The sequence below is a fragment of the Nonomuraea monospora genome (genome assembly GCF_039531895.1).
Taxonomy (GTDB): domain Bacteria; phylum Actinomycetota; class Actinomycetes; order Streptosporangiales; family Streptosporangiaceae; genus Nonomuraea; species Nonomuraea monospora.
In genome coordinates this window covers 55673-112161 of sequence record NZ_BAAAQX010000022.1, presented here as the reverse complement: position 1 = coordinate 112161, position 56489 = coordinate 55673, and the positions used below count along the sequence as shown (strand labels likewise).

Below are 56489 nucleotides of genomic sequence, written 5' to 3'. Positions count from 1 at the left end.
GGATCGTTGAACTGCCAGATCAAGGCGCCCGAGCAGACCGGCTGGCGCCGCCGGTAGTGCTCGATGCCGAACTTCAGCCCCTCGGCCTGGCAGGCCATCGAGAAGTCGACGTACTGCTCCAGGCCGGCGGGCAGGCCCGTCTCCACCGACATGAGGTCGTCGCCCTTGTTCCTGGGCACGTCCTTGTTGCGGTGCCTGAACTGGGGGCTGTGCAGTTCCAGGGATCCGGGCGGCGTCCAGCGGCGCAGGGTGTCCAGCGCGGGCGCGGCGTGCAGGCCGAACTCGCTGATGAACCGCCCCTTGTCGTGGCGGTAGCGCGAGAAGTGCACGGCCTCGCCGCGTGAGGCGAACGCGGCAGGGCCGCCCGCGCCGACGTCCACGCCGTGCCACACCTCCCAGGCGTGCCGGTCGCCGTCCATGACGCCGTTCATGCGCTTGAGCTCGGAGTAGGGGCTGCCAGGCCAGTACGGGATCTCCGGGCTGAGCCGGGACACCGCCGACGGCAGGAGGTCGTGGAAGAACGCCCAGCCCCAGTTGCCCGGCTCGAAGCCCCGGTGGATCAGCCCGTGCATGGCGTGCACCTCGTTGTTGCCCGCCCACAGGGCCATGCAGGGGTGGTTGCGCAGCCGTTTGACCTGGTACTCCGCCTCCTGGGCGACCTCGGCGCGCAGCGTGGGGTCGTCGCTGGGGTAGTCGACGCAGGCGAACATGAAGTCCTGCCAGACGAGGACGCCCAGCTCGTCGCAGGCCTGGTAGAAGGCGTCCTGCTCGTACGTGCCGCCGCCCCAGATCCGCAGCATGGTCATGTTGCCGCGCCGGGCCGTCTCGACCAGCGCGCGGACCGTCTCCGGGGTGACCGAGCCGGTCAGCATGCTGGCGGGCACCCAGTTGGCGCCCCTGGCGAACGTCGGGACGCCGTTGACGACGAAGCGGAACAGGCGTCCGCCCTCCTCGTCCGGCGAGCGGTCCAGCGTGACGGTCCGCAGCCCGATCCGGTCACGGACCCGGTCGAGCACCTGGCCGTCGGGGGTGGTCAGCTCGATCGACACCTCGTACAGCGGCTGCTCGCCCAGGTCGTGCGGCCACCAGAGCCGGGCGTCGGCCACGGTGACGCTGGTGGTGCCGGTGAAGGTGCGGCCGTCGGGCGCGGTCAGCGTGACGACCGGCGTCAGGGGGCCGTCGTGGGCGAAGGCGTCCACCTCGACGTCCACCGCCACCCGCGCCGTCCCGTCCTGGACGGAGGTGACGCGCAGGTGGTGCGCCGACACGACGGCGCCGCGCTCGCGGCGCAGCTCGGCCGGTCGGGTCAGGCCGACGGACGGCAGCCGGGGGCCGAAGTCCCAGCCCCAGGAGAACGTGGCCTTGCGGCGCAGGGTGAGGGCGAGGTTCGCGGACATCACCCCCGGCGGCTCCTCCCCTTCCGGCACGTCGCCGGGGGCGTGCGCGCCGAGGATGGCCTTCATGCGGGCGACCGTGTCGGTGATGTCGGGCGGCGCCGTCAGCCCGGCCAGCGGCGGCGTGAACCGGATCCGCAGCTCGTTGCGCGCCCTGACCAGCGAGGTCACGTCGAAGACGGCCGGCCTGAACTGCGACTCGTGCGAGCCGATGAGCTCGCCGTTCAGCCAGAACGAGGCGACGGTGTCCACGCCGGGGAAGATCAGGCGCAGCCGCTCGCCGGGCGCGAGGTCGTCGGGGCCGTCGAACGCGGTGCGGTACCACCAGGTCTCCTCCTCCACCCAGCGGGCCGCGTGCTCGTTGTCGCCGTAGTAGGGGTGGCCGAGCAGGCCGGCGGCGATCAGGCTCTCGTGGACGCCGCCGGGGACCTTCGCGGGATGCCAGCCTCCCGCCTCGTCGTGGGTGAGCTCGAAGCGGTCGAGGAACATCGCACTCCTTCGGTCGGCTGACGTCACTGTAGACGCGAAAACCCAGTGACGCTAGGTTTTCGCGGGTGGGCGTTCCGGTGGGTGCGATACGTTCTGACCATGAGCGGCGCGACGCGGCGGGGGCCGTACTCGAAGGGCATCGCGCGTCGCGCGGAGATCCTCCGCGCCGCGCTGGACGCCTACCAGACCTCAGGACGGCAGGGGCCCGCGCTGAAGTCCATCGCCGCGTCCGTGGGGCTCACCGAGGCAGGGGTGCTGCACTACTTCGGCAGCAAGGACGAGCTGCTCGTGGCGATACTCGAGGCCCGCGACCGCGAGCACGCCGGCTCCTACGACCTCGGCACCATGGACGGCATCTGGGCGCTGCTCGCCGACACCACCCGCACCCCTGGGCTGGTCAAGCTGTTCGTCGACATGACCGCCGCCTCCGCCGACCCCGGGCATCCGGCGCACGCCTTCTTCCAGCGGCGCACCCGCCACATCGCCGGGCTGCTCGAACGGCACCTCGGGCCTGGGCGGGAATGGCAGGCCAGGGTGTTGCTCGCGGCGGCGGAGGGGCTGCAGATCCAGTGGCTGCGCGACCCGTCCACCGACATCGTCGCCGACCTCAAGCGTCTGCAGGCCGCCCTCCTCTAGGAACCCTCGCATCCGCGCGGCCGGACGCCCCGACGCGTCAGCCGCGGGACTCCAGGTGTTGCTGGATGGCGGCCATGACGGCCTGCGGCGTCGCGGCGCGGCTGAAGGTGGCGACGACGACCTGGTCGTCGTCCTGGGGCTGTTCGAGATGGCGGAAGGTGGCGATGACGTACCCGAGCGCGTGGTCGAGCGGCCCGCTCGGGTCGTACGTGCCGCCGGAGCGCAGCCACCCTCGCAGCACCTGGTTGTGCGCGGCCACCACCGAGGCCGCCATGAGCTCGGCGCGCAGCCCGGCGTCGGGCGAGTCGCCCAGCCAGGCGCCGACGAACTCGCGGAACAGCCGCTGGTAGCGGGCGACGCTGGCGATCTCGCGGTCGCGCAGGGCGGGCACCTGGCGGACGAGCCGGTAGCGGCGGAGCGAGACCTCGGCGTCGTCCACGTAGTGGGCGAGCACGATGCGCACGGCGTCGGTGATGGCGACGATCGCGGTGCCCGCCGTGGAGGCGCGCAGCCGGGCGTCGATCCGGTCGAGCAGCGCGTCGTGGTCGGGGAAGATCGCGTCTTCCTTGGAGCGGTGGTAGCGGAAGAACGTGCTGCGGCTCACGCCCGCGCGCGCCGCGATGTCGTCGACGGTGGTCGCGTCGTAGCCCTTCTCGTCGAACAGCGCCACGGCGGCCTCGGCGAGGCGGTGTTTGATCGGAGGTTTCGGCACAGGGGTCATTCTCCCGGGAAACAGGGGTGTTCAACACTTGCGGAACTGAGTACCGTACTTATGAAACTCAGTCTTGCGGATGGTGGTGGATGGCAGCGCAGGGGACCGCGGGCAGTCTCGCCCGCCTGAAGGAGCGGCTGGACGAGGCGGTGCACGTCGCCGAGGCGCGCGCGGCGGCCAAGCAGCACGCCAAGGGCAGGCTGACCGCCAGGGAGCGGATCGAGCGGCTGCTGGACGACGGCTCGTTCGTCGAGCTGGACGCCCTCGCCAAGGGGTCGCTCGGCCACGGCGACGGCGTGGTGACCGGCTACGGCACGGTGGACGGCCGCCAGGTGTGCGTGTTCTCGCAGGACTTCACGGTGGCCGGCGGCTCGCTGGGCGAGGTGTACGGGCAGAAGATCTGCAAGGTCATGGACCTGGCGATGCGCAACGGCTGCCCGATCATCGGCATCAACGAGGGGGCCGGGGCGCGCATCCAGGAGGGGGTGGTCTCGCTCGGCCTGTACGGGGAGATCTTCCGCCGCAACATCCGCGCGTCCGGGGTGATCCCGCAGATCTCGCTCATCATGGGCGCGTGCGCGGGCGGCCACGTCTACTCGCCGGCGCTCACCGACTTCACGATCATGGTGGACGAGACGTCGCACATGTTCGTCACAGGCCCGGACGTCATCAAGACCGTCACCGGCGAGGACGTGTCCTTCGAGGACCTGGGCGGCGGCCGGGTGCACAACAGCCGCAGCGGCGTCGCCCACTACCTGGCCTCCGACGAGGACGACGCCCTCGGCTACGCGCGGGCGCTGCTGTCGTACCTGCCGGACAACAACCTCGACGAGCCGCCGCACCCGCACGTCGAAGCGGACCTGTCAGACGACCCGGCCCTGGACACGCTCGTCCCCGACTCGCCGAACCAGCCCTACGACATGCACGAGGTCATCGCCGCGCTGCTGGACGACGGCGAGTTCCTGGAGGTGCAGGAGCTGTTCGCGCCCAACATCGTGATCGGCTTCGGCCGGATCGAGGGCCGCCCGGTCGGCGTCGTCGCCAACCAGCCGATGCGGCTGGCGGGCACGCTCGACATCGACGCCTCCGAGAAGGCCGCCCGGTTCGTCCGCACCTGCGATGCCTTCAGCGTCCCGGTGCTGACGCTCGTGGACGTGCCCGGCTTCCTCCCCGGCACCGGCCAGGAGTGGAACGGCATCATCCGGCGCGGCGCCAAACTCCTGTACGCCTACGGCGAGGCCACCGTGCCGCTGGTCACCGTGATCACCCGGAAGGCGTACGGGGGCGCGTACGACGTGATGGGCTCCAAGCACCTCGGGGCGGACGTCAACCTGGCGTGGGCCACCGCGCAGATCGCGGTCATGGGCGCGCAGGGCGCGGTCAACGTCCTGCACCGCAAGCGCCTGGCCGCCGCCGAGGACCCCGAGGCGCTGCGCGCCGAGCTGATCGCCGAGTACGAGGACACCCTGGCCACGCCCTACCTGGCGGCCGAGCGCGGCTACGTGGACAAGGTGATCCGGCCGGGCGAGACCCGCCGCGAGGTCACCCGCGCGCTGCGGCTGCTGCGCGGCAAGCGCGATGCCCTGCCGCCCAAGAAGCACGGGAACATCCCGCTATGAAGATCGTCAAGGGCTCGCCGACGCCTGAGGAACTGGCCGCCCTCGTCGTCGTGCTACAGGCCGCACCCCAAGCACCCGTACCCGTGACGCGCCGCCGCCGCCACCCGCTGCGGCGCCCCCTCACGCCCGGCCCCGGCCGCTGGCGGGAGCCGAACTTCGGAGGACAGTTGTGAGCCTGCGCAAGGTGCTCATCGCCAATCGCGGCGAGATCGCCGTCCGCGTCATCCGGGCCTGCCGGGACGCCGGCCTCGGCAGCGTGGCCGTCTACACCGAGCCCGACCGCGACGCGCTGCACGTCAGGATGGCCGACGAGGCGTACACGCTCGACGGGGAGACGTACCTGTCGATCGAGAAGATCGTCGAGGTGGCGGCGCGGTCCGGCGCAGACTCCGTGCACCCCGGCTACGGCTTCCTGGCCGAGAACGCCGCCTTCGCCCAGGTCGTCCTCGACGCGGGGCTGACCTGGATCGGGCCGCCGCCGTCCGCGATCACCGCGCTCGGCGACAAGGTGCGGGCCAGGCACATCGCGCAGAAGGTCGGCGCGCCCCTGGTCGCCGGTACGCCAGATCCCGTGGCGGGCGTCGGCGAGGTGGTGGCCTTCGCCGAGGAGCACGGGCTGCCGATCGCGATCAAGGCGGCGTTCGGCGGCGGCGGGCGCGGGCTCAAGGTCGCCCGCACGCTGGAGGAGATCCCCGACCTGTACGACAGCGCTGTCCGCGAGGCGGTGGCGTCGTTCGGCCGGGGCGAGTGCTTCGTCGAGCGGTACCTGGACCGGCCGCGCCACGTCGAGACCCAGTGCCTGGCGGACGCCCACGGCGGCGTCGTGGTCGTGTCCACCCGCGACTGCTCGCTCCAGCGTCGCCACCAGAAGCTGGTGGAGGAGGCCCCGGCGCCGTTCCTGACGGCTGAGCAGGAGGCGTTGCTGCGCGAGTCGTCCAAGGCGATCCTGCGCGAGGCCGGTTACGTCGGCGCGGGCACCTGCGAGTTCCTCGTCGGGCAGGACGGCACCGTCTCGTTCCTGGAGGTCAACACGCGCTTGCAGGTCGAGCACCCGGTCACCGAGGAGGTCACCGGCATCGACCTGGTCCGCGAGATGTTCCGCATCGCCGGCGGCGAACCGCTCGGCTACGACGACCCGGCGCCGCGCGGCCACTCCATCGAGTTCCGCATCAACGCCGAGGACCCGGGCCGCGGCTTCCTGCCCGCCCCAGGAACGATCACCCGCTGGCGGGCCCCCTCCGGCCCCGGCGTCCGCCTGGACAGCGGGTACGAGCAGGGCGAGACCGTGCCCGGCTGCTACGACTCCCTGATCGCCAAGCTGATCGTCACCGGCGCCACCCGCGAGCAGGCCTTGCAGCGCGCCCGCCGGGCCCTGGCCGAGTTCGAGATCGACGGCATGCCCACCGCGCTGCCCTTCCACCGGAAGGTCGTCACCGACCCGGCCTTCGTCGACTTCGCCGTGCACACCCGATGGATCGAGACCGAGTTCGCCAACGACCTCACCCCGTACGCCGGGCCGGCCGTCGCGGGCGGTGAGGCGGGCGAGCTTGAGCGCATCACGGTCGAGGTCGGGGGCAAGCGCCTGGAGGTCGTCCTGCCCGCGGGGCTCGCCGGACGCGCCGCCCCCAAGCCCGCGGCTCGCTCCGCCCCTCGGCGCGGCCGGAGCGCGGCGGCCCCGGCGGCGGGTGGCGATGCCCTGGTGAGCCCCATGCAGGGGACGATCGTCAAGGTCGTGGTCGCCGACGGCGACACCGTCGGGGCGGGGGACACGGTCGTCGTCCTGGAGGCCATGAAGATGGAGCAGCCCCTCACCGCCCACAAGGCCGGGACGGTGGTCGGGCTGTCGGCGGTGGCCGGCGCGACCGTCACGGCCGGGGCGGTGCTCTGCGAGATCAAGGACGAGCCGTGACGGGGCGGGAGCTGGCGAACGGCGGCTCGCCGGCCGTCTTCCAGCCCGGCACGCCTGCGACGGCACGCGCCCGCCTGCGTCGTTACGGCGATCAGGAGTAGAGGTCGGCGACGGCGCCCAGCACGCTGTCGCGGGCGTCGTCGGCGCTGGTGACGCCGATGAGGACGTTGGCGGCCAGCCCTTCGGCCAGGGCCACCAGCGCCACGGCCGCCCGTTGCGCGTCCAGGTCGCCGGAGACGTGACCGGCCCGCTGGCCGACGCGGAGGAGGTCGCCCAGCTGGCCGTGCAGGTCGGCGTAAAGGGTGCGCAGCCGCGCCGCGATCGTCTCGTCGGCGAACGCGAAAGCGTGGAAGGACTGCCGGACCCGCAGGTGCGCCTCGGTCGTGGCGTCGTACGGGATCAGTTCGGTGAGCACCACCGTGAGCACCAGGCGCGGCTCGGCGGCGTCCAGGTCGCGGCCGGTCCGTTCCCTGACGCGGGCGCTGCTGAGGGCGTTGCCGCGCTCGAAGGCGGCCTCGATGAGCTGCCGTTTGGCGGGAAAGTAGTGCTGCACGCGGCCGGGTGAGATGCCCGCCCGCGCCGCCACCTCCGACAGGGACACGGCGGCCAGACCGCGCTCCGCGACGATGGCGAGCACCGCGTCGGCGATCTGGTTGCGGCGCTCCTCATGGTGAGCTCCCGGCCCGCGGGTACGTCGCTCGGCCATGTCACCACCTTCCCGATATGGCCGCATCGCTTTGACTGGCGAGTATATCCCGGCCGCCCATGGGGCGTGCCTTGACAAGTGATCGTCACGCCGTTTCTAATGGCCGCGTGCCGTGTGACGCAGGCCGGGAAGACGGCGGCGGGCGGGCGGCACCTGATGCCGGGAGATGATCGCCGTGGACTCACACGTCACAGGCCGCGCCTGATCTCAACGCGCCCGCGCGTCATTCATCCCGTTGTGACGGCCTCTGCGGCTGCCCTCGTTCCGCCCCAGCCCTCGCAGCCTGGGCGTTGACGCGCGCCACCCCCACGAACTTGCCATCGCGCCCCAGCGCGCGGTTCTCACGCATGCCATGAAAGGACTTCCCTGTTGCCGACCATCACCTACCTTCCCGCCTCCCCTGAGGAGCAGGACGCCGTCCGCGCACGGATGCGTCAGGTCTTCTCCGATCCGCCCGTCCTCGACGGCGACGCCGACCTGAACCCCGTGCTGCCGGACACGGGCGGCGTCCCCGGCACCTGGGTCACCGCCCGCGGCGCCGCCGTCGAGGCGGGCGTGACCGTCTACGTGCACGGCGGCGGCTTCTCCTTCAGCAACCCGCCGATGGAGCGCATCATGGCCCACCGCCTGTCCGAGGCCACCGGCCGCCCGGCGTTCACCGTGGACTACCGGCTCGCGCCCGCCCACCCCTACCCGGCGGCGGTCGAGGACGTGCTGGCCGTCCACCGCAGCCTGCTCGCCCAGGGGGTGCCCGCCGGGCGGATCCTGCTCGTCGGCGAGTCGGCCGGGGGGACGCTGATCCTCTCGGCGCTCCTGATGCTCGCCGAAGCCGGGGAGCCCATGCCGGGCGGAGCCGTCCCCGTCTCGCCGGTCACCGACCTGGCGCAGAAGCCGGGCGACGCGGCGGGTGGTGGGCGGGACTCGATCGACCCGTCCATGATGGGGGCGATCGCTGAGCAGTACCTCGCAGGGGCGCGCCCGGACCAGGCGCCCCAGTCGCCGATCTACGGTGATCCGCGCGGCCTGCCGCCGCTGCTGCTCGCGGTCGGCGGGGACGAGGTTCTGTTGCGGGACACGCGGCGCTTCGCCGACGCGGCCGCCGCCGCTGGGGTGCTGGTGGATCTGGACGTGTACGAAGGCATGCCGCACGCGTTCCACGCGGCTGTGCTGTTCGCCGGGGACGAGCGGACGCCGACGGCCCGTACCTTCCTGAGCCGGCTCACGGCCTGGACGGCACGCCTGCCCGAGCCCGCCGACCGCGTCTAGCAGCCAGCGAGCGGCTTGTCAGGAGGAGGTGGTGGCGGGGGAGGGGGTGCGGTGGCCGACGGTGACGTCGCGCATCGTCAGGAGGGCGGCGAGGGCGAGCAGCCCCGCCACCGTCCCCAGCCAGCCGATCGTCCCGCCCACCCCCGCCGCCGTGATCCGCGTCCCGCCGATCAGCGACTGCGCGCACGCCAGCCCGAACGTCCCCCCGAGCTGCTTGGTGAGCATCGACCCCGCCGTGGCCGTGCCCATGTCGGCGTGGGGGACGCTGTTCTGGGTGGCGATGGTCAGGCCGCCCATGGCGGGGCCGGTGCCGAGGCCGATGAGCAGCAGCCACGCCCCGGTCAGGGCGGGGGAGGTGTCCTGGCCGAGGGTGAAGAACGCCGCCGACCCGGCCGCCAGCAGCGCAGCGCCGGTGAGGAGGGCGGGTTTGGTGTGTCCGGAGCGGAGGATGAGGCCGGCCGTCGCCCGGTTGCCGACGACCATGCCCACCAGGAGCGGGAGCAGCAGGAGGCCGGAGACGGTGGCGGAGTGGCCGCGTACGTGCTGGAGGTAGAGCGGCAGGAAGACGCCCGCGGGCAGGGCGGCGAGCTGGAAGAAGAAGCCGCCCGTGAGCAGCGCCGCGTAGGTGCGGGTGCGCAGCAGGTGGGGCGGGAGCACCGGGGTGGCGGCGCGCCGCTCCACCGGGACGAGCGCCGCCAGCAGGGCCAGACCGGCCAGCAGCGTCGCCAGGACGAGCGGATCGTCCCAGGTCCGGCTGGTGTTGCCCTTGATGCTCAGGCCCGCCAGCACCAGCGACAGCCCGCCGGTGAGCAGGGCGATGCCCGCGGCGTCCAGCCTGCCCGCCGACACCCCCGGCAGCCTGCGGTCGGGCAGCAGCACCGCGACCGCGGCGGCGGCGACCGTCCCGATCGGCAGGTTGACCAGGAACGCCCAGCGCCAGCTCGCGTGATCCGTCAGCAGCCCGCCGACCAGCGGGCCGCCGATCATGCCGACGATCATCATCGCGGCCATCAGGGTCTGCATGCGGATCAGCCCGCCGGTGCGGCTGGGCGGATGCAGGTCGCGGACCAGCGCCATGCCCAGCGTGAGCAGCGCGCCCGCGCCCAGGCCCTGTAAGGCGCGGCCGGCGATCAGGAACGGCATCGAGGTGGCCAGGCCGCACGCCAGCGAACCCGCCAGGAAGATCGCCACCCCGGAGAGGAGGAGCCGGCGGCGGCCGTGGAGGTCGGAGAAGCGGCCGTAGATCGGGACGCTGATGGAGGAGGTGAGCAGGTACGCGGTGACCAGCCAGACATACCAGGCGCCGGAGCCGCCGACCTGCTCGACGATGCGCGGCAGGGCGGTGCCGACGACGGTGCCGTCCAGCATGCCGAGGAAGGCGCAGGCGAGCAGGGCGTAGGTGATGAGGTTGCGGCTGCGGGACGGGAGGTCGCCGTAGAGGTCCGGTGGCGTCATCCCTGTTCGCCCTCCTTGAGGAGTGCGCCGTTCAGGAAGAGGTCCACTAGTTCGGCCGAGGTGAGGGGGGAGGGGCCGCCCCGGCCCACCGCCATGGTCATGAACGCGAAGGCGTCGGCGAGGCGTTCCGGGGCGGCTCTGAGGCGGTCGTGCTCGGGCTCGAACAGGCCCATGAGCGCCTCGCGGGTGGCGGCCATCGAGGCCTCCCTGCCGGAGACCGGGATCCCCGGCGAACCGCCGCCGCCACGGGCCGCCGCACCCTGGGCGCGACCGTCGCCCGCGCCGGTCGGCCCCGCTGGTGTGCGGCTCCCGGCGGTGGAGCCCTCGGGTGTGCGCCTTTCGGCGGTGGAGCTCTCGGGCGGGCGACTTCCGGTGGTGGAGCCCTCGGGCGGGCCGCTCTCGCCTGTGGCGCGCTCCTCCTGGCCGGGCCGCGAGCCCGCGAAGAAGCCGGGCTCGCGGCGCAGCCCGCCGGAGGCGGCCAGGGCGCCGGCGACCGCGCCCATCCTGGCCAGGTAGCCGCGCAGCGCGTCGGCCGCCTCCTCCAGCCGCTCGGCCAGCGGCAGGTCCAGGGAGATCGCCGCCACGTGGGCGAGCGTGTCGTCGGGACGCGCCGCCTCGGCCATGCAGGCGGCCAGCAGCGTCTCCTTGTCGCCGAACGCGCGGAAGATCGTGCCTTCGCCGATGCCCGCCGCGCGGGCGATCTGGGCGGTGGTCACGGACGTGCCGTACTCGACCACCAGCGGGAGGGCGGCGCGCACGATCATCTCGCGGCGCTGCTCGGGGCTCATGGCCGGCGCGCGGCGCCGGTTCGTGGAGTTCGTCATGCCCGGTACGGTACGGAGTGAGTACTCACTCCGTCAAGGAATCGCGAGGAGGACGCTCAGCCGGTGAGGCGGAAGGTGGCGTCCGCCCGGTCGGTGGCCGTGCTGATCGGATCGATGCGCAGCAGGTAGCCGGAGTGGCGCAGGTACCGGTCAGGGAAGTTGTACGACCGGAACGACGACCAGCCCGAGTCGGCCAGCCCCGCGACCCGGTAGAAGGTGGCGTCCGCCCGGAAGGCGGCGGTGTTGTCATTGGTGTCCAGCCGGATCGCGTAGTTGCTGTGCCGCAGGTAGCGGCCGGGGTAGTTGACCGACTCGAACGACACCCCGGCGCTGTCGGCCAGTCCGGGCGCCATCCGCCAGAGCTGGTCCTGGTAGGGGTCGAAGGGGTAGGCGTCCAGACGGCCGACGAGGTCGGCGTGGCGCACGTACCGGTCGGGGAAGTTGGCGGACTTCAGCCGCGTCCAGGCGGGAGTCCCCCACCGGGAGATCAGGCCGCTGTACTCGGCGGCGCTGATGCCGGCGATGGAGCCGTGCTTGGCGTTCAGCGGCGGGGTGTAGGCGCGCTGGTCGAGCACCGTCCAGGAGTTGCCGCCGACGTTCGGGGACGACCAGGCGTAGTAGTCGTTGTTGACCGGGCTGAAGGAGTCGCCCCACAGCCACCAGCCGGTGCCGGCGTTGTTCTTGATCAGCAGCGGGGCTTCCATGGCGTTGCCCTGGCGCAGGCCGCTGGTGTAGGTGGTGTAGCTGTTGGCGGCGCCGGTGGAGGAGCGGGCCCCGTACAGCAGCCCGTTCGAGAGGTTCTTGTAGTACAGGTAGAACGTCGAGCCGTCCACCACGATGTCGCCGTCGAGCACGGGGAAGCCGGGGCTGAAGTAGACCTGGTTGCCGGTGACGGTGCGGAAGTCGGTCGTGTAGTTGACCATGAAGACGTCGGTGCCGTTGCTGGCCGAGTAGACGATGCCGTACTGGCCGCGGGAGGCGTCCCAGAAGGCGGTCGGCGCCCAGGTGTGGGTGTTGAGGGTGTGCATGCGGATGCGGCGGTAGCCAGTGAGACTCGTCAGGTCGGTGGAGTCCCAGACGTGCAGGTACTGGCTGTTCTGGCTGAAGTCGGTGCCGTTGAGGTCGGTGGCGAGGATGACGAACGTGCCGTCCTGCTTGCGCAGGATGAACGGGTCACGCAGGCCGAGCGTGCCGGCGGTGGGGGTGGCGACGGGGTTGTTCTGGTTGAGCGGGGTCCAGTTCAGCCCGTCCTGGCTGACCGCCAGGTGCAGGCCGTAGTTGGCGCCGTTCATGTTCGGGGACTCGGTGAAGTACGCGAACACGTAGGCGGTGTTGGCGGCGGCGGCCGGGGCGGCGTTGACCACGAGGGCCGCGCATAACGCGGCCAGGAGGGCGAGTGCTCTGCGGCGGAGATTCACGGCGGACTCCTTTGTTAGCGTTAACATCCGGCCAGGGGGAGGGCCGGTAACGACCGAGCACTTGGAGATGTGCACGAGTGTTAACGCGAACAGCGCGACCGTCAAGGGCGAGTCAGCGGGTCGACTCGCGGATCATGAGCTCGAACGGCGCCACGTACTGACCGGCCGGGCGCAGCGGCGCGTTGATCCGCTGCACCACCAGCTCGACCGCCTTCTCCGCCATCCACCGGTGATCCGGCGCGACGGACGACAGCGAGGGAACCAGGAACCGCGACTGCGGGACGTCGTCGAAGCCGATGAGCCGGACGTCCTGCGGCACCCGCAGGCCGCGGTCGGCCAGGCCGCGCAGCACCCCGGTGGCGACGGTGTCGGTCACCGCCACCAGCCCGTCCACCTCCACCCCCGAGTCCACCAGGCGGTACGCCGCGTCGCGGCCCGCCTCCATCGTCATGTCGTCCAGCGGCAGCAGCAGAGGCGGATCGGCGTCCAGGCCGCGCTCGGCCAGCGCGGCCAGGTAACCGTGATAGCGGCGGGTGATCACGTTCACCCCGTCGCGGGGCGCGCCCGAGACGATCCCGATCCGGCGGCACCCCTGGTCGGCCAGGTGCAGCGTCGCCGCCCTGACGCCCTCCTCGTTCGGCATGGCGACGTGGTCGAGACGGTCGCCGAAGTCCTGCTCGCCGAGCATCACGATGGGATGGCCCGCCTCGGTCAGCCGGTCGTCCAGCACGTCGAGAGCGACGGCGCTCATGATCAGGCCGTCGAACTGCAGGATGCGGGAATGCGCGAGCGCGTCGGCCTCGCCCGCCTCCACCGCGCCGGTCCGCTCCAGGGCGACGTGGTAGCCGCGGCTCATGGCCGCGTCGATGACGAGGGAGGCCAGATGGCTGAAGTACGGCAGGTCGATCTCGGGCACCGCCAGGCCGAGAACGCCCGTGCGTCCGGACTTCAGCGAGCGGGCGGAGAGGTTGACGCGGTAACCCGACTCCTGGATGGCCGCCAGCACCCGCCGGCGCACCTGGTCGCTGACGCCGTCACGGTTGTTGACGACGTTGGAGACGGTCATCTTCGACACACCGGCCAGCCGGGCAACGTCCTCCATGGTCACCATGCCGCGCCCCGCCGTTCGATGCCGATCTGACCTGGCCGTCGCCCGAGTTTAGCGCGCACCACACCCCGGCCCTGATCACCCGCCGGGCACACCGGGACGGCTCACACCTCATCCACCGCCGCCCTTCGGGCGAACCGTTCGTGACCTTCGAGCAACTCGATCCGGCGATGAGAGTGGAGCGTGCGCGAGATGAAGTCAAGAGCGCGGCTGCTTGCCTTGATGATGGTGGCCGTAGCCGCCCTGGGGGTCGCGACCGCACCCCCGTCCGCGACGGCCGCCGTCGCGCCCCTGGACCGCTCACCCGCCGCGGAACTGCGCTCCTTCGACGCGGTCACCACGGTGAAGGAGCGGAACCTGTGGAAGCACATGGCGTTGATCGGCAGCCAGTACGCCATCTTCAACGACCGCGGGCTCATCGAGGGCCCGGCGTCGATCAAGAAGAAGTGGCCGTTCCTGCCCAAACAGTTCACCCGCGACATCGACGCGGCGGCGATCGCGTTCAGCGGGCCCAAGTTCCGCTGGCGGCACACCTGGACGAAGGGCACCCAGGCGATCATCTTCGAGGACGGCGGCATCGTCAGCGGCCCCTTCAGGATCCCCATCCCGTACGACGGCCTGACCGACTTCAACTCCACGGACCCGAAGGCCGCCCCGATCCAGCACCTGGGAGTGCGGGGCGGATCGGCCACCGTGCTGTTCTCCAAGGCGTTCGAGGTGCCCACCCTGCCGTTCTACGGTGAGGCGCTGCTGCCCAAGCGGTTCCGCAGCGATCTCGACGACATCTCCCTGGAGATCGAGAAGAACGTGCCGAAGTTCAGCTACTACAAGGGCAACGAGCGGATCATCTTCGACGACCGCCGGGTCATCGAGCTGGTGAACCTCGACGTCAAGTGGCCGTTCCTGAACGCCTGGCGGACCGGCAAGTGATTCCGCCGCGCCTTGGACTGGCCACGTGGCGTCAGGCGGGTCGGGGGCGGACCCGGTCGTGGTTCTCGCGCAGGACCGTGAACCCCGCCGACCGGTAGAGCGCCACCGCCGCCTCGTTGCCGGCGGGCGTCAGGACGGCGACCGCGCTCGACCCCCGCTCGGCGAGGGCCGCGCACGCGCCCAGGACGGCGTCGCGCCCGTAGCCGTGCCCGCGATGGTCCGGGTGGGTGCCGACCGGTTCGAGCAGGCCGCACCGGCCCGCGCCCGCGAACCAGCCGGTCGCGGCGGCGGCGGGCTCTCCCGACGGGGTGCGGACGAGCGTCTCCACGGCCAGCCCGCCCGCCGGCGACTGCTTCATCGTGCGCCACCGCTCGACGGTGAAGGTGGATCCCGCGAAGGCGGACCGTTGCACCAGCACCCGGTCTGCGGCGTCGGCCTCGCCGACCGGCCGGGCGCGGCTCGGCGCCGGGCGCGGCGTCCACGACAGGACGACCCACGGCTCCTTCTCGTCGAGCTCCCACCCCGGTATGGGCAGGCCGTCGCACTGGTCGTTGCCCGGTTCGAGCAGCTCTTCCGCGTCGGCGGCGAGGGCGTCGAGGTCGGCGTGCGGGGCGGCGGTCACGCGTAGCACGGTGCCGTCGAGGAAGCCGACCGCCGCCGGGGCGGAGCCGTCCGTCCAGAGGAAGAAGGTCGCGTCGCCGAACCGGAGCTGCCAGCCCACGTCCCCGGGATGCAGGCCGCCGGACGGGGCGTCGGCGGGCGTCCACTCGCTCAGGGCGCGCAGCGCGGGGCCGGTCTCGGCAGGGGACAGGCGGTGCCGCGCGAGGGAGATCATGGACGGCAGGCTAACCAGCGCGCCCGCGCCGTCTCAAAGGGTTTTGCGGCAGGACAGGTTCGTGACGGCGCCGGAGCGGGAGGTGTCGTAGCCGCCCAGCGCGGCGATCCTGCGCCGCAGGGCGGGGGTGCGCAGTGCGGCGATGAGGTGGACGGCCGGGCCGAGCGCCTGCCCCGTCAGCCCGAGGTCGAAGTCCTCCCACGTCAGCGGTACGAACTCAAGGCCCAGGTCGGTGGCGGCCGAACGCACCCCGAGACCGGCGTCCACGGTGCCGGTGGCGACGGCCAGGGCCACTTCGAGATGTGAGCCCACCTGCGGCCCCCGCAGGCCGTCCGGGTCGAGGCCGGCGGACAGGAGCAGCCGGTCGAGGAGGATCCGGGTGCCGGTGCCTGGCCGCCGGACGGAGACGCGGCGGTCCGCGAGGTCGGCGACCTGGGTGATGCGGTGCGGGTTGCCGGGGGCGACGATCAGCCCCTGTTCGCGCCGCCAGAGGTGGACGAGGTGCGGTTCGAGGCCGCGCAGCATGCCGAGCGCGAAGGGCGCGTTGTAGACGCCGCTCTGGTGCAGCAGGTGGATGGCGGCTCCGTCGGCGTGACCCTGGCGTACCGCGCTGAGGCCCGCGACGCTGCCCTCGCGGGTGACGATCCGTAGCTTGCCGCCCAACGCGCCCGTGAGCAGGTCGAGGGCGGGGTCGTCGCTGCCTGCGAGGGTGAGGACCGCGTCCACGTGCAGGAAGCGGCGGGCGGCGAGCGCGGCATCGGGGGCGATGCGGGCGCGGCGGCGGTCGGCCAGCTCCAGCACGCCGGCGTCGGCGAGGGCGCGCTGGGCGCGGCTGACGGTGGAGGCGGTGGTGTGCCACTGCTGGGCGAGCTCGCGGATGCCGGGCAGTTCGTCGCCGGGGTGCAGGGTTCCGGCCGTCACCTGGTGCGCTAGGTCGGTGCAGATTTCCCGATATCGGGTCACGCTTGCGTAATTTACACTTGCACTGCTCTGCAGTAGCACAGATAGGGCCACGATGATACGTAACAGGCTCTTGGTCATTTGCGCGGCGGTATTAGTCGCCGGGTGCGGGACCACCCCCTCCGCCGGCGGGCAGGCACCGAGCCCCGCGGCGGACAAATCACTGATCCTGGCCACCACGACCAGCACTCAGGACAGCGGGCTGCTCGACGAGCTGCTGCCCGCCTTCACCCGCGACAGCGGCTGGCAGGTCAAGACCCTCGCCGTCGGCAGTGGCCAGGCCATCGAGCTGGGCCGGCGCGGCGAGGCGGACGTGCTCCTGGTGCACTCGCCCGCGGCGGAGGAGAAGTTCGTGGCCGAGGGGAGCGCCGGCTCCAGGCGGCTGGTCATGCACAACGACTTCGTGCTGCTCGGCCCGCCCGCCGACGCGGCGAAGACCCGGGGCACGAAGAGCGCGGAGGCGCTGAAGAAGATCGCGGACGCGCGGGCGGTGTTCGTCTCGCGCGGCGACGAGTCCGGGACGCACGCCAAGGAGAAGGACCTCTGGTCCAAGGCCGCGGTGACCCCCGGCGGCTCCTGGTACCAGTCCACCGGGCAGGGCATGGGCGAGACGCTGCGGGTCGCCAGTGAGAAAGCCGGTTACACCCTGTCGGACCGGGCCACCTACCTCACCCAGCGCGACACCCTGGAGCTGGAGGTGCTCAGCGAGGGCGACCCGAGCCTGCTGAACGTCTACCACGTCATCGAGATGACGAAGAAGGCCGGTGACCGCGTCCGGCCGGAAGGCGCGAAGGCGTTCGCCGACTGGATCGTCGCCGCGCCCGCCCAGCAGCTCATCGGCGCGTACGGGAAGGACGAGTTCGGCCAGGCCCTGTTCACCCCCGACGCGGGCGCGGACGAGGCGAAGCTGGGCCAGTGAGCGATGGACGTGCTGTTCGACGGGCTGGCGGAGGCGGTCGGGCTGCTCTGGTCAGGGGACGAGGAGAGCTGGTCGATCATCCTGCTGACCCTGCGGGTCTCGCTCACCGCCACAGCCATCGCCCTGCTCGTGGGCGTGCCGCTGGGCGCGGCCCTGGCACTCGTCCGCTTTCCCGGACGGCGGATCGCGCTGGCGGCGGCCAACACGGGGATGGGCATGCCGCCGGTGGTGATCGGGCTGTTCGTCACCGTGTTGCTGTGGCGCAGCGGGCCGCTGGGCGGGATGGAGCTGCTCTACACCCCCGCCGCGATGGTCATCGCGCAGGGCGCCATCGCCACGCCCATCGTGGTGGCGCTGGTCGCGGCGGCGGTGCAGCAGGTGGATCCGGACTTCCGGGTGCAGATGCAGGCACTGGGGGCGACCCCGGTCCGGGCGTTCGCGGCGTTGCTGGGGGAGGCCAGGCTGCCGTTGCTGGCGGCGGCGATGGCGGGGTTCGGGGCGGTGGTGAGTGAGGTCGGGGCCGCGCAGATGGTGGGGGGCAATCTGGCCGGGCAGACCCGGGTGCTGACCACCGCCGCCGTGCTGGCGACCAGCCGGGGGCAGTTCTCCCTGGCCATCGCGTTCGGGCTGGTGCTGCTGGTGATCGCGTTCGGGGTGAACCTGGCGCTGACGATGGCGCAGCAGCGACGGGCCGTGCCGCGATGAGCGACCCGGGCGCCGGGATCGGCTGCCGGGACCTGCGAGTCCATGCAGGCGGTCGGCCGGTCCGCGGCGGCGGTCGGTTCGGGCGGGGCGGCGGCGGTTGGTTCGCGCAGGGCGGTGATGGTCGGTTGGCGCAGGGCGGCGGCGGTCGGTTGGCGCAGGGCGGTGATGGCCGGTTCGCGCGGGGTGGCGGTGGCCGGGAGTTGGTCGGTGTGCCGGAGTTGCACGTCCCGGCGGGGCGCACGCTGGCCGTGCTCGGTCCGAACGGCGCGGGCAAGTCCACCCTGCTGCGCGCGCTCGGCCTGCTCAGCCAGCACCGGGTCAGCGGCCAGGTGCTGCTCGACGGCCGCCCGGCGACGCCGTCCCTGATGCGGGGCGCGCTGGCGGCGGTGCTGCAGCGGCCGATCCTGCGCCGCGGCACCGTGGAGGCGAACGTGATCAGCGGGCTGCGCTTCCGCGGCGTGAGCCGCCGCGAGGCGCGCGAGCGGGCGTGGCCGTGGATCGAGGCGCTCGGCCTCGCGCCGCTCGCGGGACGGGACGCGCGCGGCCTGTCCATCGGCGAGGCCCAGCGGGTCAGCATCACCCGCGCGCTCGCCGTCGCCCCCCGGGTGCTGCTGCTCGACGAGCCGTTCAGCGGGCTGGACAGCACCACCCGCGCCGACCTGCTCGCCGACCTGCGCGCCGCGCTGGCCGGGCAGCCCACCGCCACGATCCTGGTCACCCACGACCGGCAGGAGGCCCTCGCCCTGGCCGAGGACACCGCCCTGCTGATCGCCGGCCGGATCCGCCAGCACGGCCCGACCGCCGAGGTGCTGGACCAGCCGAGCGACGCCGACACGGCGCGGCTGCTCGGGTACACGAACCTGCTGCCGCCCGCCCTCACCGGTCAGTCGCACACGCTGGCGGCGCGGCCCGAGCACACGCGGCTGGTGCTCGGGCCGGCCGACGGCGCCGCCCCTGGTGAGGTGGTGGCCGCCGGGACGTTGCGGCGGACGGTCGCGCTCGGCGTCGCCACCCGCGTGGACGTGGACACCTGTTCAGGCCCGCTGACCTGCCTGCAGCCCGGGGACGTGCTCGCCGCCGACCTGCCGCCGCTCGGCAGCGACGTCCACGTCACGATCCGGCACGCACGGGCGTTGTGAAGGGGCGCTTACCCGAGGCGGGCGAGCTCCTCCTCGCTCAGCTCCAGCGAGGCCGCGGCGGCCGAGTCCACGATGCTCTCCGGCCGGCTGGACCCGGGGATCGGGATGACGACAGGGCTGCGCGCCAGCTCCCAGGCCAGGCACACCTGCTGCGGCGACACCCCGTGGGCGTCGGCGACCTCCACGAAGGCGGCGCGCAGCTCCCCGGTCCGCCCGATGCCCCCGAGCGGCGACCACGGCAGGAAGGCCAGCCCCAGCTCGGCGCACACGTCGATCTCCGGCTCGCTGGAGCGGAACCGCGGCGAGTACTCGTTCTGCACGCTCACCAGCCGCTCGCCCAGGATGCCGTGCGCGAGCCTGATCTGCTCAGGGTTGGCGTTGGAGATGCCCGCCGCCTGGATCTTGCCCGCGTCGTGCAGCTCCTTCAGCGCCCCGATCGTCTCCTCGTAGGGCACCTTCGGGTCGGGCCGGTGGTGCTGGTAGAGGCCGATGCTGTCCACGCCGAGCGCCTTGAGCGAGCGGTCGCAGGCCCGGTGCAGGTAGGCGGGGCTGCCGTCCACGTCCCAGCCGTCCGGCGTGCGGGTGTGCCCGCCCTTGGTCGCGACCAGCACCGCGCCGGTGTCGCCGCCCCACAGGGACAGGGCCCGGGCCACCAGGCGTTCGTTGTGGCCGACGTCCTCGTGGGACGGGGTGTAGGCGTCGGCCGTGTCGATCAAGGTGATGCCGGCGTCGAGGGCGGCGTGGATCGTCCGGATGGACTGCTCCTCGTCCGGCATGTGGCCGGCGACCGACATCGGCATGGCGCCGAGGCCGATGACGCCGACCTGCCGGTCGCCGATGGTGCGCGTCTTCATGGTGTTGTGCATGGGACCAGCCTGGTCCCTGGAGCGCACTCCAGGTCAACCGGGCATGCCGGTGCGCCTGGAATGCCATCCGGGTCAGCTCGGCGTGCCGGTGCGTCTGGAGTGCCATCCTGGTCAGCTCAGCGTGCCGGTGCGCTGGAGCGCTGTCCGGGTCAGCCAGGCGTGCCGGTGCGGCGGACGCCGACCGCGGCCAGGACGCCGCCGACGACGCAGAGCACGCCGGTGAGCAGGACCGCCGTGTGCACGCCGTTCATGAACGCCGCCCCGCTGCCCTCGGCCACGGCGGCGGCCACCTGCCCGGACATCCCGTCGGAGACGGGCGAGACGCCCATCGCGACCGCGTCCCTGGCGCCCGCCAGCCCCGCCGCGACCCCGGCGGGAACGCCTGCGCCGGTCAGCTCGCCGGTGAGCGTCGCGCCCACCCGGGCGCTGATCAGCGACACCAGCACGGACGTCCCCAGCGCCCCGCCGACCTGCAACGCCGTGGCCTGCAGCCCGCCGGCCACCCCGGCGTCCCTGGCGGGCGCGTTGCCCACGATCGCGTCGGAGGAGGCGGACATCACCATGCCGACGCCCAGCCCGAGCGCCAGGAACGGCGGCCACATGGCGGCGTAGGAGGAGTGCACGTCCCAGGTCAGCATCCAGAAGGAGGCGACGGCCTGCAGCGCCATGCCGATGGGCATGGACACGCGGGCGCCGAACCGTCCGGTGACCGCCGCGCCGAGCGGTGAGGCGACCACGGTGGCCAGGCTCAGCGGCAGCGTCCGCACGCCGGACTCGACGGGCGTGAAGCCGCGCACGTTCTGCAGGTACAGCATGAGGAAGAAGACCACGCCGAGCAGGACGAAGAAGTTGACCGCGGTGACGATCGCGCCGATGGTGAGCGCGGGGCTGCGGAAGAGCCGCATCGGCAGCAGCGGGTGGGCCAGGCGTGTCTCGTACCAGCCGAAGACCACCAGCACGAGAACGCCGGCGGCGAGCGCGCCGAGCGTGCCGCCGGACGTCCAGCCCCACGTCTCGCCCTTGACGACGCCGAAGACCAGCGCGATCAGGCCGATGCCGAGCAGCACGACGCCGGGCAGGTCGAAGCGGTGGTGACCGGTGGAGTTCCTGCTCTGCGGCAGGACGAGGGCGCTGAAGGCGAGGGCGGCCACGCCGATGGGCAGGTTGATGAGGAACACGGACTCCCAGGTGACGTGCTCGACGAGCAGCCCGCCGACGATCGGCCCGAGCGCGGTGGAGCAGGAGGCCACCATGGCCCACAGCCCGACCGCCATGCCGAACTTCCTGGGCGGGAAGACGGCGCGCAGCAGGCCGAGCGTGTTCGGGATGAGCAGGGCGGCGAAGACGCCCTGCGCGGCGCGGAAGGCGATGACGCCCTCGATGGAGCCGACGACGCCGATCGCGACCGACGCGGCGGTGAAGCCGAGCGTGCCGATCATGTAGTACGTGCGGCGGCCGAACCGGTCGCCGAGCTTGCCGCCGAGGATGAGCAGGGCGGCCATCGCGATCAGGTAGGAGTTGGTGACCCACTGGAGGTCGGCGGTGGAGGCGCCGAGATCGCGGCCGATCTCGGGGTTGGCGATGGCCACGACGGAGCCGTCGAGGTTGACCATGAACAGGCCGATGGCGACGGCGACGAGCGTCAGCCAGGGGTTGGAGCGCCTGCCCGGCGGGGCGTCCGCGGGCAGGGTGGAGACGTCCACGGTGGTGGAGGACATGCGGGTGCCTTGTCTGTGAAGGAGGGACTCTGGGGGCGGTGACGCGTCAGAGAGACGTCAGCGCGCCGACCACGGAGCCCAGGGCGTCCCGTTGCCCGTCGGTGAGGGCATGCAGACAAGGCGCGAGCGCGCGCACGGCGCGGTCGCGATGGCGGGTGTCCAGAGCGCCCAGAGCGGACACGCTGAAAACGGGCATGCCGTGCAGAATACGGATTTTTCCGTCAAGATGTCAAAACGTTGACATGTCGGGGCCTGTCCAGCGGCGGGCCTCGGGCGAGGGCAGGCCGAACTGGTCCAGGATGCGCGTCACGAGGTGCTCCACCACGTCGTCCAGCGACGCGGGCCGCGTGTAGAAGGCCGGCACGGGCGGCAGGATCACCGCGCCCATCCGGGTCAGGGCCAGCATGTTCTCCAGGTGCACCTCGTTCAGCGGCGTCTCGCGCGGCACCAGCACGAGCCTGCGCCGCTCCTTCAGGCACACGTCCGCGGCCCGCGCGATCAGCCCGTCCGCGTACCCGGTGCGGATGCCCGCCAGCGTCTTCATGCTGCACGGCGCCACGATCATGCCGTCGGTGAGGAACGAGCCCGACGAGATCGCCGCCGCCTGGTCGCCCGGCTTGTGCACCACGTCCGCCAGCTTGGCCAGCTCGCGCACGTCGTACGGCGTCTCCAGCTCGATCGTGGCCCGCGCCCAGCGGCTGAGCACCAGGTGGGTGCGCACGTCCGCGTGCCCGCGCAGCACCTCCAGCAGGCGCACGCCGATCGCGGCGCCGCTGGCCCCCGTCATCGCGACGATCAACCGCACGGCGTCACCCCGCCTGCGCGCCGGCGCGGTCGCGGTGCGCGGCCGTGCCGTGCGGCCCCGGCCACTCGTAGTAGTCCGCCTGCTCCTGGTCCAGCCCGACGAACCCGAGCAGCCGCGACACGAACTCCTCGTCCATCTGCTCCACGCTCTGCGGCACGTTGTAGTACGTCGGGATCATCGGGTAGACGACCGCGCCCGCCTCCGTGAGCTGCACCATGTTACGCAAATGGATCAGGTTGAACGGGGTCTCCCTGACGCACAGCACCAGCGGCCTGCGCTCCTTCAGGCACACGTCGGCCGACCGCTCGATCAGCGTGTTCGCCGCCCCGTTCGCGATGCGCCCGGCGGCCCCGAGCGCAGATCGTGCACCTGGCCGGTGCGCGCGCCGGACTTGTGCTTGTTCGTCATGATCACCCCCGTCCCCGGCTTCCTTCCCGTTCGCCGGGTACGAGGCGGCGCGCCCACCGTCAAGAGTTGCCCAAGGTGTGCTCCGCTGAGCGATGCCGTTCGTTTTCCGGATGAATTCGTTCGCCGCCCGACCTGACCCGCGCGGCCGGGCGAGGTCATGGTGAAAGAGCGACACCGGGTCCTTGGGCGAGGGAAGGACGAGGCACGATGCAGGCCGTGGGCCGTGATCCGACTGCCCAGCACGATGATGACGGCCCCAGCCTGGTGAAGCAGGTGGCGGAGGTGTGCACCGTCGCGGAGAAGCTCAGGCTCCAGGCGCGCGAGATCCAGGCCGAGGCCAGACGCGTCGTGGCCACCGGCAAGCGGATCCGCCGCGACCTCGCCGAGCAGCGCGAACGCCTCAGGGCCGGATACCGCGAGGTCCGCCTGCGGCGCGCCGCACGCGACTGGGGCGAGGCGTGAGGCCGGTGCGCTCAGGTGGCCAGCGTGGTGCGCGGGGTGTGGCCGTAGACCCGGCGGTAGTAGGCGGAGAACCGGCCCAGGTGGTAGAAGCCCCAGCGGGCGGCGATGGCGCTGACCGTGGCGCCGGCGGCCGGATCGGCGGCCAGCAGGTCGGCGTGCGCCGCGGCCAGGCGCACGCGGCGCACGTACCCCATCGGCGTGATGTCGTGGTGGCGGCGGAAGGCGTACTGGACGGCGCGGGGCGTGGCGCACGCGGCGGCGGCGATGCGGGCCAGCGACAGGTCGGGCTCGGCGTAGTGCTCCTCGATGTAGGCCGTGGCCAGGCGTAGCACGACGGGGGTGGCGCCGGCGTGATCGGCGCGCGCCTCCTCCCGCAGCGTCAGCGTGGTGGGGAAGGTGGCCAGGACGCCGGCCGCCAGCAGCCGCGCGGCGTTGCCTACGACGAGCGGATGCCCGGCGGCCGGGCCGGACAGCAACTCGTCGGTCAGGGCCAGCGTGCCGGCGATCGTCCGGGAGGCGTCGGGGCCGAGGGGCGAGCGCGACAGCAGCCGCGGCGGTTCGCCGTTCAGCGCGACGCCCGCGACGTCGGCCAGCAGGTCGAGCGGCAGGCTCACGGTGCGGATGCGCAGCTCCTCGGCGTGCGAGACGAGGTCGTCGCGGGGGAAGGTGGCCACGAGCGCGTCGCCGGGGCCGTAGCGGTTGACGGCGTCCCCGTCGTCGATCGTGACGGTGCCGCTGACGACGACGCCGATCCGCACGGTCTCGATGTCCTGGTTGCGGCAGTTCTGCGTGCCGGGGAGGGTCAGGTCGGTGGTGACGAAGGATCCCGCGTCCACGACCGACAGCGCGAGCCGGCTGCTCCCCTCGCTGACGCGGCCGATCAGCAGCCGGGTGCCGTAGATCCGGCCCAGGTACTCGCGCACCTGCTCCATGTCGTCGGTGACGAACCTGGTCAGGGCCGGCGGGGTGGACCCTGTGTGAGCGCTCACGGGCCAGCCTTCCCCCTTCGCCGACAGGCGCCACGCCCGCGAAGTGGACGATCCGCGCGGACCCGCTCCTCCGTGTCCGAGACATTACTGCGAAACGGCCGCGGGGCGAACCCCTCCCGCGGGTCAGGCAATGACTGTGCAACCCGCCGGAAACCTTCCCTTGACAATCACGTCGCCCGGCACGCACAGTACTAGCCACGGCTGACTACGTAGTCAGACGCGAGGAGCTGCGGATGTCCGAGACCAGACGCAGGCCTCCCGGCAGCACGGACGTCGCCAGGCTGGCCGGGGTGTCGCAGAAGACCGTTTCCCGGGTGATGAACGGCGAGCCGTACGTCAGCGACGAGATCCGCCGCCGGGTGCTCGCCGCGGCGCGCGAGCTCGGCTACCGCCGCAACACGGCCGCCCGCGCGCTCAACCTGGGCCGCTTCCACCGCATCGGGGTGGTCTCGCTCGGCAGCGCGCTCTACGGTCCCGCCTCCCAGCTCATCGAGCTGGAACGGCGGGCCAGGGCGATCGGCTACGCGTTCAGCGTGGTGAACACCCTAGAGGACGACGACGGCGGCGTGGCCAGGGCCGTGGAGACGCTGCTGGAGCAGGGCGTGGACGGCATCGTGCTGTCCGAGCCGATCGACGTCGGCGAACTGCGCGTCGAGCCGGGCGTGCCGGTGCTGAGCCTGGGGCCGATGCCGGGGCTCACCGGCCCCGACGCGATCATCAACAGCCCGTCCAACGTGGACGCCGGCCGCGAGGCCACCGAGCACCTGCTGGCCCTGGGCCATCCCACCGTGAGGCACGTCGCGGGCCCCTGGCGGTGGTGGGCCGCGCGGGAGCGGGTGCGCGGCTGGCGCGAGGCGCTGGCCGCCGCCGGCGCCCCCGAGCCGCCGATGCTCGCCGGCGACTGGTCGCCCGCATCCGGCTACGCCGCGGGACGGGAGCTCGCGGCCGACCCGCGGGTCACGGCGGTGTTCGTGGCCAACGACGACATGGCGATCGGCGTGCTGCGCGCCCTGGCCGAGGCGGGCCGCGCGGTGCCGGGGGAGGTGAGCGTGATCGGGATGGACGACATCCCCGCCGCCGCCTACCTGTCGCCGCCCCTGACCACCATCCGGCAGGACTTCGCGGCCTCCGTCGCCCAGGGCCTCGCGCTGCTCGTCGAACGCATCGAGGGCCGCTCCGGGACGCCCGTCCCCCTCCTGCCGACCACACACCTGGTGAAGCGTCAGTCCACCCGACCCCCCGAGGAGAAGACATGACCGTTCCCCGCACCCGGTGGCTCGCCGCGGCGGCCGCCGCCACCCTCTTCCTCGCCGGCTGCGGCGGTGGCGGTGGTGGTGGCGGCGCCCAGCAGGACACCGGCGGGCAGCCCGCCGCCGTCAGCCAGTCCGACATCGACAAGGCCCTGCGGACCCCCACCGAGCTGACGTTCTGGACCTGGGTGCCGGACATCGGCAAGGAGGTGGCGCTGTTCGAGAAGAAGTACCCGGCGATCAAGGTCAACGTGGTCAACGCCGGGCAGGGCGAGCCCCAGTACACGAAGCTGCGCACCGCGCTCAAGGCAGGCAGCGGCGCCCCCGACGTCGTGCAGATCGAGTTCCAGTACATCCCGACCTTCACCATCATCGACAGCCTGCTCGACCTGCGGCCCTACGGCGCCGAGGCGCTCAAGGAGAAGTTCGTGGACTGGACGTGGGGCCAGGTCACGGGCAAGAACGGCGAGGTGTGGGCGATCCCGCAGGACACCGGCCCGATGGGCATGCTCTACCGCAAGGACATCTTCGACAAGCACGGCATCGAGCCGCCCAGGACGTGGGACGAGTTCGCCGCCGCGGCCCGCAAGCTGCACGCCGCCGACCCCGGCGTCTACCTGACCAACCTGGCCTCCAACCAGAACGGCGCCTGGATGGGGCTGCTGTGGCAGGCGGGCGGCAAACCGTTCCAGATGACGAGCGCCCAGGACATCGGTGTTAGCGTTAACGACGAGGTCTCCAAGAAGCTCGGCGGCTACTGGGGCGGGCTCGTCAAGGAAGGCGTCGTCTCCGCCGACCCCGACTTCACCGACCAGTGGTACCAGGCGCTCAACAAGGGCAAGTACGCCACCTGGCTGACCGCCGCCTGGGGGCCGGTGTTCCTGGCCAGCAACGCCAAGGAGACCAGCGGCAAGTGGCGGGCGGCGCCCCTGCCGCAGTGGACGGCCGGCGAGAACAAGTCAGGCAACTGGGGCGGCTCCACCAGCGCCGTCATCAAGAGCACGAAGAACCCGATCGCCGCCGCCAAGTTCGCCGAGTTCCTCAACACCGACCCCGAGTCGACCAAGATGATGGCCACCGAGCAGTTCCTCTTCCCGCCCACCAAGGCGCTGCTGAGCGACCCTGCCTTCGCCGGGCAGAAGCCCGGGTTCTACGGCGGGCAGGCCGTCAACGAGATCTTCGCCGGCATCAGCGACACCGTGGACAAGGGCTTCGGCTGGCCGCCGTTCCTCGACCAGACCGTCAACGACTGGGACGAGACCGTCGGCAAGTCCCTGGCCGACAAGAGCGACACCAACGCCGCGCTGGACCAGTGGCAGCAGCGGATCACCACGTACGCGGAGAGCCAGGGCTTCAAGGTCGCCCAGTGAGCGCCCGCACCAGCCCGCGCAGGTCGGCCGCGGGATACCTGTTCATCGCGCCCTTCATGATCGTGTTCGTGGCCATGCTGGTGGTGCCGCTCGCCTACGCCGGATACCTGAGCCTGTTCAGGGAACAGCTCATCGGCGGCACCACGTTCGTCGGCCTCGACAACTACGCGCGGGCGCTCACCGACGAACGGCTGCTCGGCGGCGTGCTGCGGGTGGCCGAGTTCTTCCTCGTCCAGGTGCCGCTCATGCTGCTGCTCGGCCTGCTGTTCGCGCTCGCGCTCGACAGCGGCATGCTGTGGCTGTCCCGCTTCATCCGGCTGGGCATCTTCGTGCCGTACGCGGTGCCCAGCGTCGTCGCCGCGCTCATGTGGGGCTACCTGTACGGCCCCGAGTTCGGCCCGATCGCGCAGCTCGCCGGGTCGCTCGGCCTGCCCGCGCCCAACCTGCTCGGCGGCGGCCTCATGCTCGGCTCGCTGGCCAACATCGTGACCTGGGAGTTCGCCGGCTACAACATGATCATCCTGTACGCCGCGCTGCGTGCCATCCCCGCCGAGCTGTACGAGGCGGCGGCCGTGGACGGGGCTGGCGCGTGGCGTACCGCGTGGAGCGTGAAGATCCCGGCGCTGCGGCCCGCCCTGGTGATGGCGCTGATCTTCTCGGTCATCGGCAGCTTCCAGCTCTTCAACGAGCCGCAGCTCATGCAGCGCCTGGCGCCGAGCGTCATCGACAGCGCCTACACCCCGAACCTGTACGCCTACTCCCTGGCCTTCACCAGCCAGGACCTCAACTACGCGGCGGCCGTGTCGTTCCTGCTCGGCCTGGTCATCGTCGCGGTCTCCTACACCGTCCAGCTCGCCCTCACCCGGAGGCGCCCATGACCACCACCGTCACCGCGCCTCCCGTTCGAACCACCGGCACTGTGAGCGCGGCGCCCCGCAGGCGGCGCAGCCCCCTGCTCACGATCGGCATGCTCGCCTTCCTCATCTACTTCCTGCTCCCGCTGTTCTGGCTGCTGGTCGCCGCCACCAAGACCACCGCCGACCTGTTCTCCAGCTTCGGCCTCTGGTTCGCCGACGACCTCGCCCTCGCCGCCAACGTCCGCGACGTCTTCGCCGCCGAGGACGGCGTCTACGGCCGCTGGCTGCTCAACACCGCCCTGTACGCCGTCGTCAGCGCCGGCGGCGCGGCCCTGCTGTGCGCGCTCGGCGGCTACGGCTTCGCCAAGTTCGGCTTCCGCGGCAAGAAGGCCCTGTTCGGCCTCGTGCTCGGCGCGATCATGGTGCCGAGCACGGCGCTGGCCATCCCCACGTACCTGATCTTCGCCCAGGTCGGGCTGGTCAACACGCCGTGGGCGATCATCCTGCCGTCGCTGGTGAACCCGTTCGGCCTGTACCTCATGCGCGTCTACGCCGAGGACGCCGTACCCGACAGCCTCCTGGAGGCCGCCCGCATCGACGGCGCCGGCGAGCTGCGCATCTTCTGGAAGGTCGTCATGCGGTTGCTCGCGCCCGGCTTCGTCACCGTGCTGCTGTTCACGCTCGTGGCCACCTGGAACAACTACTTCCTGCCGCTGATCATGCTCAACAACCCGTCGCTGTACCCGGTGACCGTCGGCCTGGCCAACTGGGCCGCGCAGGCCACGGTCGCCGGCGGCAGCGGCGACGTCATCCCCCTCGTCGTCACCGGGTCGCTCCTGTCGATCATCCCGCTGATCGCGGCGTTCCTGCTGCTCCAGCGGTACTGGCAGAGCGGCTTGGCGGCCGGTGGGGTCAAACAATGAGAGGAACATCCGTGTCGCGAGTGCTCTTCGGCGCCGCCTACTACCCCGAGTACCATCCCAGCGAGCTGCTGAAGACCGACCTGGACCTGATGGCCGAGGCCCGCTTCTCCGTGATCCGCGTGGGCGAGTCCGTCTGGTCCACCTGGGAGCCCGAGAACGGCCGCTTCAACCTCGACTGGCTGCAACCCACCCTCGACGGCGCCCATGAGCGCGGCATCGGCGTCATCCTCGGCACCCCCACCTACGCCGCGCCGCCGTGGCTGACCCGCCTCTACCCGGAGATCGCGGGGGAGCGGGAGACCGGGCGGCGCATCGGCTGGGGCGCCCGCCAGGAGATGGACTTCACCCACCCCGCGTTCCTCTTCCACGCCGAACGCGTCATCCGGCGCGTCCTCGAACGGTACGCCGACCACCCGGCCATCATCGGCTACCAGGTCGACAACGAGCCCGGCCTGCACCTCCTGCACAACCACGGCGTCTTCCAGCGCTTCGTGGACCGGCTGCGGCACCAGTACGGCGACGTCGAGACGCTCAACGAGGAATGGGGCCTGGTCTACTGGTCGCACCGGCTGTCCACCTGGGCCGACCTGTGGACCCCCGACGGCAACGCCCAGCCCCAGTACGAGCAGGCGTGGCGGCGCTTCCAGGCCGACGAGGTGACCCGCTTCATCGCCTGGCAGGCCGGCATCGTGCGCGAGTACGCCCGCCCGGAACACTTCGTCACCACCTGCATCGCCTACGACCGTCCCGCCGTCGCCGACGACGAGCTGACCGCCGCGCTCGACGTCACCGCCGGCAACCCCTACTACGCCATGCAGGACGGCCTCGCCCTGCCCGCCAGGCCGCACGCCACCCAGGACTGGCGCACCCGCGACACGTGGGCGTTCTACCGGGTGGCCGACCGCATGTACTCCTCCCGTCAGGAGCCGTTCCTCGTCACCGAGACCAACGCCCAGGCCATCGGCGCGCCCTGGGTCAACCAGCCCGCCTACGACGGGCAGTGGCGGCAGGCCGCCTGGGCGCTCGTGTCCCGCGGCGCGTCGATGATCGAGTACTGGCAGTGGCGGACGCTCGTGTTCGGCGCCGAGACGTACTGGGGCGGGGTGCTGCCGCACAGCGGGCGGCCGGGGCGTACGTACCGGGAGGTCGCCCGCATCGGGGCCGAGCTCGAACAGGCCGGTGACCTGGTCGAAGGCCTGACGCCGGACGGTGACGTCGCCCTGCTCTACTCGCACCCCAGCAAGTGGGCGCTCGCCGCGCAGCCCCCCTTCCAGACGGCCGACGGCGGGCCCGACCGGCGGTCGTACGAGACCGTCTTCGACGCCTTCTACCGGGGCGCCTTCGACGCCGGGCTCCAGGCGCGGGTGCTGCACGCGGGGCAGGCCGTGGGGGAGGAGCCCTCGGTGGTGGCCGGGCGGCATCCCGTGCTGGTGGCCGCCGGGTTGTACGTGGCCGACGACGCCACGCTCGACTGGCTTCAGGCGTACGCGGCGGCCGGCGGGCACCTGGTCCTCGGGCCGCGGACCGCATACGCCGATCATGAGGCCCGGGCGCGGCGGGAGGTGCAGCCGGCGCGGCTGGCGGAGGTGGCGGGGGCCTGGTACGAGGAGTTCAGCAACCTCGAAGGTGAGCTGCCTGTGCATGCGGTGGAGGGCTCGCCGCTCGCGTCACCGGAGGGCGCGGCGACGCCGGCCGTGCCCGACGGCGCTTCGGGTGGCTGGGCTGGCACGCGGTGGGCCGATGGGCTGCTGGCCGAGGGGGCTGACGTGCTGGCCACCTACCGGCACCCGCACTTCGGCCGCTTCGCCGCCGTCACCACGCGCGCGCACGGCGCGGGCCGCATCACCTGCGTCGGCACCCTCCCCAACCCCGCACTCGGGCAGGCCCTGTTCCGCTGGCTCGCCCCGGACCCGAGTCCGTGGCACCCGGCCCCGTCCGGCGTCACCTCCACCGGCGCGACGGCGCGGGACGGGCGGCGGGTGCGGTTCCTGCACAACTGGAGCTGGCAGGAGACCGCCGTGACCGTCCCGGTCGCGGTCCGTGACGTGCTGGACGGCAGCGAGCACGCGGCGGGGTCCGAGCTGCGGCTCGGGCCGTGGGACGTGCGCGTGCTGGTAGAGGCGTAACCAGACCCCTGTGCGGCCACCGCCATGCCCTGGTGGTGGCCGCACCGGTCGCGACGGCCCGGGCTACGACAGCGTCAGTGTCAGCGTGGCCGTGTAAGCCCCCGCCCGCGTGCCGTCCGGAACCTGGAGGCTGAGCCCGGCCGAGCACGCACTGACCCCACCCCCACTACCGGCACCGGCAGCACAGAGCGTGGCAGCCTGCCCCAGCCCCGCCCCCGGCCCGGGGGAGGCGTTGCCGTCCGTCCGGGGAGCCCACCCCAGCGACCCGGCCGCGATGGTGCCGCCGCCGGTCGAGGTGAAGTCGGTGACCTGCCCCACCAGGCTCCACCCCGCCGCGGTCCCGCGCAGGTCGGTGACGGTGGCCGGGTTGAGCTGCCCGGACGCCGACTGCCCGGCGGCGACGTCGGACAAGCCGGCTGCGGTGCCCGCCACACTGAGCGACAGCGGCCCCGCGACCACCTCGGCGGCGACCGTCTGCGTGGCGGATCCCGCCCCCGGACCCCCAAGGGTGGCGGGCTCGGTGGCGATGGACCCGGCGACGTTCGTGAAGACCGCGCGGTACCGCGTCCCGTCGGCTCCCGCCTGAACGGTCAGTGTGGCGCTGTCCGCACCCGGCACGGCGGCCCACTGCCCGCCAGAAGCCGCTCTGCTCTGCCAGGCCACCGTGGGCGCAGGCGTTCCCGAGGCGGACGCGGTGAAGGTGACCTGCTCGCCCTCCCGCGCCGTGACGTCCTCCGGATGGCGGGTGACGGCAGGGGAGAGGTTGCGGGTCAGGACGAGGAGGCGGTCCTGGCCGTCGTCCGGCACGTACACCTTGTCATCGGGCCCGATGGCGATGCCGCGCCGGGCGACCCCGCCCGCGATGCCCTCCTCCACCAGCTCGCCGTCCCGGTAGACCAGCACGTCCGAGCCGAGCGCGCGAGCCACGTACAGGTCGCCGGTGCGCGGGTTGACCTGCATGGCCGTCTGGTAGAGGACCGTCCTGAACGTCTGCACGCCCGACGGCGTGATCTTGGCGGCGTTGCCGAAGAGGCTGCCCGCGTAGAGCGTGCCGTCGGGCGCGAAGGCCAGGAGCCCGTACGCGTCCTCGGCGACCGTGGTGGGAGTGAGATCGCCGGGAGCGTGGCGGACGACGCCCGGCTTGACGGCCGCCCCCGTGTAAGGGGTGCCGTCCGGGGCGACGGCCACCGATGCGGCGTAGGGCCGGTTGACGGTGGCCGAGCGGGTCCACGTGCCGTCGCCGTCCCGCGTCAGGACGGAGAGCTTGGCGTCGCTCAGGTTGGCGCCCGCCTCGTAGTGGATCACGTAGGCGCGGTCGCGTGCGAGGTCGAGCGCGAGGTCCTGCGCGTAGGTGGCGCCCAGGTCGAGCAGCTTGGCGCCGTCGGCGCGCCACAGCGCCACGGCGCTCTGGTCGCCGGCCTGGCCGTAGGTGCGCCCGCTCAGCACGTACGCCTCACCGCTGCCAGGATCGACGCGGACGAACTGCGCGCCCGCGATCTCGACGGCTGTGCCTCCCGGCACCGTGGTGACCTTGCCCCCGCCGGCCGCGTAGACGCGGTTGCGCCGCTGGTCGACGTCCACCGAGGCGATGGCGAGGCCGGGCGGGACCGGCTCGGAGGTGTGCTTGACGGTGCCGGGCGGCGTCCACTCCTCCTCGGGCTCGCCCGGGCCGCCGCCCGCCCCTTCCGGAACCGGGGCGGTGGAGCCGGGCGCCGGTGAGCCGGTCGGGCCGTCGTAGGCGACGGTGAGCGGGTCGAGCGGCTCGCCTTCCGGGTAGAAGTCGGCGAAGGCGGGCACCCCGGCCGCCGTGAGGGTGGCGGGCATGGCGCCGGTGGTGGCTTCGGGGGTCAGGGCGGCGAAGGCCACCAGGGGGTAGGAGACGGGCTTGGTGCCGTCCAGCGGGAGGCTCGTGACGTCGGCGTACAGGGTGCTGCCGGTCTCGCCGACGGCCACCTTCGGGTTGGCGACGACCAGGTCCAGTGCGCCGTTGTGGCCGGTGAAGCGGACCTGACCGGAGAAGGAGAGCAGGGCGGTGCGCTGCCCGGTGTCGTAGACGCCCTCGGTCAGCGGGAAGCGGAAGGTGCCGTCCGTGTTGACGGTGGCGCCGTCGCCGGTGGTGATGGTGCCGTGGGCGATGGAGCCCGTGATGTAGGAGCGGAAACGCTCCTTGACGCCCCAGTCCAGGGAGCCCTCACTGATGGCGACGGTGTCGGCTGACGCCCGGAGAGCGAGGGTGTCGGCGTGCGCCGACGGGGCGGCGGTCAGTACGGCCGTCGCGGCCAGGACCGAGGCGACGAGGCCTCGTAGTACGCGCATGGGTCAGCTTTCTCGTGTCGGTCCGACGACGCTGTCGTCGAAGGGAAGCAGGCTCTCGGCCCAAGGGAAGATCACGAACCAGAGCAGGGCGGCCACGGCGGCCAGCAGCGCCGCGCAGCACAGCAGCCGGGTGCCGGGCCCGCCCGGCAGGCGCCGCCAGAGCCAGGCGTACATCTCAGACGTCCTTCCTGACGGTCTCGGCCAGCTCCGCGTGGACGACCAGCCGCTGGTAGTTGGCCATCCTGGGATGGCAGGTGGTGAGCGTGAGCAGCCGCTCGCCGGGCTCGGCGGCCAGCACGTCCACCGACTCGGGCGTCACGACGAGCTGCTCCGTGACGCGGTAGACGTAGGTGGCGGCGCGCGTCTGCACCACGACGGGGTCGCCCTCGCGCAGCCGGTCGAGGTCCCAGAAGAACGCCGGGATCCGGTGGGCGGCGACGGCGAAGTTGCCCTCCTGGCCCGGGTGCGCGGTCTCCGGGTAGTGGCCGGGGCCGCGCCGCAGCGCCTTCTGCGACACGCCCTCCACCACCACCCAGCTCTTCTTCAGCCGGGGGATGCTCATCCGGCTCACCGGCTCGGCCCCCTCCCGGGAAGCGGCCTCGCCACGAGAAGCGGACGCGGCGGTGGTGGCGGCCCAGACGGTGGACAGGCGGGCCTGCTGCTCCTCGATCTCGCCGTCCGTGCCGTACAGGCCGTACACGGCGAAGAAGGTCAGCACGACCCCGCAGGTCAGCGCCAGCTCGCCGAACGCCCCGGCGGCGCGTGCCGCGAGCAGCCTCATCGCCGGGCCACCACCAGCGGGATCCCGGTCCTCGGGTGCGGGATCACCTCGATGGCGTGCCGGTAGACGTCCGACAGCAGCTCGTCCGTGAACACCTCGGACGGGGCGCCGCAGGCGGCCACCACGCCCTCCGACAGGACCGCCACCCGGTCGGCGTACGCGGCGGCCAGCGCCAGGTCGTGCAGCACCACGACCACCGCGTCACCCACCGCCGCCCGCTCCCTGGCGATGGACAGCACGGCCTCCTGGTGGCGGATGTCCAGCGCCGCCGTCGGCTCGTCCAGCAGGACGAGCGGCGCGCGCTGGGCGAGCACCCTGGCCAGCGAGACCCGCGCCCGCTCGCCGCCGGACAGCTCCTGGAACGGCCGCGCGCGGAACCCGGCGGTCGCGGTGCGCTCCAGCTCCGCCTCGACGATCTCCTCGTCGTAACGTTCCTGCGGGGTACGCGCCCACGGCGCCCGGCCCATCATGACCACCTCCCCGACCGTGAACGGGAAGGACAGGCCGGGCTGCTGCGGCAGGACGGCCCGGCGCAGCGCCTGCTCGCGCGCCGTCCACCCGGACACGGGCCGCCCGTCGAGGTGCACGGTGCCGGACGCCGGTCGTTCGTCCCCGGCCAGCACCGACAGCAGGGTGGACTTGCCTGAGCCGTTCGGCCCGACGAGGGCGAGCACCTCGCCGGCCCGCACGTCCAGGTCCACGCCGCACAGCACCTCGGCCTTGCCGTAGCCGAACCGCACCCCACGGACCCCGGCGTACACCATCCCGGCGGGCGGACGCGCGGGGGCCGCCCCGGCGGGCGGGCGCGCGGGGTTCATGCCCAGCCCCCCTGCTTGGCCCGCGTGCGCATCAGCAGCCAGAAGAAGAACGGGCTGCCGGCCAGCGCGGTCAGCACGCCCAGCGGCACCTCGGCGGGCGCCGCGACCGTCCTGGCCACCAGGTCGCCCACGGTGAGCAGCACCGCGCCGCCCAGCGCGCTGGCCGGGATCAGGATCCGGTGCGCGGGCCCGGCGACCATGCGGACGAGCTGCGGCACGACCAGCCCGACGAACGTGATGATGCCCGCGACCGCCACCGCCGCCGCGCTGAGCAGCGCGACGAGCACGATGCAGATCAGCCGTACGCGCTCCACGTCCACCCCCAGATGCCGGGCCGGGCGCTCACCGAGCGAGAGCAGGTCGAGCGGCCGGGCCAGCCGGGGCGCGGCCAGCAGCCCCACGGCGGCGCACGGGACGACCGCGAGCACCGTCTGCCAGGTGGCGCCGCTCAGGCTGCCCAAGGTCCAGAACGTGATCGAACGCAGCTCGGCGTCGTCGGAGAAGAACGTCAGCAGGCCGATGACCGCGCCGGTGAAGGCGTTCAACGCGATGCCCGTCAGCAGCAGCGTGATCACCTCGGCCCGGCCCCGGCTCCTGGCCACCAGGTACACGCCGACGACCGACGCCAGCCCGCCGGCGAACGCGGCGGCGCTCACCGACCAGGTCCCCAGCAGCGTGAACCCGGTGACGATCGCCAGCACCGCGCCCATCGCGGCCCCCGAGGAGACGCCGATGACGCCGGGCTCGGCCAGCGGCGTGTGGAAGACGCCCTGCATCAGCGCGCCCGCCACGCCGAGGCTCGCGCCGACGAGCACGCCGAGCAGCACGCGCGGGAAACGCACGTCCCACAGGACGGTCTCGGTGAGCGGGTCGAGCGGCGCGCCCGCGCCCAGTCTGTGCAGGACGGAGCCGAGCACGTCCGACGGGCCCGCCGGGTAGGCGCCGCTCGCGCCGGAGGTCAGGAACACGGCGGCCAGCGCGCACCCCAGGACGGTGACGAGCAGGGCGCCACGACGGGATCTCATGCCTGGTGCATCCGTTCCACCAGGGTCTCCAGGACGCGGGCGGTGCGCGGCCCGAAGTTGAGCAGCGACCCGTCCTCGACGTCCACGACCCGCCTGCGCTGCCCGGCGGGCGTCTGCGCGATGCCCTGGATCCTGACCAGGCCGTCGATCCCGCCGACCGACTGCAGCCCCTTGCTCATCACGAGGATGACGTCGGGCCGGGCGGCGATCAGCGCCTCGCTGGTGATCGGGGTGAACGCCTTCGTCAGGCCCATCGCCGTGCCCGCGTCGACGCCGCCCGCCGCCTCGATCATCGAGTCGGCGCCCGACCCCTTGCCGCCGATCAGGTAGACGCCCGCCGTCCCGCGCAGGTAGAGGAACGCGACGCGCGGCTTGGCCGCCCCGGCGGGCGCCTTCGCCCGCGCCGCCTTCACCTGCGCCTCGGTACGCCCGGCCAGCCGCTCGCCCGCCTCGGCCACCCCCAGGGCCTGGGCGATCGCCTTGATCCGGGGGGCCACCTCGGGCAGGCTCCAGGCGGGCTTGACGATGACGACGGGGATGCCCGAGCCGCGGAGCTGCTCCATCGCCTCGGGCGGGCCCGTCTCCTCGTCGGCCAGGATCACCGTGGGGCGCAGGGACAGCACGCCCTCGACCGAGACGTCGTGGGCGCGGGTCACCAGGGGGAGGTGCGCGGCCTCGGGGAAGGTGGCGGCGATGTCCCTGCCCACGACGCGGTTCCCCAGGCCGAGGGTGAAGACGACCTCGGAGATGGCACCGGTGAGCGGGAGGATTCTGGACGCGTCGGTGATCGTGACCTGCTTGCCGTCGGCGGAGGTCACCTCGGTGGGCAGCTTCGGGTCGGGGGTGCCGGGGAGGATCTCCAGGGGCGGGGCCGGGGGTTGCTCCTGGGGTGTTCGCGTGGTGGCGGCCAGGGGCGGTCGTGCGGGGGACCCGCATGCGCACATGGCGACGAGCAACGCCACCAGCAGGCCGAGCAGCGACGCCGCCCGGCGCCCCTGAGGCGCGGGGTGTGGTGCGTAGCGGGGCGCAGCCCGTGGTGCGGGGCGGGGCGCAGCCCGTGGTGCGGGGCGGGGCGCAGCCCGTGGTGCGGGGCGGGGTGCAGGCCGTGGTGCGAGGCGGGGGGCGGGCTGTGGGGTGCGCGGCCGGGAGGTGGGGCTCATGCTCGCCTTCTCCGCCGTACCACGACGACCGCGCCCGCGGCGGCGCCCAGCAGCAGCACTGCACCGCCACCCGCCGCCACCGCGACCGTGGGGAACCCGCCCGAGAAGGTGACGGGCACGAACACGTCCTGCGTGCGATCGGCGGTGCGGGTGTGATCGGCCCGGGTGACGACCGCGCAGGCGACCTCACGGCAGTCGAACACCTGCGACCCCTCGGCGGCCACCCCGATCACCGGGCTGATCTTGAGCTGCACGGTGAACGACCCGCCCGCCCCGTACGCCTGCGCCAGCCCCTCCCCGTACTTGGGCGGGTTGGAGGAGATCCACTTGGACGAGCCGGACGCACCCGACATGTCCACCCCGCCACCGCACGGCGTGGGCAGCTCGCCGGGCTTCGGCAGGACGCAGAAGGCGACGTAGACGCCCTTGGCGGGGTCGTAACCCGACCCGGTGACGGTGATCGTCTGCCCGTCCGGGGACAGGCCGTCGGCCTGGGAGACGGTGAGCCGCTGACCTGCGCCGCCGGTGGCGCCCGGCACTGGTGAGAGGGCGAGCGCCAAGGGGAGCAGCAGCAGGCCCCAGGCGCCAGCTTTATGACGTCGTGTCATCAAGATGTTGACTTTCTCCCTCGCGAGGTGATCCAATACGCGCGGCTAACTTAGGTAAGGCTCACCTAACAAGAGTGAGATCAATGTACAGGCGAGACAAGGGAGTGTCCACGTGTGGGTTACGGCCCGACCGCTGATCGCGGCGGGAATCCTGGCGAGCGTGCTGTGCCCGCTCACAGACCCGGCGCGGGCCGCCGACGAGTCGGCGACCGGCCCTCAGGGGCAGACGCTGACGGTGTCCGGGGCGGCGCTCGCACCGGGCGGTCAGGAGATCACCGTCACGGGCAAGGGCTACGACCTCGCCAAGGGCATCTACGTGGCGGTCTGCGTGGACAAGGGCGCCGGTCAGCTCGCCACGCCCTGCGTCGGCGGGGTGGACATGAGCGGCAGCAGCGGCAGCTCCAAGTGGATCTCCTCCAACCCGCCCGACTACGGCAAGGACCTCGCGATGCCGTACACCGACGAGGGCGGCGGCAAGGGCGGCTTCAGCATCAGGCTGAGCGTCAAGCCCAAGGACGAGATCGGCACCGACTGCACGGCGGCCGGGGTCACCTGCGTCGTCTACACCAGGGCCGACCACACGCGCAGCGCCGACCGTACGCAGGACGTGCGGATCCCGCTCACGTTCACGGGAGGCGGCTCCACGACTCCCGGCGCGAGCCCGTCCGCGAGCCCTTCGACCAGCACCAGCCCTTCGACCAGCACCAGCCCTTCGACCAGCACCAGCGCGAGCCCGAGCGCCAGCGCGAGCCCGAGCGGCGACACCGACATCGACACCCAGATCGACGCCAAGGTCGAGCAGACGCCCACCCCCAAGCCCACCAAGCGCACCCAACTGGCCAAGACCGGCGTGGACGTGTGGATGGCCACCGTGATCGGCCTGGCCGTCCTCGCGGGCGGCGGGATGCTCATGTTCATCGGCCGTGAGATCCGCGCCGGCGCCCGCCGGTAGAGACGTCGCCGGAGCCTTTCCGGCGCGACCCGGGGCGTCACGCCCCGAACCCCCTTCAACAGGAAGTGAGGACCATGAGCACCATGAAGCTGCGGCGCGCCGCAGTGGTGGTGACCGGCATGGCGCTCGCCCTCGGCTCGCTGGCAGGACCCGCCCTGGCGGACGCCGGCGCCAGCGGGCCGGAGGGCCAGACGCTGACGGCCGCCAAGGCCGAGATCGATCCCGCCGGGGAGAGCATCCGGGTCACCGGGACGGGATACGACCTCAACAAGGGCATCTATCTGGCGCTGTGCGTGTCCAACGGCGCGGGGCAGGTGGCCACGCCGTGCGTCGGCGGCATCGACATGACGGGGCAGAGCCACGGCATGTACTGGATCTCGTCCAACCCGCCGCCGTACGGGGTCGGCATCGCCAAGCCGTACACGGACGAAGGCAACGGAAAGGGCGGGTTCGACCTCAACCTGGACGTCAAGGCCGTGGACGACCAGGGCACCGACTGCACGGCGGCCGGTGTGCAGTGCGTCATCTACACCAGGGCCGACCACACGCGGGGCGGCGACCGTTCGCAGGACGTGCAGATCCCCGTCACCTGGAAGACCGGCGGCGGAGACCCCGACCCCGATCCCGACCCCGATCCGGGCTCCGGCCCCGTCGCCTCGGCCGACCAGACGCTGTCCGTGAACGTCACCGGCGGCGCCCTGTCGCTGTCGGTGGCGGGCAATGCCGTGGCCCTGTCGGCCGCGACGGTCGGCGGCACCGCCACCGGCCAGATGAACACCGCCACCGTCACCGACCAGCGCGGCAGCGCCTCCGGGTGGAGCCTCGTCGGCCAGGTGGGCGACTTCACCGGTGACGCGGGCACCATCCCGGCCGCCCAGCTCGGCTGGACGCCTGCCGCCACCGGCGACGGCGTCACGCCGGGCGGCACGGTGCAGCCGGGCACCGGGTTCGGCACGGCCGCCGCGCTGTGCACCGCCGCCGCCGGCAAGGGCGCCGGCACGACGGACTGCGGCGCCGGGCTCAACCTCGGCATCCCGTCCGGGGCCAAGCCGGGCAGCTACAGCGCCACGCTGACGCTCACGCTGTCATAGGCGGGGTGGTGGACGCCTCAATCGTCCACCACCCTCACCCCGAAGGCTAACGGCCCGGCCAGCACCCATCCCCTCTTCGTACGAAGGATCATCATGAAGCAGCTCGTCGCCGCACTCGCCCTGCTGGCCGGCTGGGTCATGCCCGGCGGCGCCGACGAGTTCCGCTGGGCGGTCCAGCCGTCCTCGGCGAGCGGCCCGACCGGCCGCGACTACTTCGTCTACGACGTCCAGCCAGGTCAGACCCTCACCGACTACGTGGCCGTCACCAACCTCGGCACCGAGCCGCTGACCGTCAACGTCTACGGCACCGACGCCTTCACCACGCCCGACGGATCGTTCGCGCTGCTCACCGCCGACCGCGGCCCGACCGACGTCGGCACCTGGATCGCGGTCTCCACCGCCACGCACACCATCGCGCCGGGCAAGCGGGCCGACGTCCCGTTCGCCGTCACCGTGCCCGCCGACGCCACCCCTGGCGATCACGTGGGCGGGGTGATCGGGTCGGTGTCGGGGGAGTCGCTGTCGGGCGACGGGCAGCGCATCAAGGTGGACAGGCGGGTGGCGGCGCGGGTCTACCTGCGGGTGGCGGGGCCGCTGCGGCCCTCCGTCCAGTTCACCTCCCTGGACGTGGCTTACGACAATCCGGTCAATCCATTCGCCGGGGGCGGGGCCGAGGTCACGTACACGCTGCGGAACACCGGCAACGTGCGGCTCGGCGCGGGCAGCCAGGTCAGCCTGGCGGGGCCGCTGGGGTGGGCGCTGGGGGAGCGGGGCAAGGAGCTGCCGGAGGTGTTGCCGGGGAGTTCGCTGACGGTCAGGGAACGGTTCGAGGGCGTGTTCCCGGCGGGGCGGGTCACCGCCACGGTGGAGCTGAGCCCGAGGGTGGCCGTCTCCGAGCCGATCGCGCGTGCCGCCGGCCGGTGGGCCGTGCCGTGGGCGCTGCTCGTCGCCTGCCTGGTCGCCGTCGCCGCGACGGTCGTCGTGCTGCGGCGGGTCCGGCGCCGGCGGCGGCAATGAGGACGGCGGTCCTGCTCACGTGGACGCTGCTCAGCCCACTGCTGGGCATGACACCCGCGCCCGCGATCAGCCTCGATCGGGCGCAGGCGGCGGCCGGTGAGACGATCACCGTCACCCTGTCCGGCTGGCCCCAGGGCAACGTGCTCATCGAGCTGTGCGGCAACGACCGCCGCGCGGGCTCCGCCGACTGCGCCGTCTCCACCGGCGTCACCACCGTCGTCCTCACCACCGGCACGGCCACCGCCTCCCTCACCCTCGCACCCCCGCCGGCCGCATGCCCTTGCGTGATCGCCGCCACCGGCGTGACAGCCGCCACCACCGTGACGACCCCTGTCACCCTGACCGGCGCCCCTCAGACCGCAGCGCCGTCCACCGCACCCGCCCGCCTGGACCCCAAGCTCACGATCGTGAACACGAGCCTGCCCGACGGCCCGTCGTGGTGGTGGCTGTTCGGCCTGTCCGGCACCACCCCGCTGGAGATCACGATCAGGAACGACGGCGCCGCCCCCGCCACCGACCCCCCGATCACCTTGGCGTCGGGGCCGAAGGGCGCGCCAGGCGCGACGATCACCCCGCCGGAGCTGGGCACGATCCAGCCGGGCGAGCAGCGCACGGTGCGGGTGGAGGTGCCGCTGGAGGCGCCGGTGTTCGGCGCGTTCGAGGTGTCGGGCACGATCCAGGACGCGGTCCTCCGCACCGGCGACTCCGTCTACCCGCTCGGGCTGCTCGCCCTCCTGGCCGTCCCCCTGCACCTGACGACCGCGTGGATCGTGTTCTCCGTCCGGGTTCCCTCGCCCTAGTCCCACCCCGTCAGGCATTCCCTGCCCTCGTCCCACCTCCATCGCACGTCCTGGCCGGTCAGGTGGACGCCGCCGATCCACCGGTCGATCCCGTTGAGCGTCACGTGGTCGGCCTCGCCGGCCAGCACCCGCGCGCCGGCGCCGGTCAGGCGGACCTCGGTGGCGGGCCCGGCGGGGCCGTCCGCGGGCAGGGCGGACAGCAGGGGGTGCGGGGCGCGGGCGAGGCGGTCGATGGCCGCGTAGCACCAGGTGTCGCCGAGGTAGGGGCGGGCCTCACGGGCCGAGGCGCGCACGAACACCTCACCCGCCGTGGACGCCTGCGCCGCGGCGGCGAGGATGCGGCGTTCGGTGAGGGAGAGCCCGTCGCGGGTCGAGGGGTACTCGCGGCTGAGCCGTTCGAAGGCCTCCCCGAGGAAGCGCAGCTCGCTGGAGCGGACGGCGGCGATGGCGGGCAGGCCGTCGGGCGCGGGGGCGCGGAAGGCGGCCCACGCCCGGGTGGCCAGGTCGAGGGCGTCCGGGGTGAGGGTGGCGCAGGCCCGGGTGGCGGGCAGCTCGGCGAGCTGGTCGGGCCGGAGCTCGCCGAGGCCGCCGAAGCGGGCGATGCCGGGATGCTCCCCGATGCAGATCAGCGTGACCCGCCCGGCGGGCACCTCCAGCTCGGCCAGGCGGGACAGGATCTCCACGATCTGGAGCTGGTCGTAGAGGTCGGCCTCGAACCACAGCACGTACTCGCCGTCGCGGTGCGCCTCCACGGCGGCGTCTCGCTGCTGGAACATGCGGGTGCCCTCCGCGTGGTCGTCGGCGTCCGCGCCCATCAGGAACGCGGCCCTGACCCGGCGCAGCTCCTCGTGCCCCAGCGCGGGGACGGGCCCCTCGTGCAGCACGTCACGCCAGTACACGATGTGCCTGGCCAGGCCGGTGCCCGCCAGGTCGGTGCAGTCGCCGTTGCTGATGTGCAGCGCCGCCGCCATCCGCTCCTCGGTGGGCGTGGGCTGCTCGCCCAGCAGCCGGCGGCGCGCGATCGCGTACGACTCGCCGGTCTTGGCCATGCGGGCGCGTACCCGCCGCTTGAAGTCAGCGTGCTTGGTCATGGAACGTCTCCCGCGCGCCCTCCGCCCGCCCCCCAGCGGCCGCGGCGGCGGGCGCGCGTCCCGGGGGACGGCTGCGCTCCGCCCGAGAGGTGAGCCTCCCTTTGCCTCCTGGAGGTGACCCGGCTGGGGCAGGTCGCCGGAGGTTGGGCGCGGACGGCCGCCACCGCCCATGCTAGCCGCACCGTCCTCGATCACCGTGGACATCGCTGGTCAATGTGCCGTCCTGGCTGGTCAATACGCGGCGCCGTACAAACGACCTCAGACACCGACTGGGGAGGCATCATGATCAGCTTGACCGGCGCCGCGGAATGGAGGGCGCCATGACGCTTCGGCGCTTAGGCCAGCGCGGGCTCCTGGCCGCCGCCGTGACCGCCGTCGCGGTGATCTCGGCGGGCACGCTCCACCTCGGCGGCGCGACCGCGTGGGCCGCCACGGCGGCCGGCCCCGCTTCGCCCGACGAGCTCTTGGACCCCGGGGAAGGCTTGGACCCCGGCGAGGGCCTGGATCCGGACACCACGGAGAAGGACTGCGACGCCTCGGATGCCGAACCCGGCGAGTCGGCTCTGGAGGTCACCGCCATCACGCCCGACCGGGTCCCGCGCGGCATCAGCCCCAAGTACGCCAAGGCCGCCAGGGACGACAGGGTCAGCCTGCCGCGACTGAACGAGGCGAACGCCCAGCAGCGCTACCTCACCGTCGAGTACCTGCTGCCGACCGGCGCCGAGCTGACCTGCGTCCGGGTGGACCTGCTGAACACCAGCCCGCAGGCCGGCAAGCCGGTGCTGCAGACCGTCACACGCGCGGCGCCGACCGCCGATGGCGGCGAGGGGGTCAAGAGCATCGGCAGGGACGAACTCAAGGTCCGCGTCACCTTCGACGAGCAGCACCCCTCCAAGATCAAGAGCAGGCCGTCGGAGGTGACCCGCATCGGGTACCGGGTGAGCCTGGTCGGCAAGGACCGGGACGGCACCCTGATCACCGCCCGCAAGGACTCCGCGGACTTCTTCCCGCTGTGGCGGATGCCCGCCGGTTTCGACCGGTACGGGCAGCGCGACGACAAGCGCGGCGGCGACGACTGGTGCTCCTCCTTCGCCCACGGCTGGCTGTCCGTCGCGGCCAACCAGGCGCTGCTGCCGCGCATCAACGACATCTCCGGCGAGCACGCGCGCAACCTCGGCCACGGGACGCACCTGACCGGCGACGACATCGACGCCTTCCACCCCTACCGGTTCTCCGGCGTGGACGCCGGCGCGCCCGGGTCGGGCGGCCTGAACTACGACAGGCTGGTCGCCGCCACCAAGGCCGCCATGAACGACGACGAGGACGGGCTCCGCCAGGTCACGGAGTGGGCGGAGGCGACCAGGACGCGGCTCGGCAAGCTGATCGACAACAAGAACGTGATCCGGATCCACTACGCCGCAGGGAGCGCGGTGAAGGGCGACGCGCGGTTCGTGACGGGGTGGGCGAGCGCGTTGCTCAGGACCGGCAGGTACGAGTTCATGGACGCGCAGAAGGAGAGCAAGGAGGTCGATCTCGGGATCGGCGCGTGGAGCCGGATCGACAACCAGGTCATCAGGGCCAAGGACTTCCGGACCGATCACAACGACCACCTCCACGTGGCGTTGAGCGAGACCCGAAGGAAGTGACCGGGGCGTCCGAGTGTGGGCGGAGCGCTCAGGCGTAGCGCTCCGCCAGCAGCCGGAACGCCTCCTTCGGCTCCCATGACGTCGCCCCGGTCACCCGCACCACCCCGTAGCTGGCCGCGTCCAGCTCACCCCCCATGTCGAACTGCGCGAACGTGTTGACGAACACGCTGTCCACGCCCTCCTGCTCGAACACGTCCATCACCTCCCGCAGATACCCGGCCTGCTCCCCCTCGTCCCGCGCCAACGCCCGGGACAGCCCGGCGGGCCGGTGCCCGTCGTACCGCACGACCTCCGTCCCCCGCGCCCCGAGATCCCCGCCGCCCCGGAACGTCATGCACCCCACCTCGGTGATCGCCACGGGTTTGCCCTGCGCGACCAGGCGGCGCACCCCGTCCCGATATCGGTCGGCGATCTCCGCGGACCGGTACAGATCCACCCCGACGAGGTCGAACAACTCCCAGTTCACCGACTCGAACGGGATCGACGCGTACGTGATCCTCCCGTCGAACCGCTCCCTGACCACCGTTACGGCGTCCTCCAGGAACGCGTTGACCAGTGCGGGCACCCGCCCGAGGTGCGCGCGCAGCGTCTCCGGCGCGGAGAGCAGCCCGACCCGGTCGCCGATCGTGTCGCCGGGCAGGAAGCCCCGGTTGAGCAGGCTGTGCTCCGCCCCCGCCACGAACACCATGCCGCTGCCCTTGATCCGCCCGGCGCAGTCGGCGAACAGGTCGAGCAGCTCCGACGGCGTCAGGTCGGCGGTGAACGGCGAGAACCACACCTCCAGCCCGGCCGCGACGGCCTCGCGGGCGGCGGCCTCCAGCCGGTCGGGGTTGGAGCCGATGATCCTGACGGCGGTGCAGTGCAGGTCGCGCGCGATGGCCTGGAGGTCGCGCCGCACCGCGTCGAGGTCGAACGTTCCCCTGGTGTCGTGGTCACCGATCACGATGCCGGTGTCGTACACGATGCCTTTGCCTCGCATGATCTCATCCCTTCCACAAGGTACGGTCCGTACCGTACCCTGATGTGCATGAGGCGTCGAGGTCAAGAGCTGGAGCAGGCCATCCTCAAGGCCGCACAGGACGAGCTGCTCGAATCCGGATATGCCGGGCTGACCATGGAGCGGGTCGCCAAGCGGGCGGGCACCAACAAGAACGCCCTCTACCGCCGCTGGCCCAACCGCGCCGCGCTCGGCGTCGCCGCCTACGCCGACCTGGCCGCCACCCAGACGGTGATCCCCGACACCGGCAGCCTGCGCGGCGACGTCCTCGCCCTGCTGCGCGCCGCCAACAGCCACTGGTCGTCGCCGCTCGGCGAGATCCTGCGCGGCCTGCTGTCCGGCGCTGCCGACGACCCCGAACTGCTCGCCGTCCTGCACTCGCGCGCCACCGACGCGGGCGCAGGGATGTGGCAGGACGTGCTGGGGCGGGCGGGCATCGAGGTCACGCCCAGGGTGGCGACGGTGGCGATCGGGCTGCTGCGCAACGAGTTCGTCACCCGGGGCGCGCCGACCGTGCCCGACGAGGTGCTGGTCGAGATCGTCGACGAGGTGTACCTGCCGCTGGTGACGGGGCCGGGCCGTGCCCCGGATGCGCGGGTCGAGCAGAATGAGCGGGTTGAGCACGCGCGACGACAGGTGGAACAGGCGTGAGCGGTACGACGGCGGGGCCGGGTGGCGAGGGCGCGAGTGACACGACGGCCGGGTTGGGCGGGAGGGGTGCGCCACCCGAGGCGGCCACCGCGGCCGGTCACGCGCCGAGGCAGGCGTTGTGGCCGCTGTACGCCGCCGGTTTCACCACCGCGTTCGGCGCGCACGGCATCGCCGCCAACCTGGGCGGCTTCGCCGAGGACGCCGTCACCTCGCTCCTGGTCCTCGGCGGCCTCCTGGCCCTGTACGACGGCGCCGAAGTCGTGCTCAAGCCGATCTTCGGCACCCTGGCCGACCGCGTCGGCGCCAAGCCCGTCCTCCTCGGCGGCCTGATCGCCTTCGCCCTCGCCTCGGCCCTGTACGCGATCGCCGACAGCCCCGGCTGGCTGTGGGCGGCCCGTCTCGGCCAGGGCGCCGCCGCCTCGGCCTTCTCCCCGTCGGCCTCCGCCCTGGTCGCCCGCCTCACCCCGGCGACGGGCCACGGCCGGGCGTTCGGCGGCTACGGGTTCTACAAGTCCATCGGCTACACGCTCGGCCCCCTCCTCGGCGGCGTCCTGGCCTGGATGGGCGGCCTGCGGCTGCTGTTCGTGGTGCTCGCCGTGCTGGCCGCGGCGGTCGCCTGCTGGGCGGCGCTCGCCGTGCCCGCCGCGCCGCCGCTGCCGAAGGCCAGGCAGACGCTGCTCGACCTGGCCCGGCGGCTGGCCGACCGGACCTTCCTCGCGCCGACCGCCGCCCTGGCCGCCGCCACGGCCGCCCTGTCCGTCGGGGTGGGCTTCCTGCCCGTCTCCGGCGCCGCGACGGGCCTCGGCACGGTGGCGACGGGCGCCGCGGTCTCCGTGCTGGCCGCCACCGCCGCCTTCGTCCAGCCGTGGACGGGCCGCGCCCTGGACGCCGGGCGGCTGACCGCCCGCACCGGCATGATCGCGGGCCTGGCCGTCACCGCCGCCGGCCTGCTGTGCGCGACGCTGCCCGGCCTGCTCGGGGTGCTCGCCGCCGCCGTGCTGATCGGCGCGGGCACCGGCCTGATCACGCCGCTCGGCTTCGCCGCGCTCGCCGCCGCCACGCCCCGCGAACGGCTCGGGCAGACCATGGGCTCGGCCGAGCTGGGCCGCGAGCTGGGCGACGCCGGCGGCCCGCTGCTGGTCGCCGGCGTCGCCACGGTCGCGGGCCTGCCGTACGGCTTCGCCGTCCTGGCCCTCCTGCTGGCCGTCGCCCCGATCGTGGCCGTCGCGACCCGTCGTCCGGGACGGGTCAGCCCTTGACCGGGACCCTGTCCAGCAGGAGACGCGGGAACGCCGCCGCCGCGTCCGCCGAGGTGGCCGGAGCAGCCGTGGAGCCGCACGTCGCGACCTGGAAGTGCGCCACCACCGCCGCGTCGATGGGATGCGGCACCGGGTCGTCCGCCCGCTGATAGCCCGTCAGGTTGAACCCGGCCGAGACCTGCCGGCTCCCGTCCGCGCTGCTCACCGACACCGTGGTCATGCCGAAGAAGCCGCCCTCGTGCCCCCAGAACCGTCCGCACGGCAGGTCGGCGGTCGTCAGCCCGAGCCCGTAACCGGCCACGCCGTCGCCCGCCCGCAGCGGGACCGTCTTCTGCATCTCGGCGAGCAGCCGCGCGTCGAGCAGCTCGCCGCGCAGCAGCAGCCGGTAGAAGCGGCTGAGGTCCTCCATCGTCGAGACGAGCGCGCCCGCCGTCCAGGCGATCGACATGTCGTAGACGCTGTAGTCCCTGGGCGGGTCGATCAGCCCCGACAGCCCCTCGTACGCCTTGGAGTGCGGGCCGGGGATGTGCGGCGTGCGCGGGAACGACGTGTGCCGCAGCCCCGCCTCACGGATGACGTGGTCGGTGATGTACCGCTCGGCCTTGACGCCCGTCACCTTCTCCAGCAGCAGGCCCGCGATGAGGTAGCCGGTGTTCGAGTACTCGCCGGGCAGCGCCCCCGGCTGCCCGGTCGCGGGAGCGGCCAGCGCCAGGTCGATCAGCTCCTCCGGCCGCCAGGTGCGGAACTGGTTGGCGTCCAGGTCCTCGGCCCGCTGGAAGACCAGGTGGTCGTAGTCGGAGATGTGGCTGGTGTGGTTGAGCAGCATGCGGACGGTGATCTGCTCGCCCCGCCCGTCCCGGATCAGGCCGGGCAGGTAGCGGGCGATGGGCGCGTCCAGGTCGATCGTGCCCTTGCCGACCTGCTGCAGGACGGCCACGGCGGTGAACGTCTTCGTGACGCTGCCCACCCGGTGCACCAGATCGGGGCGTACCGGGCGGCGCGTCTCGACGTCGGCGAACCCGGCGGCGCCCTTCCAGCTCTGCCGGCCGTCCGCGACGTACGAGTAGGTGCCGTACATGCCGGCCTCGTGCACCGCGTTCAGAGTCCGGCGCAGGCTCTCCCTGTCGAGCCCGCCGCCCGCCTGAGCGGCGGCGGCCGGCCCGGTCGTCAGGGTCATGGCGCCCAGCGATATCGCGGCGAGGAAGGCGGTCATGGCGCGTTTCATGCATCCTCCTCAGGATCTGAGGACTTCGATGGTGGACCGGGGACCGCCGGTCGGGCCATCCGGCTGGAGGACGAACGGGGCGTCATCCTCAGGTACCGGGGATTTGTCCACGCAGGTCGTGGTCAACGCTGGTCATCATGGTGAGCAGGCCGGTCATCGTGTCCGGTCGTATCCAGGAGCGGAGAGCCGCTCCGAGGGAAGGGCGGCATCCGGGATCCAGGGGGCCACCATGACGAGCAAGAGATCGGCGGGAGGGCGGCACAGGCAGGGACAGCGGCCGGTGCCCGCACCTCCGCCGCCGGAGCCGGAGCGGCGATCCTCGGGGGGTGAGGAGGCGGCGGCCACGGTGCAGTTCCGGCAGGTCCGTCCGGTCGCCATCCCACCGCCCCGCCGCACGCCACCCCCGGCCCCGACTACCCGCCCGGCCGCAGCGGTGACGCCGTCGCCCCGCCCGGCGGAGGCGTCCCGTCCAGTGGGAGCGCTCGCGCCTGAACCCCGCGCCCAGCAGGCCGCCGCAGCTCTGGCAGCGGCACCTCCCGCGCCGGCGCTTCCCGCGACGGCACCTCCCGCGGCGACGGCACCTCCTGCGATGGCACCTCCCGCGGCGGCGCTTCCCGCGGCGACGGCACCTCCTGCGGTGGCGGCGGCACCTCCGGCACGCCGATCGCGCGGTGCGATCAAGCTGTGGGTGGCCGCCGGAGTCCTCGCCCAGGCCGGCCTTTTCGCCGCGACCTTCCTCCTCAACCAGGACGAACAGCCCACCACCACAGCGGTCGCCGCCGACACCACCGCGACCCCGTCCACCCAGCAGCAGGACCAGGCGACCAGGCAACCAAGCGACCAGACAGGCAAGGCCACCACCCCCCGCCTGGCCTTCTCGGCGGTGGCGGGCCCGAGCTGCCCCCGCGACACCCGCCGCAGCGTGAACATCATCGGCGGCCCCAACAGAAACGGCTGGAAGGACGCCAAGGCGGGCGGCTGGGCCGGCGCCGGCTGCGGCGACGGCTTCCTCTTCTCGGACCGCACGTACGACCCGGAGACCGCGGGCCAGCCCGCCAACACCTTCCAGTGGCGCTTCACCACGGGCCTGAGCGGCAGGCACGAGTGCGTGGTCGGCGTGTACGTGCCCAAGTCGGGCCTGGCCGGCCAGCGCGTCTGGTACACGGTCAGCGACGGCTTCGACAAGGGCGCCCGCACGGTCGCGGAGTTCACGCTCGACCAGCGCATGCGTCAGGGCACGTGGGTGGCGGCGCCGTCGACCGTCACGGTGGCCGGCGGCCTGGTGATGGTGGAGATCAGGGACACGGGCAAGGGCAACACGACGGGCGACCAGTCGATGGCGGCGGGCCCGGTCCGGCTGTCCTGCCTGTGATCAGAACGCGTTACTGCTCGACCGCCTCGATGATCGACACCACCGTCCCCGTGGGCACGATCCGCGCGATCCGCAGGCCCGCCGCCGCGAGCAGCCGCGCGAACTCCGGCTCCGTACGCTCCCGCCCGGGGAACGCGGTCATCAGCATCATGTCCACCGCCTTGGCCTGATGCGGCTCGTTCCCCGGCGGGATGACGGCGTCGACGACCAGGATCCGCCCGCCGGGCACCATGGCGCGCCGGCAGTTGCGCAGGATGGTGACGCAGCCGTCGTCGTCCCAGTCGTGCAGGATGCGCTTGAGCACGTACACGTCCGCACCGGGGGGCACCTCGGTGAAGAAGTCGCCGGGCGCCAGCCGCCACCGGCCCTTGACCTCCTCGGTGCCGAGCCGGTGCCCGGCGACCACGTGTTCCTCGTCCATGAGCACGCCGTCCAGGCCGGGACGCCGCCGCAGGATCTCCAGCAGGAACCCGCCGTGCCCGCCGCCGACGTCGGCCACCACCCCCGACCCGGGGAAGTCGTAGGAGGCGGCGATGACCTCGTTCTCCTGGTCGGAGAAGGCGGCCATGCCGGTGTGGAAGGCGGCGGCGGTCTGCTGGTTGCGGGCGATGTAGTCGAAGAACGACATGCCGAACAGGTCCTCGAACACCGAGCCGCCCTGCCTCAGCGACAGCTCCACCTCGCCGGCGGGCCGCCACAGCGTGGTGTCGGTGAGCATGAGGACGGCCGGCCGCGCCGACAGCGGCACGTCGGAGCGCAGGGACTGCCCGGTCGGGGTGAGCGCGAAGCGGCCGTCGGGCAGCTCCTCGAAGACGCCGCGCGTGGCCAGCACCCGCAGCACCCGGCGCAGGCCGTCCTCGTGCACCTCGGTCCGCCCGGCCAGCTCGGCCACGGTGAGCGGCCCGCCGGCCAGCAGGTCCGCCACGCCGAGCGAGGCGGCGGCGCGCAGCGCGCCCGGGTAGACGTAGCCGAGGGCCTCGTCGATGAGGTACCGGGTCGCATCCCGGTCGCCTCCGCTGATCTCTGTCGGCATGGCGAGGCCTCCGATTCGCTGGGGATCCAGGTGCCACGGTAGACGCGGGCGCCCGTGGAGGCCAGGGGAGGGCGGCAGTGGCCCGAAGGAGAGGCGTCGATAGGGGAGGGGCGGCCGGCGGGTGGGTCAGGCGCGGCGGCCGACGGCGCCCAGGACGCCGCCCTTGGCGAGCCCCGGCGGCTGGTACGGGTCGTCGTTGCGCCAGTCCTGAGCCGGCACCACCCCCGGCTCCAGCAGCTCCAGCCCGTTGAAGTAACCGCGCACCGTCTCCCGGTCACGCCAGGCGATCGCCCCCGAGGCCGACCGCCGGTAGACCCCCCGGGCCTCGGCCAGCTTGGCGGGGTCGCCCTCGTCCGGCTCGACGTACCCGTGCGACAGCACCAGATGCCCGCCAGGCACCAGCACGTCCCGCAGCGTAGAGACGATCTTGGAAACCTCGTCGTCGTCGTGGAAGAAGTGCAGGACGGCGACCAGCACGACGGCGACGGGCCGGCTGAAGTCGAGGTGGGCGGCGGCGGCCTGGAGGATGTCCGAGGGCCGGTGCAGGTCCCCCTGGACGGAGAACGTGTCCGGGTTGTCGGCGAGCAGGGCCTGGGCGTGCGTCAGCACGATCGGGTCGTTGTCGACATAGACGACCTTCGACCCCGGCGCGACCCGCTGCACCACCTGGTGCACGTTGTCCTGCGTCGGCAGCCCCGCGCCGATGTCGAGGAACTGCCGCACCCCCGACCCGGCGATGTGCCGTACGGAGCGGATGAGGAACCCGCGGTTGGCCCGGGCGACCTCCCGCACGTCGGAGCCGGCTTCGCGGGCGAGCCGCATGATCTGCTCGGCCGCTTCCCGGTCCGCGGCGAAGTTGTCCTTGCCGCCCAGGTAGTAGTCGTACATCCGCGCGACGCTGGGAACCGTCGGGTCGATGCCCTGAGGAACGTTCTCGTCCACGACGGGATCATACGGGTAAATCCCGTTTCATGTGATCTTCCGTATTTCCACACCGTGTGCGGCCTCGGTCAGCCGAACGCCGCCCGGTCGGACTCGGGCAGCCACTGCCGCGCCGGGTCGAACGGCGGCCGGTTGCCCCGCACGTACCGGACGAGCGCCGCCAGCACCGGATGGCGGTTGCGCCGGTGGAACAGCAGCGACGACGGATACACGGGCGCCGGATCGGCCAGCGGGATCCGCACGGTGTCGGGATGCCACGGTAGCCGCATCGTCTCCCCGACGAGGCTCACCCCCCGCCCCGCGCCGACGTCCGCCACGAAGTGGTCCCAGCCGAAGTCGGGCCCCGAGGCGTCGATCCTGAAGCCGAACGCGTCGCCGAGCAGCCGGTAGAACTCGGCCCACTCGCTGCCGGGCACGTTGCCCGGCATCCACACCGCCGACCCCGCCAGCTCCGCGACCGGCACCGACGCCCGGCCGGCGAGCGGATGGCCGCGGCTGACGAGCAGGTGCACCGGCTCCAGGAAGGCCGGCACGCCGCCCAGCTCGTCCAGCGGGCCGGACGCCCGGCAGAAGGCGGCGTCCACGGAGCCCCGGTCGAGCGCGACGCGGGCGCTCCTGAGCCCGTTGGAGGTGACGATCTCCACCTCCACGCTCTCGTCGTGCCGGTGGAAGTCCCTGATCAGGTCCACCGGGGCCAGCCGGGTGTCCAGGACGTCCACCCGCAGCGCGCGCCGCCGCCTGCGCAGCACCTCGCGCGCCTGGTCGGCGAGCCCGGCCAGGGCGCGGGCGTGCGGCAGGAACGCCCGCCCGTCCTCGGTCAGCTCGGCCCCGTCGCGCGTCCGGCGGAACAGCCTCAGCCCCAGGTCCGACTCCAGCTTCGCGACCCGCTTCGACACGGCCTGCTGGCTGACCCCCAGCCGGGCCGCCGCCTCGCTGAAGTACCGCTCCTCGGTGACGGCGACGAAGGCGCGCACCGCGCCGAGATCCAGATCCGCCTCACCTTCCGCTACAACCGGAGGTTGTGCCGGACCGGCGTGTCGATTGTTGGACAACGCCACCTGCTCTCGGGTCGAATTGCGCGGGCCGTTCCCGAGCCTACAACCAGCAGGGGTGATTCATCGGTGGAGTCCTTCGTCCATCTGCACGTGCACACCGAGTACAGCATGCTCGACGGCGCCGCCAAGGTCGGCCTGCTGATGGACGAGGTGTCCCGGCAGGGCATGCCGGCCGTGGCGATGAGCGACCACGGCAACGTGCACGGGGCTTATGAGTTCTACCGGTCCGCGCGCCAGGCCGGCGTCAAGCCGGTCGTCGGCATCGAGGCGTACGTGGCGCCCGCCTCCCGGCACCACCGCGCACCCGTCTACTACAGCGACAACCTCGCCCTGCGCCGCTCGAACGACGACACCGGCGAGGGCGGCGACGTCTCCGGGCGCGGCCTCTACACGCACCTGACGATGTGGGCCGCCGACGCCGAAGGGCTGCGGAACCTGTTCCGCCTCCAGTCGAGGGCCTGGCTCGAAGGACACGTCCAGAAATATCCGCGCATGGACGATGAGCTGCTCGCCGAGCACGGCGCCGGCCTCATCGCCACCACCGGCTGCCCGTCCGGCGAGGTGCAGACCCGGATCCGCCTCGGCCAGTACGAGCAGGCCGTCGAGGCCGCCGCCCGCCACCGCGACCTCTTCGGCGACGGCAACTACTACCTGGAGCTGATGGACCACGGCCTGCCCATCGAGCGCCGCGTCCGCGAGGACCTGCTCAGACTCGGCAAGCGGCTCGCGCTGCCGCCCCTGGCCACCAACGACTCCCACTACGTCACCGAGGACCAGTCCGCCGCCCACGACGCGCTCCTGTGCGTCGGCACCGGCAAGCGGCTCGCCGACGCCGACCGGTTCCGGTTCGCCGGCAGCGGCTACCACGTCAGGACCGCGCGGGAGATGCGGGCCCTGTGGGACGCCGAGGTGCCCGGCTCCTGCGACAACACCCTCGCCATCGCCGAACGGGTCGGCGACTACGCCGAGGTGTTCGCCCACCGCGACCTGACCCCGCGCTTCCCCGTCCCCGAGGGCGAGAGCGAGGCGAGCTGGCTGCGCGCCGAGACGCTCGCCGGCGCCCGCCGCCGCTACGGCGGCGAACCGCCCCGCGAGGTGCTCGACCGCATCGACCACGAGCTGTCGGTCATCGGCGCGATGGGCTTCCCCGGCTACTTCCTCGTGGTCGCCGACATCTGCCGGTACGCCCGCGAGCACGGCATCGGCCTCGGCCCCGGACGCGGCTCGGCCACCGGGTCGATGGTCGCGTACTGCACCGGAATCACCCAGCTCGACCCGATCGAGCACCAGCTCATCTTCGAGCGCTTCCTCAACCCGGAACGCGTCACCATGCCGGACGTCGACCTCGACTTCGACGACCGGCGGCGGGACGAGATGATCGACTACGTCACCCGCAAGTACGGCGACGACCGCGTCTGCCAGATCGTCACCTTCAACACCATCAAGGCCAAGGCCGCCGTCAAGGACTCCTGCCGCGTCCTCGGCCTGCCGTACGCGGTGGGCGACCGCATCACCAAGGCCTTCCCCGCCGCGGCCGGCGGCAAGGAGATCCCCCTGTCGGCCATCCACGACCCCGGCCACCCCCGCCACGGCGAGGCGGCCGAGCTGCGCGCCATGTACGAGCAGGACCCCGACGTCAAACGGGTCATCGACACCGCGACCGGTCTTGAGGGCCTGACCCGGGGCACGGGCGTGCACGCCGCCGGCGTGATCCTGTCCAGCGAGCCGCTCATCGACGTCATCCCGCTGGTCAAGCCCAAGGCGGGCGGGCCGATCATCACCGGCTTCCCGTTCACCCAGGCCGAGGACATGGGCCTGCTGAAGATGGACTTCCTCGGCCTGCGCAACCTCACCGTCATCGGCGACGCGATCGCCAACGTGCGCGCCAACAAGGGCGTCGACATCGACATCTTCGAGGTGCCGACCGACGACGCGACGACGTACGAGCTGCTGGCCCGCGGCGACACGCTCGGCGTCTTCCAGCTCGACAGCGGCGGCATGCGCGTCCTGCTGAGACTCATGCAGCCCACCACGTTCACCGACATCGCGGCCGTGAACGCGCTCTACCGGCCGGGCCCGATGGAGATGAACGCCCACACCAACTACGCGCTGCGCAAGACCGGCAAGCAGCAGGTCGAGCCGATCCACCCCGAGCTGGCGGAGGCGCTGGAGCCCATCCTCGGCGACACCTACCACCTGGTCGTCTTCCAGGAACAGGTCATGGCCATCGCCCAGCAGCTCGCCGGCTACTCGCTCGGCGCCGCCGACCTGCTGCGCCGCGCCATGGGCAAGAAGAAGAAGGAGGTGCTGGACGCCGAGTGGGACAGGTTCTCGGCGGGCATGCGCGGACGCGGCTTCTCCGCCGAGGCGACCAAGGCCGTCTGGGACGTGCTCGTGCCCTTCAGCGGGTACGGCTTCAACAAGTCGCACACCGCCGGGTACGGCCTGGTCTCCTACTGGACCGCCTACCTCAAGGCGAACCACCCCTGCGAGTACCTGGCCGCGCTGCTCACCTCCGTCGGCGACGACAAGGACAAGATGGCCGTCTACCTGTCCGACTGCCGCCGCCTCGGCATCAAGGTGCTGCCGCCCGACGTCAACGCCAGCAGGCTCGACTTCACCGCCGTCGGCTCCGACGTCCGCTTCGGCCTCGGCGCCGTGCGCAACGTCGGCGCCAACGTCGTGGACGCCATCGTCGCCGCCCGCGAGGCCAAGGGCCGCTACGCGAGCTTCGACGACTTCCTCACCAAGGTGCCGTCCGTCGTCTGCAACAAGCGCGTCATCGAGTCGCTGGCCAAGGCGGGGGCGTTCGACGGGCTCGGGCACCACCGCAAGGCGCTGGTGGCGGTGCACGAGCAGGCCGTGGACACCGTCGTCGACGTCAAACGCAACCAGGCCCACGGCCAGGACACCCTCTTCGGCGAGGCCGCCGGCGGCGACGCCTTCTCGATCGCCGTCCCGGACGGCGAATGGGACAAGGCCACCCTGCTCGCCTACGAGCGCGAGATGCTCGGCCTGTACGTGTCCAGCCATCCCCTCGACGGCGCGGAGAGCGTCCTCGACTCAGGCCGCGACACCACGATCGCCGACCTGCTCGCCTCCGGACGCCAGGACGGCGCCGTCCGGATCAGCGGCATCGTCTCCGGCCTGCAACGCAAGGTCACCAAGCAGGGCAGCCCATGGGCGATCGTCACCCTGGAGGACCACGACGCCGCCGTCGAGTGCCTGATCTTCCCCAAGACGTACACGCTGTACGGCGAGGCGCTGGCCGAGGACCGCGTGATCTCCGTGCGCGGACGGATCAACGTGCGGGACGAGACGATCAGCGTGTACGGCGAGGAGATCGCCGTGCTCGACGTCGCCACGGCCGGCGCCGAGCAGCCCGTGGTCATCTCGATCCAGGAAGGCCACCTGAACGCGCGGGTCGTGCGCGAGTTCAAGCACATCCTCACCGCGCATCCGGGGCGCGCGCCCGTTCACGTGCACCTGCACCGCCGGCACGCCGGCGACCTGCTGCTCGACCTGGCCCCGTTCCAGGTCGCGCCGGGCCCGGCCTTCTACGGCGACATCAAGGCACTCCTGGGAGCCACGGCCATCGGCGGCGACACGAAGGCGCCGTCCGGCGCCACGGCGATCGGCCGCGACCTGAAGGCGCAGCCGGGCACCACGGCGATCGGCGGCGCGTGAGCGGCGGCGCGGAGGCGCTGCCGGGCGCCGCGCCCGCCTGCCCCCGCTGCCGCACCGGCGAGATCCTGGCCGTCCTGCGCCTGCCCCGCACCTGGACCAACGCGTCCGGCCGCCCGGTGCGCGGGCTCGCCGAGGTCCTGCTGTGCGCCCGCTGCGACGCGGGCG

General features: G+C 72.7%; 53 protein-coding genes (2 of these 53 running past the window's edge). 25 read left to right on the top strand and 28 right to left on the bottom strand.

Annotated features, from left to right (window positions below; genetic code table 11):
* Positions 1-1883, bottom strand: partial view of a beta-mannosidase gene (locus ABD331_RS35635; RefSeq protein ID WP_344484890.1) — the 5' portion only. The gene continues 586 nt to the left of window position 1, outside the view; 1883 of the gene's 2469 nt are visible here — the first part of the coding sequence; the start codon lies at positions 1881-1883; its stop codon lies beyond the left edge, outside the window.
* Between the two features lie 99 nt (positions 1884-1982).
* Here ABD331_RS35635 and ABD331_RS35630 point away from each other — a divergent pair, with 99 nt between their 5' ends.
* Positions 1983-2519, top strand: a complete 537-nt coding sequence (locus ABD331_RS35630) for a TetR/AcrR family transcriptional regulator (RefSeq protein WP_344484887.1) — start codon at positions 1983-1985, stop codon at positions 2517-2519.
* 37 nt (positions 2520-2556) lie between these two features.
* Here ABD331_RS35630 and ABD331_RS35625 read toward each other — a convergent pair whose 3' ends face one another.
* Complete coding sequence (locus ABD331_RS35625; RefSeq protein WP_425566116.1) at positions 2557-3231, bottom strand: TetR/AcrR family transcriptional regulator; 675 nt, start codon at positions 3229-3231, stop codon at positions 2557-2559.
* Positions 3232-3320: 89 nt separating this feature from the next.
* Between ABD331_RS35625 and ABD331_RS35620 the strand changes: the two genes are divergently transcribed.
* Genes ABD331_RS35620 through ABD331_RS35610 form a run of 3 tightly spaced genes read left to right on the top strand, consistent with a single transcriptional unit; the run spans position 3321 to position 6759 of the window.
* Positions 3321-4850: an acyl-CoA carboxylase subunit beta gene (locus tag ABD331_RS35620; protein WP_344484881.1), complete on the top strand. Its 1530-nt coding sequence runs from the start codon at positions 3321-3323 to the stop codon at positions 4848-4850.
* The gene (locus ABD331_RS35615) at positions 4847-5023 is read left to right on the top strand and encodes an acyl-CoA carboxylase subunit epsilon (protein ID WP_344484878.1); all 177 of its coding nucleotides are present in this window, start codon (positions 4847-4849) and stop codon (positions 5021-5023) included. Before ABD331_RS35620 ends, ABD331_RS35615 begins: the two co-directional genes overlap by 4 nt.
* Positions 5024-5025: 2 nt before the next feature.
* Complete coding sequence (locus tag ABD331_RS35610) at positions 5026-6759, top strand: acetyl/propionyl/methylcrotonyl-CoA carboxylase subunit alpha (protein ID WP_344485153.1); 1734 nt, start codon at positions 5026-5028, stop codon at positions 6757-6759.
* Positions 6760-6850: 91 nt separating this feature from the next.
* On the opposite strand, the gene ABD331_RS35605 is transcribed toward ABD331_RS35610, so the two are convergent.
* A complete protein-coding gene (locus ABD331_RS35605; RefSeq protein WP_344484875.1) occupies positions 6851-7465 on the bottom strand; it encodes a TetR/AcrR family transcriptional regulator in 615 nt (204 codons plus the stop codon).
* 369 nt (positions 7466-7834) lie between these two features.
* Here ABD331_RS35605 and ABD331_RS35600 point away from each other — a divergent pair, with 369 nt between their 5' ends.
* Positions 7835-8731 (top strand): alpha/beta hydrolase, encoded by an 897-nt coding sequence (locus ABD331_RS35600; RefSeq protein WP_344484872.1) that lies wholly within the window; start codon positions 7835-7837, stop codon positions 8729-8731.
* A gap of 18 nt (positions 8732-8749) precedes the next feature.
* On the opposite strand, the gene ABD331_RS35595 is transcribed toward ABD331_RS35600, so the two are convergent.
* The 4 genes from ABD331_RS35595 to ABD331_RS35580 all read right to left on the bottom strand — a co-directional run bounded on the left by ABD331_RS35595 (position 8750) and on the right by ABD331_RS35580 (position 13530).
* On the bottom strand, positions 8750-10186 hold the full coding sequence (locus ABD331_RS35595; protein ID WP_344484869.1) for an MFS transporter: 1437 nt from the start codon (positions 10184-10186) through the stop codon (positions 8750-8752).
* Positions 10183-11010 (bottom strand): TetR/AcrR family transcriptional regulator, encoded by an 828-nt coding sequence (locus tag ABD331_RS35590; protein WP_344484866.1) that lies wholly within the window; start codon positions 11008-11010, stop codon positions 10183-10185. Before ABD331_RS35590 ends, ABD331_RS35595 begins: the two co-directional genes overlap by 4 nt.
* Positions 11011-11066: 56 nt before the next feature.
* The gene (locus ABD331_RS35585) at positions 11067-12428 is read right to left on the bottom strand and encodes a glycoside hydrolase family 43 protein (RefSeq protein WP_344484863.1); all 1362 of its coding nucleotides are present in this window, start codon (positions 12426-12428) and stop codon (positions 11067-11069) included.
* Between the two features lie 112 nt (positions 12429-12540).
* Positions 12541-13530 carry a LacI family DNA-binding transcriptional regulator gene (locus ABD331_RS35580; RefSeq protein WP_344484860.1) on the bottom strand — a complete coding sequence of 330 codons (990 nt, stop codon included), beginning with the start codon at positions 13528-13530 and terminating at the stop codon, positions 12541-12543.
* 198 nt (positions 13531-13728) lie between these two features.
* Between ABD331_RS35580 and ABD331_RS35575 the strand changes: the two genes are divergently transcribed.
* Positions 13729-14466, top strand: a complete 738-nt coding sequence (locus ABD331_RS35575; RefSeq protein WP_344484857.1) for a hypothetical protein — start codon at positions 13729-13731, stop codon at positions 14464-14466.
* A gap of 31 nt (positions 14467-14497) precedes the next feature.
* Here the strand turns inward: ABD331_RS35575 and ABD331_RS35570 are convergent, their stop codons facing one another.
* On the bottom strand, positions 14498-15301 hold the full coding sequence (locus tag ABD331_RS35570; RefSeq protein ID WP_344484855.1) for a GNAT family N-acetyltransferase: 804 nt from the start codon (positions 15299-15301) through the stop codon (positions 14498-14500).
* Positions 15302-15334: 33 nt separating this feature from the next.
* The gene (locus ABD331_RS35565) at positions 15335-16264 is read right to left on the bottom strand and encodes a substrate-binding domain-containing protein (RefSeq protein WP_344484852.1); all 930 of its coding nucleotides are present in this window, start codon (positions 16262-16264) and stop codon (positions 15335-15337) included.
* 70 nt (positions 16265-16334) lie between these two features.
* On the opposite strand from ABD331_RS35565, the gene ABD331_RS35560 reads away from it, so the two are divergent.
* The 3 genes from ABD331_RS35560 (at position 16335) to ABD331_RS35550 (ending at position 19024) form a co-directional block, all read left to right on the top strand.
* Positions 16335-17180: an ABC transporter substrate-binding protein gene (locus ABD331_RS35560; RefSeq protein WP_344484846.1), complete on the top strand. Its 846-nt coding sequence runs from the start codon at positions 16335-16337 to the stop codon at positions 17178-17180.
* 3 nt (positions 17181-17183) lie between these two features.
* Positions 17184-17885 carry an ABC transporter permease gene (locus tag ABD331_RS35555; RefSeq protein ID WP_344484844.1) on the top strand — a complete coding sequence of 234 codons (702 nt, stop codon included), beginning with the start codon at positions 17184-17186 and terminating at the stop codon, positions 17883-17885.
* Positions 17886-18094: 209 nt separating this feature from the next.
* On the top strand, positions 18095-19024 hold the full coding sequence (locus ABD331_RS35550) for an ABC transporter ATP-binding protein (RefSeq protein WP_344484841.1): 930 nt from the start codon (positions 18095-18097) through the stop codon (positions 19022-19024).
* An 8-nt stretch (positions 19025-19032) separates the two neighbouring features.
* On the opposite strand, the gene ABD331_RS35545 is transcribed toward ABD331_RS35550, so the two are convergent.
* From ABD331_RS35545 to ABD331_RS35525, 5 genes are all read right to left on the bottom strand, one after another.
* A complete protein-coding gene (locus ABD331_RS35545) occupies positions 19033-19890 on the bottom strand; it encodes an aldo/keto reductase (RefSeq protein WP_344484838.1) in 858 nt (285 codons plus the stop codon).
* A 149-nt stretch (positions 19891-20039) separates the two neighbouring features.
* Positions 20040-21608 (bottom strand): DHA2 family efflux MFS transporter permease subunit, encoded by a 1569-nt coding sequence (locus ABD331_RS35540; RefSeq protein ID WP_344484835.1) that lies wholly within the window; start codon positions 21606-21608, stop codon positions 20040-20042.
* Positions 21609-21654: 46 nt separating this feature from the next.
* Positions 21655-21804: a hypothetical protein gene (locus tag ABD331_RS35535; RefSeq protein WP_344484832.1), complete on the bottom strand. Its 150-nt coding sequence runs from the start codon at positions 21802-21804 to the stop codon at positions 21655-21657.
* Between the two features lie 33 nt (positions 21805-21837).
* Positions 21838-22413: a non-oxidative hydroxyarylic acid decarboxylases subunit B gene (locus ABD331_RS35530; RefSeq protein ID WP_344484829.1), complete on the bottom strand. Its 576-nt coding sequence runs from the start codon at positions 22411-22413 to the stop codon at positions 21838-21840.
* Between the two features lie 4 nt (positions 22414-22417).
* A complete protein-coding gene (locus ABD331_RS35525; RefSeq protein ID WP_344484826.1) occupies positions 22418-22996 on the bottom strand; it encodes a flavoprotein in 579 nt (192 codons plus the stop codon).
* A 41-nt stretch (positions 22997-23037) separates the two neighbouring features.
* Between ABD331_RS35525 and ABD331_RS35520 the strand changes: the two genes are divergently transcribed.
* Positions 23038-23283 (top strand): hypothetical protein, encoded by a 246-nt coding sequence (locus ABD331_RS35520; RefSeq protein WP_344484823.1) that lies wholly within the window; start codon positions 23038-23040, stop codon positions 23281-23283.
* 11 nt (positions 23284-23294) lie between these two features.
* On the opposite strand, the gene ABD331_RS35515 is transcribed toward ABD331_RS35520, so the two are convergent.
* A complete protein-coding gene (locus tag ABD331_RS35515) occupies positions 23295-24272 on the bottom strand; it encodes a helix-turn-helix domain-containing protein (RefSeq protein WP_344484820.1) in 978 nt (325 codons plus the stop codon).
* A gap of 233 nt (positions 24273-24505) precedes the next feature.
* On the opposite strand from ABD331_RS35515, the gene ABD331_RS35510 reads away from it, so the two are divergent.
* From ABD331_RS35510 to ABD331_RS35490, 5 genes are read left to right on the top strand one after another with little or no spacing between them, the layout of a single operon-like run.
* Positions 24506-25528: a LacI family DNA-binding transcriptional regulator gene (locus tag ABD331_RS35510; RefSeq protein ID WP_344484817.1), complete on the top strand. Its 1023-nt coding sequence runs from the start codon at positions 24506-24508 to the stop codon at positions 25526-25528.
* Positions 25525-26892 (top strand): extracellular solute-binding protein, encoded by a 1368-nt coding sequence (locus ABD331_RS35505; RefSeq protein ID WP_344484814.1) that lies wholly within the window; start codon positions 25525-25527, stop codon positions 26890-26892. The genes ABD331_RS35510 and ABD331_RS35505 overlap by 4 nt, the downstream gene beginning before the upstream one ends.
* Positions 26889-27770 (top strand): carbohydrate ABC transporter permease, encoded by an 882-nt coding sequence (locus ABD331_RS35500; protein WP_344484811.1) that lies wholly within the window; start codon positions 26889-26891, stop codon positions 27768-27770. The genes ABD331_RS35505 and ABD331_RS35500 overlap by 4 nt, the downstream gene beginning before the upstream one ends.
* On the top strand, positions 27767-28672 hold the full coding sequence (locus ABD331_RS35495) for a carbohydrate ABC transporter permease (RefSeq protein WP_344484808.1): 906 nt from the start codon (positions 27767-27769) through the stop codon (positions 28670-28672). Before ABD331_RS35500 ends, ABD331_RS35495 begins: the two co-directional genes overlap by 4 nt.
* Positions 28673-28683: 11 nt before the next feature.
* Positions 28684-30798: a beta-galactosidase gene (locus tag ABD331_RS35490; RefSeq protein WP_344484805.1), complete on the top strand. Its 2115-nt coding sequence runs from the start codon at positions 28684-28686 to the stop codon at positions 30796-30798.
* A 63-nt stretch (positions 30799-30861) separates the two neighbouring features.
* Here ABD331_RS35490 and ABD331_RS35485 read toward each other — a convergent pair whose 3' ends face one another.
* The 7 genes from ABD331_RS35485 to ABD331_RS35455 form a co-directional block, all read right to left on the bottom strand.
* Positions 30862-33114, bottom strand: a complete 2253-nt coding sequence (locus ABD331_RS35485) for an HtaA domain-containing protein (RefSeq protein ID WP_344484802.1) — start codon at positions 33112-33114, stop codon at positions 30862-30864.
* A gap of 3 nt (positions 33115-33117) precedes the next feature.
* Positions 33118-33288 carry a hypothetical protein gene (locus tag ABD331_RS35480; protein ID WP_344484799.1) on the bottom strand — a complete coding sequence of 57 codons (171 nt, stop codon included), beginning with the start codon at positions 33286-33288 and terminating at the stop codon, positions 33118-33120.
* Position 33289: 1 nt separating this feature from the next.
* Positions 33290-33895, bottom strand: a complete 606-nt coding sequence (locus ABD331_RS35475) for a class E sortase (RefSeq protein ID WP_344484796.1) — start codon at positions 33893-33895, stop codon at positions 33290-33292.
* Entirely contained in the window at positions 33892-34713 is an 822-nt protein-coding gene (locus ABD331_RS35470) for a heme ABC transporter ATP-binding protein (RefSeq protein ID WP_425566113.1), read from the bottom strand. Before ABD331_RS35470 ends, ABD331_RS35475 begins: the two co-directional genes overlap by 4 nt.
* Complete coding sequence (locus tag ABD331_RS35465) at positions 34710-35738, bottom strand: FecCD family ABC transporter permease (RefSeq protein WP_344484793.1); 1029 nt, start codon at positions 35736-35738, stop codon at positions 34710-34712. The genes ABD331_RS35470 and ABD331_RS35465 overlap by 4 nt, the downstream gene beginning before the upstream one ends.
* Positions 35735-36682 (bottom strand): heme/hemin ABC transporter substrate-binding protein, encoded by a 948-nt coding sequence (locus ABD331_RS35460; RefSeq protein ID WP_344484790.1) that lies wholly within the window; start codon positions 36680-36682, stop codon positions 35735-35737. The genes ABD331_RS35465 and ABD331_RS35460 overlap by 4 nt, the downstream gene beginning before the upstream one ends.
* Positions 36683-36894: 212 nt before the next feature.
* Entirely contained in the window at positions 36895-37506 is a 612-nt protein-coding gene (locus ABD331_RS35455) for a hypothetical protein (protein WP_344484787.1), read from the bottom strand.
* A 112-nt stretch (positions 37507-37618) separates the two neighbouring features.
* On the opposite strand from ABD331_RS35455, the gene ABD331_RS35450 reads away from it, so the two are divergent.
* The 4 genes from ABD331_RS35450 to ABD331_RS35435 all read left to right on the top strand — a co-directional run bounded on the left by ABD331_RS35450 (position 37619) and on the right by ABD331_RS35435 (position 41366).
* Positions 37619-38458: a hypothetical protein gene (locus ABD331_RS35450; RefSeq protein WP_344484784.1), complete on the top strand. Its 840-nt coding sequence runs from the start codon at positions 37619-37621 to the stop codon at positions 38456-38458.
* A 74-nt stretch (positions 38459-38532) separates the two neighbouring features.
* Complete coding sequence (locus ABD331_RS35445; RefSeq protein ID WP_344484781.1) at positions 38533-39549, top strand: hypothetical protein; 1017 nt, start codon at positions 38533-38535, stop codon at positions 39547-39549.
* A gap of 93 nt (positions 39550-39642) precedes the next feature.
* On the top strand, positions 39643-40566 hold the full coding sequence (locus ABD331_RS35440) for a WxL protein peptidoglycan domain-containing protein (RefSeq protein WP_344484778.1): 924 nt from the start codon (positions 39643-39645) through the stop codon (positions 40564-40566).
* Positions 40563-41366: a hypothetical protein gene (locus ABD331_RS35435; protein WP_344484775.1), complete on the top strand. Its 804-nt coding sequence runs from the start codon at positions 40563-40565 to the stop codon at positions 41364-41366. Before ABD331_RS35440 ends, ABD331_RS35435 begins: the two co-directional genes overlap by 4 nt.
* Here the strand turns inward: ABD331_RS35435 and ABD331_RS35430 are convergent.
* The gene (locus tag ABD331_RS35430; protein WP_344484772.1) at positions 41363-42457 is read right to left on the bottom strand and encodes a hypothetical protein; all 1095 of its coding nucleotides are present in this window, start codon (positions 42455-42457) and stop codon (positions 41363-41365) included. The two genes, ABD331_RS35435 and ABD331_RS35430, sit on opposite strands and share 4 nt — an antisense overlap.
* A gap of 320 nt (positions 42458-42777) precedes the next feature.
* On the opposite strand from ABD331_RS35430, the gene ABD331_RS35425 reads away from it, so the two are divergent.
* Positions 42778-44103 carry a hypothetical protein gene (locus tag ABD331_RS35425; protein WP_344484769.1) on the top strand — a complete coding sequence of 442 codons (1326 nt, stop codon included), beginning with the start codon at positions 42778-42780 and terminating at the stop codon, positions 44101-44103.
* Between the two features lie 28 nt (positions 44104-44131).
* Here the strand turns inward: ABD331_RS35425 and ABD331_RS35420 are convergent, their stop codons facing one another.
* Positions 44132-45082 (bottom strand): glycoside hydrolase family 113 protein, encoded by a 951-nt coding sequence (locus ABD331_RS35420; RefSeq protein ID WP_344484766.1) that lies wholly within the window; start codon positions 45080-45082, stop codon positions 44132-44134.
* A gap of 48 nt (positions 45083-45130) precedes the next feature.
* On the opposite strand from ABD331_RS35420, the gene ABD331_RS35415 reads away from it, so the two are divergent.
* Both ABD331_RS35415 and ABD331_RS35410 read left to right on the top strand, forming a co-directional pair.
* Positions 45131-45751, top strand: a complete 621-nt coding sequence (locus ABD331_RS35415) for a TetR/AcrR family transcriptional regulator (RefSeq protein ID WP_344484763.1) — start codon at positions 45131-45133, stop codon at positions 45749-45751.
* On the top strand, positions 45748-47010 hold the full coding sequence (locus tag ABD331_RS35410) for an MFS transporter (RefSeq protein WP_344484760.1): 1263 nt from the start codon (positions 45748-45750) through the stop codon (positions 47008-47010). Before ABD331_RS35415 ends, ABD331_RS35410 begins: the two co-directional genes overlap by 4 nt.
* Here ABD331_RS35410 and ABD331_RS35405 read toward each other — a convergent pair.
* Positions 47000-48235 (bottom strand): serine hydrolase domain-containing protein, encoded by a 1236-nt coding sequence (locus ABD331_RS35405; protein ID WP_344484757.1) that lies wholly within the window; start codon positions 48233-48235, stop codon positions 47000-47002. The genes ABD331_RS35410 and ABD331_RS35405 overlap by 11 nt on opposite strands.
* A 688-nt stretch (positions 48236-48923) precedes the next feature.
* Here ABD331_RS35405 and ABD331_RS35400 point away from each other — a divergent pair.
* Entirely contained in the window at positions 48924-49607 is a 684-nt protein-coding gene (locus tag ABD331_RS35400; protein ID WP_344484754.1) for a hypothetical protein, read from the top strand.
* Positions 49608-49617: 10 nt separating this feature from the next.
* On the opposite strand, the gene ABD331_RS35395 is transcribed toward ABD331_RS35400, so the two are convergent.
* The 3 genes from ABD331_RS35395 to ABD331_RS35385 form a co-directional block, all read right to left on the bottom strand.
* On the bottom strand, positions 49618-50640 hold the full coding sequence (locus ABD331_RS35395; RefSeq protein ID WP_344484751.1) for a methyltransferase: 1023 nt from the start codon (positions 50638-50640) through the stop codon (positions 49618-49620).
* A gap of 126 nt (positions 50641-50766) precedes the next feature.
* Positions 50767-51582, bottom strand: a complete 816-nt coding sequence (locus ABD331_RS35390; RefSeq protein WP_344484748.1) for an SAM-dependent methyltransferase — start codon at positions 51580-51582, stop codon at positions 50767-50769.
* 68 nt (positions 51583-51650) lie between these two features.
* A complete protein-coding gene (locus tag ABD331_RS35385) occupies positions 51651-52556 on the bottom strand; it encodes a LysR family transcriptional regulator (protein ID WP_344484746.1) in 906 nt (301 codons plus the stop codon).
* Positions 52557-52703: 147 nt separating this feature from the next.
* On the opposite strand from ABD331_RS35385, the gene dnaE reads away from it, so the two are divergent.
* Positions 52704-56324, top strand: a complete 3621-nt coding sequence (dnaE, locus tag ABD331_RS35380) for a DNA polymerase III subunit alpha (RefSeq protein WP_344484744.1) — start codon at positions 52704-52706, stop codon at positions 56322-56324.
* Positions 56321-56489: the 5' portion of a DUF6300 family protein gene (locus tag ABD331_RS35375; protein ID WP_344484742.1), read on the top strand. 164 nt of this gene lie beyond the right edge of the window; the window shows 169 of its 333 coding nt (coding positions 1-169); the start codon lies at positions 56321-56323; its stop codon lies off the right edge, out of view. The genes dnaE and ABD331_RS35375 overlap by 4 nt, the downstream gene beginning before the upstream one ends.

Bases quoted from the DNA above. Each gene is read 5' to 3' on its own strand.
- ABD331_RS35630 (WP_344484887.1), top strand. From the start codon at position 1,983: ATGAGCGGCGCGACGCGGCGGGGGCCGTACTCGAAGGGCATCGCGCGT.
- ABD331_RS35620 (WP_344484881.1), top strand. From the start codon at position 3,321: ATGGCAGCGCAGGGGACCGCGGGCAGTCTCGCCCGCCTGAAGGAGCGG.
- ABD331_RS35615 (WP_344484878.1), top strand. From the start codon at position 4,847: ATGAAGATCGTCAAGGGCTCGCCGACGCCTGAGGAACTGGCCGCCCTC.
- ABD331_RS35605 (WP_344484875.1), bottom strand. From the start codon at position 7,465: ATGGCCGAGCGACGTACCCGCGGGCCGGGAGCTCACCATGAGGAGCGC.
- ABD331_RS35595 (WP_344484869.1), bottom strand. From the start codon at position 10,186: ATGACGCCACCGGACCTCTACGGCGACCTCCCGTCCCGCAGCCGCAAC.
- ABD331_RS35590 (WP_344484866.1), bottom strand. From the start codon at position 11,010: ATGACGAACTCCACGAACCGGCGCCGCGCGCCGGCCATGAGCCCCGAG.
- ABD331_RS35580 (WP_344484860.1), bottom strand. From the start codon at position 13,530: ATGGAGGACGTTGCCCGGCTGGCCGGTGTGTCGAAGATGACCGTCTCC.
- ABD331_RS35575 (WP_344484857.1), top strand. From the start codon at position 13,729: ATGAAGTCAAGAGCGCGGCTGCTTGCCTTGATGATGGTGGCCGTAGCC.
- ABD331_RS35570 (WP_344484855.1), bottom strand. From the start codon at position 15,301: ATGATCTCCCTCGCGCGGCACCGCCTGTCCCCTGCCGAGACCGGCCCC.
- ABD331_RS35555 (WP_344484844.1), top strand. From the start codon at position 17,184: ATGGACGTGCTGTTCGACGGGCTGGCGGAGGCGGTCGGGCTGCTCTGG.
- ABD331_RS35545 (WP_344484838.1), bottom strand. From the start codon at position 19,890: ATGCACAACACCATGAAGACGCGCACCATCGGCGACCGGCAGGTCGGC.
- ABD331_RS35540 (WP_344484835.1), bottom strand. From the start codon at position 21,608: ATGTCCTCCACCACCGTGGACGTCTCCACCCTGCCCGCGGACGCCCCG.
- ABD331_RS35535 (WP_344484832.1), bottom strand. From the start codon at position 21,804: ATGCCCGTTTTCAGCGTGTCCGCTCTGGGCGCTCTGGACACCCGCCAT.
- ABD331_RS35510 (WP_344484817.1), top strand. From the start codon at position 24,506: ATGTCCGAGACCAGACGCAGGCCTCCCGGCAGCACGGACGTCGCCAGG.
- ABD331_RS35505 (WP_344484814.1), top strand. From the start codon at position 25,525: ATGACCGTTCCCCGCACCCGGTGGCTCGCCGCGGCGGCCGCCGCCACC.
- ABD331_RS35495 (WP_344484808.1), top strand. From the start codon at position 27,767: ATGACCACCACCGTCACCGCGCCTCCCGTTCGAACCACCGGCACTGTG.
- ABD331_RS35485 (WP_344484802.1), bottom strand. From the start codon at position 33,114: ATGCGCGTACTACGAGGCCTCGTCGCCTCGGTCCTGGCCGCGACGGCC.
- ABD331_RS35480 (WP_344484799.1), bottom strand. From the start codon at position 33,288: ATGTACGCCTGGCTCTGGCGGCGCCTGCCGGGCGGGCCCGGCACCCGG.
- ABD331_RS35475 (WP_344484796.1), bottom strand. From the start codon at position 33,895: ATGAGGCTGCTCGCGGCACGCGCCGCCGGGGCGTTCGGCGAGCTGGCG.
- ABD331_RS35470 (WP_425566113.1), bottom strand. From the start codon at position 34,713: ATGAACCCCGCGCGCCCGCCCGCCGGGGCGGCCCCCGCGCGTCCGCCC.
- ABD331_RS35465 (WP_344484793.1), bottom strand. From the start codon at position 35,738: ATGAGATCCCGTCGTGGCGCCCTGCTCGTCACCGTCCTGGGGTGCGCG.
- ABD331_RS35460 (WP_344484790.1), bottom strand. From the start codon at position 36,682: ATGTGCGCATGCGGGTCCCCCGCACGACCGCCCCTGGCCGCCACCACG.
- ABD331_RS35455 (WP_344484787.1), bottom strand. From the start codon at position 37,506: ATGACACGACGTCATAAAGCTGGCGCCTGGGGCCTGCTGCTGCTCCCC.
- ABD331_RS35445 (WP_344484781.1), top strand. From the start codon at position 38,533: ATGAGCACCATGAAGCTGCGGCGCGCCGCAGTGGTGGTGACCGGCATG.
- ABD331_RS35440 (WP_344484778.1), top strand. From the start codon at position 39,643: ATGAAGCAGCTCGTCGCCGCACTCGCCCTGCTGGCCGGCTGGGTCATG.
- ABD331_RS35435 (WP_344484775.1), top strand. From the start codon at position 40,563: ATGAGGACGGCGGTCCTGCTCACGTGGACGCTGCTCAGCCCACTGCTG.
- ABD331_RS35430 (WP_344484772.1), bottom strand. From the start codon at position 42,457: ATGACCAAGCACGCTGACTTCAAGCGGCGGGTACGCGCCCGCATGGCC.
- ABD331_RS35425 (WP_344484769.1), top strand. From the start codon at position 42,778: ATGACGCTTCGGCGCTTAGGCCAGCGCGGGCTCCTGGCCGCCGCCGTG.
- ABD331_RS35420 (WP_344484766.1), bottom strand. From the start codon at position 45,082: ATGCGAGGCAAAGGCATCGTGTACGACACCGGCATCGTGATCGGTGAC.
- ABD331_RS35415 (WP_344484763.1), top strand. From the start codon at position 45,131: ATGAGGCGTCGAGGTCAAGAGCTGGAGCAGGCCATCCTCAAGGCCGCA.
- ABD331_RS35405 (WP_344484757.1), bottom strand. From the start codon at position 48,235: ATGAAACGCGCCATGACCGCCTTCCTCGCCGCGATATCGCTGGGCGCC.
- ABD331_RS35395 (WP_344484751.1), bottom strand. From the start codon at position 50,640: ATGCCGACAGAGATCAGCGGAGGCGACCGGGATGCGACCCGGTACCTC.